At 50.4% G+C, this 57,671-nt stretch carries 58 protein-coding genes and 1 tRNA gene (1 of these 59 running past the window's edge); 28 read left to right on the top strand and 31 right to left on the bottom strand.

The features are described from left to right. Positions 1-281: 281 nt before the first annotated feature. The 3 genes from IKQ95_05050 to leuB all read right to left on the bottom strand — a co-directional run bounded on the left by IKQ95_05050 (position 282) and on the right by leuB (position 2,671). Entirely contained in the window at positions 282-1,058 is a 777-nt protein-coding gene (locus IKQ95_05050; GenBank protein MBR4196062.1) for a transporter substrate-binding domain-containing protein, read from the bottom strand. A gap of 23 nt (positions 1,059-1,081) precedes the next feature. Then, positions 1,082-1,489 carry a hypothetical protein gene (locus tag IKQ95_05055; protein MBR4196063.1) on the bottom strand — a complete coding sequence of 136 codons (408 nt, stop codon included), beginning with the start codon at positions 1,487-1,489 and terminating at the stop codon, positions 1,082-1,084. 120 nt (positions 1,490-1,609) lie between these two features. Further along, positions 1,610-2,671, bottom strand: coding sequence for a 3-isopropylmalate dehydrogenase (leuB, locus tag IKQ95_05060; protein ID MBR4196064.1), 1,062 nt, complete (start codon positions 2,669-2,671; stop codon positions 1,610-1,612). Positions 2,672-2,817: 146 nt separating this feature from the next. Between leuB and IKQ95_05065 the strand changes: the two genes are divergently transcribed. After that, positions 2,818-3,522 (top strand): DUF4230 domain-containing protein, encoded by a 705-nt coding sequence (locus IKQ95_05065; GenBank protein ID MBR4196065.1) that lies wholly within the window; start codon positions 2,818-2,820, stop codon positions 3,520-3,522. 59 nt (positions 3,523-3,581) lie between these two features. Here IKQ95_05065 and leuD read toward each other — a convergent pair whose 3' ends face one another. From leuD to uvrB, 4 genes are all read right to left on the bottom strand, one after another. Continuing rightward, positions 3,582-4,064 carry a 3-isopropylmalate dehydratase small subunit gene (leuD, locus tag IKQ95_05070; GenBank protein MBR4196066.1) on the bottom strand — a complete coding sequence of 161 codons (483 nt, stop codon included), beginning with the start codon at positions 4,062-4,064 and terminating at the stop codon, positions 3,582-3,584. Position 4,065: 1 nt separating this feature from the next. Beyond that, the gene (gene leuC / locus IKQ95_05075; protein MBR4196067.1) at positions 4,066-5,328 is read right to left on the bottom strand and encodes a 3-isopropylmalate dehydratase large subunit; all 1,263 of its coding nucleotides are present in this window, start codon (positions 5,326-5,328) and stop codon (positions 4,066-4,068) included. A gap of 95 nt (positions 5,329-5,423) precedes the next feature. After that, positions 5,424-6,956: a 2-isopropylmalate synthase gene (locus IKQ95_05080; protein MBR4196068.1), complete on the bottom strand. Its 1,533-nt coding sequence runs from the start codon at positions 6,954-6,956 to the stop codon at positions 5,424-5,426. Positions 6,957-7,284: 328 nt separating this feature from the next. Beyond that, the gene (gene uvrB / locus IKQ95_05085) at positions 7,285-9,273 is read right to left on the bottom strand and encodes an excinuclease ABC subunit UvrB (protein ID MBR4196069.1); all 1,989 of its coding nucleotides are present in this window, start codon (positions 9,271-9,273) and stop codon (positions 7,285-7,287) included. A 103-nt stretch (positions 9,274-9,376) separates the two neighbouring features. Between uvrB and IKQ95_05090 the strand changes: the two genes are divergently transcribed. From IKQ95_05090 to IKQ95_05105, 4 genes are all read left to right on the top strand, one after another. Then, complete coding sequence (locus IKQ95_05090; protein MBR4196070.1) at positions 9,377-10,423, top strand: flippase-like domain-containing protein; 1,047 nt, start codon at positions 9,377-9,379, stop codon at positions 10,421-10,423. Beyond that, positions 10,416-10,973 carry an isoprenylcysteine carboxylmethyltransferase family protein gene (locus tag IKQ95_05095; GenBank protein MBR4196071.1) on the top strand — a complete coding sequence of 186 codons (558 nt, stop codon included), beginning with the start codon at positions 10,416-10,418 and terminating at the stop codon, positions 10,971-10,973. The genes IKQ95_05090 and IKQ95_05095 overlap by 8 nt, the downstream gene beginning before the upstream one ends. A 40-nt stretch (positions 10,974-11,013) precedes the next feature. After that, complete coding sequence (locus IKQ95_05100) at positions 11,014-11,640, top strand: hypothetical protein (protein MBR4196072.1); 627 nt, start codon at positions 11,014-11,016, stop codon at positions 11,638-11,640. A 251-nt stretch (positions 11,641-11,891) separates the two neighbouring features. After that, complete coding sequence (locus IKQ95_05105; protein MBR4196073.1) at positions 11,892-13,013, top strand: CDP-glycerol glycerophosphotransferase family protein; 1,122 nt, start codon at positions 11,892-11,894, stop codon at positions 13,011-13,013. Between the two features lie 54 nt (positions 13,014-13,067). Here IKQ95_05105 and IKQ95_05110 read toward each other — a convergent pair whose 3' ends face one another. Beyond that, entirely contained in the window at positions 13,068-13,595 is a 528-nt protein-coding gene (locus IKQ95_05110; GenBank protein ID MBR4196074.1) for a nitroreductase, read from the bottom strand. Between the two features lie 17 nt (positions 13,596-13,612). Beyond that, entirely contained in the window at positions 13,613-14,809 is a 1,197-nt protein-coding gene (locus IKQ95_05115) for a diaminopropionate ammonia-lyase (GenBank protein ID MBR4196075.1), read from the bottom strand. A gap of 68 nt (positions 14,810-14,877) precedes the next feature. On the opposite strand from IKQ95_05115, the gene IKQ95_05120 reads away from it, so the two are divergent. Then, on the top strand, positions 14,878-15,249 hold the full coding sequence (locus IKQ95_05120; protein MBR4196076.1) for a VOC family protein: 372 nt from the start codon (positions 14,878-14,880) through the stop codon (positions 15,247-15,249). Between the two features lie 100 nt (positions 15,250-15,349). On the opposite strand, the gene IKQ95_05125 is transcribed toward IKQ95_05120, so the two are convergent. Continuing rightward, positions 15,350-15,439 (bottom strand) — tRNA-Leu (locus tag IKQ95_05125). A gap of 133 nt (positions 15,440-15,572) precedes the next feature. Here IKQ95_05125 and IKQ95_05130 point away from each other — a divergent pair. The 4 genes from IKQ95_05130 (at position 15,573) to IKQ95_05145 (ending at position 17,919) form a co-directional block, all read left to right on the top strand. Beyond that, positions 15,573-16,367 carry an MBL fold metallo-hydrolase gene (locus IKQ95_05130; protein ID MBR4196077.1) on the top strand — a complete coding sequence of 265 codons (795 nt, stop codon included), beginning with the start codon at positions 15,573-15,575 and terminating at the stop codon, positions 16,365-16,367. Between the two features lie 88 nt (positions 16,368-16,455). After that, entirely contained in the window at positions 16,456-16,788 is a 333-nt protein-coding gene (locus tag IKQ95_05135) for a sel1 repeat family protein (GenBank protein ID MBR4196078.1), read from the top strand. Positions 16,789-16,800: 12 nt separating this feature from the next. Beyond that, positions 16,801-17,001 carry an SEL1-like repeat protein gene (locus tag IKQ95_05140; GenBank protein MBR4196079.1) on the top strand — a complete coding sequence of 67 codons (201 nt, stop codon included), beginning with the start codon at positions 16,801-16,803 and terminating at the stop codon, positions 16,999-17,001. Positions 17,002-17,085: 84 nt separating this feature from the next. Continuing rightward, positions 17,086-17,919, top strand: a complete 834-nt coding sequence (locus IKQ95_05145; GenBank protein ID MBR4196080.1) for a diaminopimelate epimerase — start codon at positions 17,086-17,088, stop codon at positions 17,917-17,919. Positions 17,920-17,997: 78 nt separating this feature from the next. Here the strand turns inward: IKQ95_05145 and IKQ95_05150 are convergent, their stop codons facing one another. Continuing rightward, positions 17,998-19,290 carry a Glu/Leu/Phe/Val dehydrogenase gene (locus tag IKQ95_05150; protein MBR4196081.1) on the bottom strand — a complete coding sequence of 431 codons (1,293 nt, stop codon included), beginning with the start codon at positions 19,288-19,290 and terminating at the stop codon, positions 17,998-18,000. A gap of 214 nt (positions 19,291-19,504) precedes the next feature. On the opposite strand from IKQ95_05150, the gene IKQ95_05155 reads away from it, so the two are divergent. Next, positions 19,505-19,927: a PaaI family thioesterase gene (locus IKQ95_05155; protein ID MBR4196082.1), complete on the top strand. Its 423-nt coding sequence runs from the start codon at positions 19,505-19,507 to the stop codon at positions 19,925-19,927. Positions 19,928-19,979: 52 nt separating this feature from the next. Here the strand turns inward: IKQ95_05155 and IKQ95_05160 are convergent, their stop codons facing one another. The 7 genes from IKQ95_05160 to IKQ95_05190 all read right to left on the bottom strand — a co-directional run bounded on the left by IKQ95_05160 (position 19,980) and on the right by IKQ95_05190 (position 26,961). Beyond that, positions 19,980-21,134 carry a 2-hydroxyacyl-CoA dehydratase gene (locus IKQ95_05160; protein MBR4196083.1) on the bottom strand — a complete coding sequence of 385 codons (1,155 nt, stop codon included), beginning with the start codon at positions 21,132-21,134 and terminating at the stop codon, positions 19,980-19,982. A gap of 67 nt (positions 21,135-21,201) precedes the next feature. Next, complete coding sequence (locus IKQ95_05165) at positions 21,202-22,209, bottom strand: ABC transporter substrate-binding protein (GenBank protein ID MBR4196084.1); 1,008 nt, start codon at positions 22,207-22,209, stop codon at positions 21,202-21,204. 4 nt (positions 22,210-22,213) lie between these two features. Then, complete coding sequence (locus IKQ95_05170) at positions 22,214-22,990, bottom strand: ABC transporter ATP-binding protein (protein ID MBR4196085.1); 777 nt, start codon at positions 22,988-22,990, stop codon at positions 22,214-22,216. After that, a complete protein-coding gene (locus tag IKQ95_05175) occupies positions 22,987-24,024 on the bottom strand; it encodes an ABC transporter permease subunit (GenBank protein MBR4196086.1) in 1,038 nt (345 codons plus the stop codon). Before IKQ95_05175 ends, IKQ95_05170 begins: the two co-directional genes overlap by 4 nt. A gap of 223 nt (positions 24,025-24,247) precedes the next feature. Further along, positions 24,248-25,201 carry a radical SAM protein gene (locus IKQ95_05180; protein ID MBR4196087.1) on the bottom strand — a complete coding sequence of 318 codons (954 nt, stop codon included), beginning with the start codon at positions 25,199-25,201 and terminating at the stop codon, positions 24,248-24,250. Then, on the bottom strand, positions 25,198-25,578 hold the full coding sequence (locus IKQ95_05185) for a glycine cleavage system protein H (GenBank protein MBR4196088.1): 381 nt from the start codon (positions 25,576-25,578) through the stop codon (positions 25,198-25,200). Before IKQ95_05185 ends, IKQ95_05180 begins: the two co-directional genes overlap by 4 nt. Positions 25,579-25,668: 90 nt before the next feature. Then, positions 25,669-26,961: a hypothetical protein gene (locus IKQ95_05190; GenBank protein ID MBR4196089.1), complete on the bottom strand. Its 1,293-nt coding sequence runs from the start codon at positions 26,959-26,961 to the stop codon at positions 25,669-25,671. A 141-nt stretch (positions 26,962-27,102) separates the two neighbouring features. On the opposite strand from IKQ95_05190, the gene IKQ95_05195 reads away from it, so the two are divergent. From IKQ95_05195 to aspS, 6 genes are all read left to right on the top strand, one after another. Next, positions 27,103-27,453, top strand: coding sequence for a hypothetical protein (locus IKQ95_05195; protein MBR4196090.1), 351 nt, complete (start codon positions 27,103-27,105; stop codon positions 27,451-27,453). Then, positions 27,441-28,343 (top strand): ABC transporter ATP-binding protein, encoded by a 903-nt coding sequence (locus tag IKQ95_05200; protein MBR4196091.1) that lies wholly within the window; start codon positions 27,441-27,443, stop codon positions 28,341-28,343. Before IKQ95_05195 ends, IKQ95_05200 begins: the two co-directional genes overlap by 13 nt. After that, positions 28,325-29,158 (top strand): hypothetical protein, encoded by an 834-nt coding sequence (locus IKQ95_05205; protein ID MBR4196092.1) that lies wholly within the window; start codon positions 28,325-28,327, stop codon positions 29,156-29,158. The genes IKQ95_05200 and IKQ95_05205 overlap by 19 nt, the downstream gene beginning before the upstream one ends. Then, positions 29,148-30,098, top strand: a complete 951-nt coding sequence (locus IKQ95_05210; GenBank protein ID MBR4196093.1) for an AIR synthase family protein — start codon at positions 29,148-29,150, stop codon at positions 30,096-30,098. The genes IKQ95_05205 and IKQ95_05210 overlap by 11 nt, the downstream gene beginning before the upstream one ends. Before the next feature lie 58 nt (positions 30,099-30,156). Next, positions 30,157-32,130, top strand: a complete 1,974-nt coding sequence (locus IKQ95_05215) for a BACON domain-containing protein (GenBank protein ID MBR4196094.1) — start codon at positions 30,157-30,159, stop codon at positions 32,128-32,130. A 144-nt stretch (positions 32,131-32,274) separates the two neighbouring features. Next, positions 32,275-34,074: an aspartate--tRNA ligase gene (gene aspS / locus IKQ95_05220; protein ID MBR4196095.1), complete on the top strand. Its 1,800-nt coding sequence runs from the start codon at positions 32,275-32,277 to the stop codon at positions 34,072-34,074. A 58-nt stretch (positions 34,075-34,132) separates the two neighbouring features. Here aspS and IKQ95_05225 read toward each other — a convergent pair whose 3' ends face one another. Continuing rightward, the gene (locus IKQ95_05225; protein ID MBR4196096.1) at positions 34,133-34,390 is read right to left on the bottom strand and encodes a zf-TFIIB domain-containing protein; all 258 of its coding nucleotides are present in this window, start codon (positions 34,388-34,390) and stop codon (positions 34,133-34,135) included. Positions 34,391-34,601: 211 nt separating this feature from the next. On the opposite strand from IKQ95_05225, the gene IKQ95_05230 reads away from it, so the two are divergent. The 6 genes from IKQ95_05230 (at position 34,602) to flgL (ending at position 42,879) form a co-directional block, all read left to right on the top strand. Beyond that, complete coding sequence (locus tag IKQ95_05230) at positions 34,602-35,159, top strand: hypothetical protein (protein ID MBR4196097.1); 558 nt, start codon at positions 34,602-34,604, stop codon at positions 35,157-35,159. Then, the gene (locus IKQ95_05235) at positions 35,159-35,605 is read left to right on the top strand and encodes a flagellar biosynthesis anti-sigma factor FlgM (protein MBR4196098.1); all 447 of its coding nucleotides are present in this window, start codon (positions 35,159-35,161) and stop codon (positions 35,603-35,605) included. The genes IKQ95_05230 and IKQ95_05235 overlap by 1 nt, the downstream gene beginning before the upstream one ends. 5 nt (positions 35,606-35,610) lie before the next feature. Continuing rightward, a complete protein-coding gene (gene flgN, locus IKQ95_05240; GenBank protein ID MBR4196099.1) occupies positions 35,611-36,066 on the top strand; it encodes a flagellar export chaperone FlgN in 456 nt (151 codons plus the stop codon). Positions 36,067-36,072: 6 nt separating this feature from the next. Beyond that, entirely contained in the window at positions 36,073-37,656 is a 1,584-nt protein-coding gene (flgK, locus tag IKQ95_05245) for a flagellar hook-associated protein FlgK (GenBank protein ID MBR4196100.1), read from the top strand. Positions 37,657-37,698: 42 nt separating this feature from the next. Then, positions 37,699-39,126, top strand: coding sequence for a hypothetical protein (locus IKQ95_05250; protein ID MBR4196101.1), 1,428 nt, complete (start codon positions 37,699-37,701; stop codon positions 39,124-39,126). 84 nt (positions 39,127-39,210) lie between these two features. Beyond that, positions 39,211-42,879: a flagellar hook-associated protein FlgL gene (flgL, locus tag IKQ95_05255; protein ID MBR4196102.1), complete on the top strand. Its 3,669-nt coding sequence runs from the start codon at positions 39,211-39,213 to the stop codon at positions 42,877-42,879. A gap of 33 nt (positions 42,880-42,912) precedes the next feature. Here flgL and IKQ95_05260 read toward each other — a convergent pair whose 3' ends face one another. Both IKQ95_05260 and IKQ95_05265 read right to left on the bottom strand, forming a co-directional pair. After that, a complete protein-coding gene (locus IKQ95_05260) occupies positions 42,913-43,791 on the bottom strand; it encodes a radical SAM mobile pair protein B (GenBank protein ID MBR4196103.1) in 879 nt (292 codons plus the stop codon). A 16-nt stretch (positions 43,792-43,807) separates the two neighbouring features. Further along, positions 43,808-44,584, bottom strand: a complete 777-nt coding sequence (locus IKQ95_05265) for a serine/threonine-protein phosphatase (GenBank protein MBR4196104.1) — start codon at positions 44,582-44,584, stop codon at positions 43,808-43,810. A gap of 32 nt (positions 44,585-44,616) precedes the next feature. On the opposite strand from IKQ95_05265, the gene IKQ95_05270 reads away from it, so the two are divergent. Next, complete coding sequence (locus tag IKQ95_05270; protein MBR4196105.1) at positions 44,617-45,225, top strand: DNA-3-methyladenine glycosylase; 609 nt, start codon at positions 44,617-44,619, stop codon at positions 45,223-45,225. Positions 45,226-45,231: 6 nt separating this feature from the next. Here the strand turns inward: IKQ95_05270 and IKQ95_05275 are convergent, their stop codons facing one another. The 10 genes from IKQ95_05275 to IKQ95_05320 form a co-directional block, all read right to left on the bottom strand. Then, positions 45,232-45,873: a thermonuclease family protein gene (locus tag IKQ95_05275; GenBank protein MBR4196106.1), complete on the bottom strand. Its 642-nt coding sequence runs from the start codon at positions 45,871-45,873 to the stop codon at positions 45,232-45,234. Between the two features lie 16 nt (positions 45,874-45,889). Beyond that, a complete protein-coding gene (locus tag IKQ95_05280) occupies positions 45,890-46,663 on the bottom strand; it encodes a TSUP family transporter (protein MBR4196107.1) in 774 nt (257 codons plus the stop codon). Continuing rightward, positions 46,664-47,923: a phosphoribosylamine--glycine ligase gene (gene purD / locus IKQ95_05285; GenBank protein MBR4196108.1), complete on the bottom strand. Its 1,260-nt coding sequence runs from the start codon at positions 47,921-47,923 to the stop codon at positions 46,664-46,666. Beyond that, positions 47,920-48,582: a sel1 repeat family protein gene (locus tag IKQ95_05290; GenBank protein ID MBR4196109.1), complete on the bottom strand. Its 663-nt coding sequence runs from the start codon at positions 48,580-48,582 to the stop codon at positions 47,920-47,922. Before IKQ95_05290 ends, purD begins: the two co-directional genes overlap by 4 nt. Before the next feature lie 12 nt (positions 48,583-48,594). Next, positions 48,595-49,725, bottom strand: coding sequence for a phosphoribosylaminoimidazolecarboxamide formyltransferase (locus tag IKQ95_05295; protein ID MBR4196110.1), 1,131 nt, complete (start codon positions 49,723-49,725; stop codon positions 48,595-48,597). 141 nt (positions 49,726-49,866) lie between these two features. Continuing rightward, entirely contained in the window at positions 49,867-51,096 is a 1,230-nt protein-coding gene (gene purN, locus IKQ95_05300; GenBank protein MBR4196111.1) for a phosphoribosylglycinamide formyltransferase, read from the bottom strand. Further along, on the bottom strand, positions 51,090-52,109 hold the full coding sequence (locus IKQ95_05305) for a phosphoribosylformylglycinamidine cyclo-ligase (GenBank protein ID MBR4196112.1): 1,020 nt from the start codon (positions 52,107-52,109) through the stop codon (positions 51,090-51,092). Before IKQ95_05305 ends, purN begins: the two co-directional genes overlap by 7 nt. Next, positions 52,078-52,575, bottom strand: coding sequence for a 5-(carboxyamino)imidazole ribonucleotide mutase (gene purE, locus IKQ95_05310; protein ID MBR4196113.1), 498 nt, complete (start codon positions 52,573-52,575; stop codon positions 52,078-52,080). The genes IKQ95_05305 and purE overlap by 32 nt, the downstream gene beginning before the upstream one ends. Further along, positions 52,572-52,853 (bottom strand): carbon storage regulator CsrA, encoded by a 282-nt coding sequence (csrA, locus tag IKQ95_05315; GenBank protein ID MBR4196114.1) that lies wholly within the window; start codon positions 52,851-52,853, stop codon positions 52,572-52,574. Before csrA ends, purE begins: the two co-directional genes overlap by 4 nt. Next, positions 52,853-53,335, bottom strand: a complete 483-nt coding sequence (locus IKQ95_05320; protein MBR4196115.1) for a flagellar assembly protein FliW — start codon at positions 53,333-53,335, stop codon at positions 52,853-52,855. The genes csrA and IKQ95_05320 overlap by 1 nt, the downstream gene beginning before the upstream one ends. 173 nt (positions 53,336-53,508) lie before the next feature. On the opposite strand from IKQ95_05320, the gene IKQ95_05325 reads away from it, so the two are divergent. The 4 genes from IKQ95_05325 to der all read left to right on the top strand — a co-directional run. After that, the gene (locus IKQ95_05325) at positions 53,509-54,843 is read left to right on the top strand and encodes a tetratricopeptide repeat protein (GenBank protein ID MBR4196116.1); all 1,335 of its coding nucleotides are present in this window, start codon (positions 53,509-53,511) and stop codon (positions 54,841-54,843) included. 20 nt (positions 54,844-54,863) lie between these two features. Next, a complete protein-coding gene (locus IKQ95_05330; GenBank protein MBR4196117.1) occupies positions 54,864-55,511 on the top strand; it encodes a lactate utilization protein in 648 nt (215 codons plus the stop codon). 63 nt (positions 55,512-55,574) lie between these two features. After that, positions 55,575-56,561 carry an asparaginase gene (locus IKQ95_05335; protein MBR4196118.1) on the top strand — a complete coding sequence of 329 codons (987 nt, stop codon included), beginning with the start codon at positions 55,575-55,577 and terminating at the stop codon, positions 56,559-56,561. 1 nt (position 56,562) lies between these two features. After that, positions 56,563-57,671 carry the 5' portion of a ribosome biogenesis GTPase Der gene (der, locus tag IKQ95_05340; protein MBR4196119.1) on the top strand. 205 nt of this gene lie beyond the right edge of the window, so the window shows 1,109 of its 1,314 coding nt (coding positions 1-1,109); it begins with the start codon at positions 56,563-56,565; its stop codon lies off the right edge, out of view.

The raw sequence follows: 57,671 nt of genomic DNA on the forward strand, positions 1-57,671 counted from the left end.
CTCATGATATTATACAAACACTTGAAATTACCCTAACGAATCGTGATAAGGAGGGATAAAAGAATGTATGAGTTTTTAGTGTGGTTTTTGTTATTTGCTGTAGGATTTGCTATTGGGTTTTTCAGTGCTGACAGCTCTTCGACAAAGAATCAACGTATATTTTGGGGAACATTATATGGATTAGGAACAAGCGGTGTGTTCAACTATATACTCTATCTAATCACTGGATAAAAAAACTCCCCTGACTCAAAATCGGGGGAGTTCGTCATCTCTTAGGGCTTCTATTTCCCGTCAGCAAGCACTAAAACGACTTCCTGATTCGCGTCATAGGGCTTCGTGAAATCCATAGTCTTCAATCTCTCTTCAGTTATCGCCAGCGCGGAGCATATCATATCTACCCTTCCTGACTCTAACGCTTCCGGGAGCGCGTCAAACCTGTAATCCACAATCACAAGCTCTTTGTCGAGCCTCTTCGCGATTTCGGCGCACATCTCTATGTCGATTCCCACAAAGCCGTCCGCTAATCTCTCTTCATACGGAGGGAATGAGGCCGCACACCCTACCCACAATTTTCCGTTCTTTGCGCCGGGATTCATGTCGATATTCGCCGGATCTGGGTCATCATCGAGATATTTCGCCATGATTCCCGCGAGAGTCTTATCGGCTATTATCGCGTCAAGTGCTTGGTCGACCTCTTCACGCAACGGATTCCCCTTCTTGAAGGCTATAGCGTAGTATTCGCTCTCTACAGGCTCAGAAAGTATCCTAAACTCCGTGCTGCCTATCGCAAAATACCGTGCAGGGGATTCGTCCATGACAGCCGCGTCAATGTCTCTGCTTCTGAGGGCTGAAATGATGTCGCTGATTGTTGCGTAGGGGATGACTTTGCCGGAGTCGCCGCTTACGATTTCAGCCGCAAGATATTCCGAGACTGAGCCGGAAAGCACTCCGAGTTTTGCTGACTTGATGTCGCTGACTGATGACACTGCCGCATATGCCGCGCCCGATAATATTATGACGAGGCATAACACTGCGGACAGCTTAAAGATTTGTTTCATGATTCATTCTCCTTTCTGCCGGATTACCTGAAAAGCTCGCGGAAAAATCTATCTAGTGCTTCCTGGTCTCGCCTTCTCTTTTCCCTGCGCTCATATTCTAGGCGTTCCTGTTCGGTGTAATAGCGTTCGCGTTCTCGGCGTTCGTATTCGTGGCGTTCGCGCTGAAGCTCTCGGAGTTCCCTGCGGTCGCGTTCTCTCTGTTCGCGTTCCCGGCGTTCGCGCTCGAAGCGTTCTCGGTCTCTGCGTTCACGTTCGCGGCGTTCCTGTTCCCAGCGTATTTGGTCGCGGCGTTCACGTTCGCGGCGTTCGCGTTCCCATCTTGCTTGGTCATCGCGCCTAATAAGGCCATAGGCAGACGCTGTATTAGCTGAAGCACTGAATACCGTCAGCCCAGACAAAAGCCCGGCGGCGATTATCTTTCTCATGTTCACAGAATGATTGCTCCCTTCATTAATTTTATGGACAGCGGGATTCTATCACAAGGGGCATGACGATATTATGACGGTCAAAAAAAGAGGCTCCGCAGTTTTCCGCAAAGCCCCGTGAGATTCTTACAGGCGGGAAATTATTTCGTCCCTCATCTTTGAGCCTGTGATTAACGTTGTGCCTTCCGTGAAAATATCCGGCGTTCTCAGTCCTGCCTTCAGTACATCGTCAACAGCCTTCTCGATTCTGTCAGCCTCGCTCATCATTCCGAACGAATGACGCAGCATCATAGCCCCGCATAAAATTGTGCCGATGGGATTGGCTTTGTCCTGCCCGGCAATGTCAGGCGCAGAACCGTGAATAGGCTCATAGAGTCCGCGATTGTTGTCGCCGAGACTCGCGCTGGGAATCATTCCGATTGAGCCGACAATCTGACTCGCCTCGTCCGACAGAATATCGCCGAAAGTATTTTCCGTAACAATAACGTCAAACTCATTCGGGACTCGTATAAGCTGCATTGAAGCGTTGTCGACATAAAGGTGATTGAGCTTGACTTCGGGATATTCTTTCGCGACATCCTCGACAATTTCGCGCCATAATCTTGACGACGTGAGAATGTTTGCTTTGTCGACTGACGTAACAATCTTGCGGCGGTTCATTGCCATCTTGAATCCAACGTGAGCGATACGGCGTATTTCGTGCTCTGTGTACTCCATGACATCGCGGGCTGCCTTTTCGCCGTCTGGTGTCGTGAAGGCTTCGTGCTTACCGAAATATATTCCTCCTGTGAGTTCGCGCACTATGATGAAGTCGATACCTTTTTCGGCGATGTCCTTGCGTAACGGACAAGCGGAGGCGAGCGGGGCAAAAATTTTTGCGGGTCTGATGTTCGCAAAGACTTTGAGTCCTTTTCGCACGCCCAAGAGTCCGCGTTCGGGGCGAATCTCAGGGGGAACGTTGTCCCATTTCGGGCCGCCGACAGCACCGAGTAATGTTGCGTCTGCGTTCTGGCAAATCTTGAGGCTTTCAGCGGGGAGGGGTTCGCCGTATTTGTCGATGGCATTGCCTCCCATTGCGACCTCTTGAAAGTCAAACGCACCGGGGGCAACTTTCTCGATGACTTTCAGAGTCGCGCCGATAACTTCAGGGCCTATACCGTCTCCGGGGATTACTGCGATTTTCTTCATGGCCTAATCTCCTTTGTGTGAAATTGTGATGTTGTTGATTATTTCACGTGAGTCAAGTTTTACGTAGAAATAACGTTTTCTTATCCCCCCCCCCCCTTGATGATAACATTATATGGATGAAAATTTTATGCTAGGAGGAATAAATCGTGGATAATATTGTAGGTTTATTCGGTTCTCCATTGACGACGATACTTTTCGTTGTGGGGCTTGTTGCGGTCGCTGTCGTTGCGTGGTGGCTAAGGGGATTATTCGGGACTAAGAACATCGTGCGTTCTTCCACTTTGCTTACCGCTGTAAAAGATGCCAACGAAATGGTAACTCTGCGCTCTTATTTTCAGCATATCATTCAGAATAAGCTAGAAACAAATCTTATTGTTATGACCTCAGAAAGCAAGCTGTTGCTGATATGCAAAGGGGAAATCGTCTGTCATTTCGATATGTCAAAAGCAAGTATCACTGTAGACGAAGAGAGCAGGAAAATCAGCGTGGGAATGCCTACCTGTGAGCTTCAGACAATAATTGACACAAAGAATGTGGAGGTCTATGACAGCACAAGAGGTATCGTAGATTTCGTTGCTGACACAATTCAGTTCAAACACACGTATGACTACAACAAAGTGCGCGATGTTATAGAAAGTGAACGCCCAAAGATTACTCAAGCCGCAAAAGAAGAATGGCGTTTAGTCTATAAGGCAAAAGACAACGCAAAACGTAATGTTGCTAACTTAGCACAGGCTTTCGGCTATACTGCGGACGTTTCATTTGAAGATAACAATGACTCCGCGGCCAAACTCGGAGAGATTGCAGGAGTCGTTCGTGGCTTTAGGTCGGAAGAAACTACGATTGACTAAGTCCTGAGAGAAAACATACTCCCCTGAAAGCATAAATCTTCGGGGGAGTTTTTTTTTTGTTACTGCTTCGCTTTCTTCAGCGAGGCCATGAGTCCCCCGTCAGCAATCATCTTCCTGATAAACTCCGGGAAAGGCTCAGAGTGATACGTCTTGTTCTTTGTCGCGTTCGTGATGACTCCCGTGTCAAAATTCACGCTCACTTCGTCCCCGTCAGAAATATCTTCAGCGGCTTCGGGGCATTCGAGAATAGCGAGGCCGATATTGATCGCGTTGCGGTAAAAGATTCGGGCGAAACTTTTTGCGATTACGCAGGAGATTCCCGATGCCTTTATCGCGACAGGGGCATGTTCACGCGATGAGCCGCAGCCGAAATTGAGTCCCGCCACGATGATGTCGCCTGCTTTGACTTTGTGCGTGAAGTTCGAGTCTATATCCTCCATGCAGTGAGACGCTAATTCTTTTTCGTCCTGGCTTGCGAGGTAGCGCGCTGGGATTATTACGTCAGTGTCTACGTGGTCGCCGTATTTGTGCGCGGTTGCCATTCTACATTACCTCCTCCGGGTGTGAAATGTGGCCTGTGATTCCTGATGCGGCCGCAACAGCAGGAGACGCTAAATATACTTCGCTCTTCACGTGTCCCATTCTGCCGACAAAGTTACGGTTCGTTGTTGATACGCAGCGTTCGCCCTCCGCAAGAATGCCCATGTAACCGCCCAGGCACGGCCCGCAGGTAGGAGTCGAGACTACACAGCCCGCGTCAAGGAATATATCCGTAAATCCCCGTTTCATGCACTCGCGGTAAATGCTCATTGTCGCGGGAATGATTATGCCTCTCACGCCGTCAGCAAGATGTTTTCCACGGAAGATTTTTGCGGCGGCTTCCATGTCCTCAATTTTTCCGTTTGTGCATGAGCCGATTACTATCTGATCTATATTGATGTCAGAACCTTCACGGGCGGGGTGAGCGTTCTCCGGGAGATGAGGATATGCGACAGTGCAGTCAATCTCATCAAGATTAAGCTCGATGACAGACTCATATTCCGCGTCATTGTCAGCGTAGTAAATGCTCCAGTCATGCTTCACACGGCCTTCAATGTATTTCCGCGTAATGCTGTCGACCGGAAAAATTCCGTTTTTCGCTCCGGCCTCTATCGCCATGTTTGAGATTGTGAGTCTGTCGGCCATAGTAAGCTCCTTCAGTCCGTCCCCCGAAAATTCAAGCGACTTGTATAAAGCTCCATCGACTCCAATTTTCCCGATGAGTGTCAAAATTACGTCCTTCCCTGAAACATAGGGCTGTTTCTTCCCCGTAACGTTGACGCGAATCGCAGAAGGAACTTTGAACCACGTATAGCCCGCCGACATTGCTGCGCCCATGTCAGTAGAGCCGACTCCCGTTGAGAATGCACCTAACGCGCCGTAAGTGCATGTGTGGGAGTCCGCGCCGATAACAGCATCGCCGGGGGCTACGAGTCCCTGTTCGGGCAAAAGTGCGTGTTCGATTCCCATTGTACCGACATCAAAATAGTGAGTGAGTCCGAATCTTTTCGCGAACATTCTGCACTGCTTGCACTGAGTCGCCGATTTGATGTCCTTGTTCGGCACAAAGTGATCCATAACGAGAACGATTTTCTCAGGGTCAAATATCTTGCTGAAGCCCGCCGACTCGAACTCGTTAATCGCGACTGGTGATGTGATGTCGTTGCCGAGTACGAGGTCTAATTTTGCCTGAATGAGCTGGCCCGCGTGAACTTCATCGAGTCCGGCATGGTCGGCAAGAATTTTCTGCGTCATTGTCATTCCCATTTGAGTTAATGCCCCCTCAATTTTTTATATTTTTGTGGATTTGACTATTATACGGCAAAAAAATTCCCCCGCCGTAATGACGAGGGATTTTTCTTTTACTCTCCTGCCTCAAACATTTTATTCACGCCGTTGATATACGCCTGCAATGACGCTTCTACAATGTCGGTGCTTATCCCTGAGCCTGTGTACATCTCCCCCGTTGACGCGCTCGAAATCTTCACGACAGCCTCGCCGATTGAGTCTTCACCTTCTGTTACTGCTCTCACGCTGAAATCCTCTAATCTTGCGTCGACTCCGAGCATTTTGTTCACGGCCTTGAATGCTGCGTCAAGAGGCCCCGCGCCGTATTCGACACCCTCAAGAATATTATTATCCCGCGAAAGTTTCACGTAGGATATTTTCGGTATGTCGCTGCCTGATGTTATCGAGTGGCTGATGAGGCGACATGTTGAAGCGGTGCTGCCTTCAGGGCGTGTGATTCTTGAGCGGTGAAGAGTCAGTGCCTCAAGGTCTGAGCTTGTGATTGTCTTCTTCTCGTCAGCAAGTTTCTTGAACCTCGTGAATATGTCTTCAAGCTCCTCGTCAGAAATCTCATAGCCCATCGCTTCGAGCCTGTCCCGGATTGCGTGCTTCCCTGAATGTTTGCCGAGTACTAAAGCGCGGTGAGGGACTCCGATTTCGTCCGGGTTCATGATTTCGTAGGTCTGTGCGTTCGTTATCATGCCATGCTGATGGATTCCGGCCTCGTGTGCGAATGCGTTTGCGCCGACAATGGGCTTTGTGGGTGAGATTGCGACTCCGATTATGTTGCTCAGGAGACGGCATGACCTGTAAATTTCGCGGGTGTTGATTCCCGTCTCAGCGTCATAATAATCATGACGAGTCCGAATCGCCATCGCTATTTCCTCAAGTGAGGCATTCCCGGCGCGCTCTCCGATCCCGTTCACGGTGCATTCGACCTGAGTCGCCCCGGCCTTTACGCAGGCGAGAGAGTTTGCGACTCCCATCCCTAAATCGTTATGGCAGTGTACGGAGATGACAGCCGAGGCGATTCCCTGCACGTGTTCTTTCAGGTACGAGATTAACGCGCTCATTTCTTGAGGTGTCGAATAGCCGACTGTATCGGGAACGTTGATTGTTGAAGCTCCCGCGGCGATTGCGTTCGAGAATGCCTGCGCGAGAAATTCACGGTCAGAGCGTGAAGCGTCCTCGGCGGAAAATTCTATGTCCGGGCATTTTGCCTTTGCGTACGAAACCATCTCGGTGATTGTGGAGAGTACCTGCTCGCGTGTCATGCGTAACTTGTACTGCATGTGAACATCACTTGTCGCGATGAAAACGTGAATGCGGGGTTTCTTTGCGTCTTTGACTGCCTCCCATGCCGTATCAATGTCGCGAGTGTTGGCGCGGGCAAGGCTGGCGATTGTGCAGTTCGGCGCGGCTGAGGCGATCGCCTGAATGCTCTTGAAGTCCATCGGGCTGGCGATTGCGAAGCCGGCCTCTATGATGTCGACTCCGAGTTTCTCAAGCTGGCGAGCCATGACAATTTTCTCGCTGAGATTCATACTGCACCCGGGCGACTGCTCTCCGTCTCTTAATGTCGTGTCGAAAATTTTGACTCTGTTCATCATTTTTCCTCCTTGATTGTGTTTACCCCTCTTCCGCTTGCGCTCCCTCTCCCCTAAGTTAGGGGGGATACCGTTTACGGAGGGGGGTAACAGCAACAAAAAACGGGGTCTGAAACTTTTTGTGATTGCTTCAGAATCCCCGTCATCGTTTGCTGATTTGTGATTGCGATTTTATGCGCTGAATTTATCCGCACCCCGGAGATTCCCAGAATGCAAGAGTAGTGCGAGGGTTGTTAATGTGAAAGTGTTAATCATTCTGCTGAGTCTCCTTTGCGATTTGAATTTTTGCGGAAGTATTTTACAGTCAAAAAATGTATGTGTCAAAAAATTACTTCTCCCGCTCCCGTTCTGCAATAATATCCCTCAGCACCGCGGCCCGCTCAAAGTCGAGTTTGTCAACAGCGTCCCACATTGCCCGCTCAAGCTCTGAGACGCTCATTTTTCCCGGTGATTTCGTTTTCCGAGTTCCTGATACATTCCCCGAATGACTCACATCACCATATGCTGCAGAAAGCTCCGCCGGCAATAAATCTTTCACCGTCTTCACTATGCTGACCGGGGTAATGTTATTCTCCTTGTTGTAGGCAATCTGACGCGCCCGCCTGCGTTTTGTCTCGCTCACGGCCTCCGAAATGCTGTCGGTTACATCGTCCGCGTAAAGTATCACCCTGCTGTTGACGTTCCTGGCCGCCCGTCCCATGATCTGAATCAATGAACGGTATGACCGCAGGAATCCTTCACGGTCAGCGTCAAGAATCGCCACAAGCGTAACTTCCGGCAAGTCCATTCCCTCGCGCAGAAGATTAATCCCGACAAGGACATCAATTTTTCCGGCCCGCAAATCGCGTATCAATTCTGCCCGCTCAAACGTATTCAGCTCTGAATGTATATACTTCACGCGGAACTTCAATTCCTTCAGGTAGTCGGACAAATCCTCGGAGGCTTTTTTCGTGAGGGTTAGCACTAATGACCGCTCGCCCTTCTTCACGTTGTCCCGGAGTCTGTCTATGAGGTCGTCAATTTGAGTCTTGGCGGGAAGCACATCGACTTCAGGATCAGGAATCCCGGTCGGGCGTATAATCTGCTCGGCAATAACGCTTGAGGCTTGAAGCTCGTAATCTCCCGGAGTCGCAGAGACAAATACAGCCTGCTTTATTCTCGACTCGAACTCGTGCCACTGAAGCGGCCTGTTGTCCATACATGAAGGCAGCCTGAATCCGTTTTCCACGAGGACATTTTTTCGGGCGTGATCTCCGTTGTACATTCCGCGAACCTGCGGCAGGGTTATGTGGGACTCGTCTACTATCATGATGAAGTCATCCGGGAAAAAGTCAATGAGAGTCCCCGGCGGCTGTCCGTGCTTCCTGCCGTCAAGATATACGGAGTAATTCTCAATCCCGGAGCAGTAGCCCGCCTCTGTCATCATCTCAATATCGTAAAGCGTCCTCATCTTGATTCGCTGTGCCTCGACAAATTTTCCCTGCGCTGTAAATTCGGCCTCAATCCGCGCTAACTCCTCCTGAATTTTCGGGACTGACTCCGAGATTGCCCCCTCTTGCGTAACATAGTGCTTTGCCGGGAATATTGTCGCCTCGCTCACAGTCTCTATCACATGGCCGGTAAGGGGGTGCGTGATGTCTATGCGTTCTATTTCGTCGTCAAAGAAAGTAATCCGTATGCAGGTCTCATCCTCATATGCCGGAAAAATTTCTACAGTGTCGCCCCTTACGCGGAACTTTCCCGGCTCCGGCGTGAAGTCTGTCCGCTCGTAATAATTCGCAACAAGCCGCGCTAAAATTTCCCGCTCGTCAAGTTTGTCGCCAGTGTGAAACGGGATTATAGCCTCCTCGTATGCCTCTCTCATTCCGAGTCCGTAGAGGCATGAGACACTAGCCACGACAATAACATCACGGCGTTCGATTAATGCCTTTGTCGCCGAGAGCCTGAGACGTTCTATTCTGTCGTTCACGGAAGCGTCCTTCTCGATGTATGTATCACTCTGCGGGATATATGCTTCCGGCTGGTAATAGTCGTAATAGCTGACGAAATATCTCACGGCGTTTTCGGGAAAGAATGCTTTGAACTCGCTGTAGAGCTGTGCGGCAAGTGTCTTGTTATGCGCGAGGACAAGCGCGGGGCGGTCAAGATTTGCGATGACGTTTGCGGCTGTGAAGGTCTTTCCGCTGCCCGTAACACCTTTAAGAGTCTGAAAGCGATTCCCGGCCATGATGCTTTTTGTGAGCGCGTCAATAGCTTGCGGCTGATCTCCTGACGGCGGCCACTGCGAATGAAGCACGAAATGTTTTTGTCTTGACACGTGAATTTTTCCCCTTCATAAAAACGGATGGCAATATTATAAGCTGAGAGAGAGATTCACAGGTTATAATAGCCTCATATTTTCATGACGGAGGAAACTCGCCTTGTCTCTCAGAAAAGGACTAATCATCTTCATACTTCTTGCGTTCGGAGTAAGCGCGGTAATAATTTTCCGCAGCGTTGACCATGAAACAATACGCTCTCTACTCCATGCCGACAAAATGAAATTATTGCTGGCTCTCCTGATAGTGTTTGCGGCGTGGATATGCGATGCCGGGAGATTCTGTGCGCTGTCATCGGCGGCACATGAACACGTTCCCTTCTCGCTTGGAATCGTTTTGACGTGGCTGAATTATTTTGGGAGTGCCGTTACTCCGATGCAGTCGGGCGGAGGGCCTTTTCAGGTTTACGCGCTCTACAAGAAGGGAATCCCTGTAGGAAAAGGGATCGCCATAACCCTAATGCGTACAATGCTGACGGTGTTAATCCTCACAATTTCGGTGCCTTCAGCGTTAATGCTTGACCCTGAAATTTTGGAGGGCAGCCCGTTCCTGAAGGGACTTGTGTTTTACGTGTTCGTTGTGATTCTTGCGACATGGGCATTCATAGCGTTCACAGTGATACGCCCTGACCTTGTGAAGAAACTGAGTCATATTATCGTGTTATGGCTTAGGAGATTCGGACTCATGCGGTCAACACGCAGAGCAATAAAGATAGTTCGCTGGCTCGACAAGGAGATAGACAACTACATCATGAACTTCAAGCTGGCTTTCAACACGGGAAAAATCTGGGTGCTTATCGCCGTAATACTCTCAGTGCTTCACCTTCTTGCGCTGTTTACTGTCCTTCCTGTATTGATGTCGGCTGTAGGTCTTCCGTTCAGGTACATGCAGACTATAGCGGTTCAGGCTGTTTTCATGTTCATACTTTACTTCATACCCACGCCGGGCGCGAGCGGAGTCGCTGAGGGTGGCGGGGCATTGCTGTATTCTATCCTTATGCCCGCGAACATGGCCGGAATTATGTCGGTGATATGCAGATTTTTCACGGACTATATATCTATCTTCATGGGAGTCGTTGTAGTTATTCGTATGTTAGGCTGGGGAGTAACGGAGAATTTGCACAAAGGAGCGTCCGTTGAGAATGCGTGAATGGGTGTTCAGAATGCGCGGGGGAATATGGACTCTCCTGTTCCTCGCGATTCTCTTCATGGTTCGGGAGTCATCATGGGAAGTCATTGCGGCCTCTGTCGTGATTGTCGCGCTGGGTCAGGCTTGGCGGTGCTGGGCGGCGGGGTCAATAGGATTATACCGCGGCGAAAACGTGAAGGCACTGAAACTTGCGACTAAAGGCCCGTATGCGCTGATGAGGAATCCGCTGTATTTCGGGAATTTCGTCATAGGACTCGGCTGGAGTCTGATTGCGGGGAAATGGGCGGTTATGATTTTCGCGGTGAGCTTCTATGTACTGTATGTGCTTGTGATTATTCCTCATGAGGAAGAATTTTTGCGGGCGAAATTTGGCCGTGAGTATGAAGAATATTGTCGGCGCGTAAAAATGTTCCGGCCTGCGAAAATTGATACTGAGTCAATTATTGCCCCGGTTGACTGGGAAATAGTCAGGCGGAGCGAAATTCACACAATAATCTCAACAATTACAGGCACGTCAATAATAATCGCTGTATCACTGTGCTATACTTAATCCCCGAAACTTGACGGCGCATAAAGGAGGCTGATTATCAATGTGCGCGGAAAAAAACAGGAAGCCGGGATCCGAAAGCCAGAATGAAATAACGATAAGCGAATTATTATCGGATGCCCCGGAAAGGGAATACCCGCAGTATATTCTTGACGCAATATCACGGGTGCAGGAATGGATGAGGGATGTTACAGACGGTGATGATGATACAGATTCCGGCGATGATATATTCTCGGCGATATTCGGTGAAAATTACGACGACGGAAATGCAGGTATTGAGGCATTAATCGAAAGGCTTGACGGACTCGGCGAATACGCTGACGTTATCCCCTGCGCGAAAACCCCGGAGGGAAAATCTGACGCAGTGATAATCAGCATAACCCCGCCGGATTTGGAGAGCGGCCTGCGTTCGGCGATAGATTACGCGGCTGTCTTCAACAGGAATACCTGCAAACGTGTGTGGATAATCAGCGATATATTTATACTTGATGACGTAATGAAGTTCTCGCCTCATGTCGATGCATTGTCGGAGCAGGGAATAACGCTGAGATACATACTCGTAACGCCGTGGGGATGGGTTGAACTCCCCCTGAGCGGCAGCACGGCAACAAAGCACGCATTCTTGTGGAGAAATGACGATGTATCAGAACACAGGAAAAAGAAAATATGACATATGAGTGAACCGCATAAAGATTCTGAGGCTCAGGATAAACTTCATGCAGACATATAACTTTGCGAAATGGGCAGGGCTTGGAGCGTGGCACAGCGGCTCCGGGTTGCTGTGGTAGAAAGATTACCCTGTGCCTATAAAAATACAGGAAGGACTTGATACAATTGATAAAACGGCAAAAAAGCCCCCTGACATTCAAAGCTGCGTTGAGAAACTGCGCCAAATGGATATTAAGAAAAATATTGTCCCTCGTGCCATCAGACAATATAATCATGTTCGAGAGCTACCCCGATTTCACGGACAACACTTACCCGGTGTATCTGGAGCTGAAGAAACGTCTGCCCGATTATAAACTGATATGGGTTTTTCATGGTACAGGCATAAAGAAAGAGGATATCTTGACTGTTTCAGCTACGGCGAAGTCTACACTATTTCAAAATATAAAACGCTGGTATTGTATAGCGAGAAGCAAAGCTATCGTAACATGCAACTACATCAAAAAATGTCCAAAAATCAAGCCCCGCCAGATTTCATTGTTCTTGGATCATGGAAGCCCGATAAAAGACATAACAGGAAGACATGACCTCAAGAAACTCGGCGTTGACTTCATCAATGTACAGTCGCACTTTTTCGACAACGTAAACCTTGAGCCTAGAAACGCAACCCCTGAGCAGCTCGTTTACTTGGGCTACCCCCGTTGCGATTGGTTCTACAGGCCGTCCCGGAGAAAAGACATTGACGGAATCGTGAAGGGAAAATATATTGTCTGGCTTCCGACATTCCGCAGCAACAAGGACAAAAACCGCGACGATGCTCCCGGCTCTGTGTTCAGCAAAATCGGCGTTCCCCTGTTCTACAGCATCGATGCTCTGAAAGAGTTTGACGCATTTCTCCGCGGCAGGGGCATGAGTATTCTGTACAAGCCTCATTTCGTGCAGGACATGGACGTTGTGCGGAAGACTCCGCTGTCGAACTTCATCATGATCGGCGACAGGGACATACTCGGAAGGGGCTTGCAGCTCTATGAAGTCCTCGCACAGTCCGAGGCACTCATCACGGATTACTCCTCTGTATTCTGGGATTACATGCTTCTTGACAGGCCGATAGCGGTAACAACTGATGACATAAAAGAGTACAAGGCCGGGCTTGGCTTCATGTGCGACTACGAGACAATAAGCGGCGAGTCGGCAGAAGTTGCGCCAAACGCGGAGGCTCTCCGGGAATTTGTCGCGAATGTTGCTGACGGAAGGGACGTAAAGCGCGAGGGTCGCCGGAAATGGCGCGACATCGCTAACATGTACCAGGACGGAAAATCATCAGAGCGCGCCGCGGATTTCATCATCGAAAAATTAGGCATCGGGCAAAAATCATAACCCGCAAAAAAATCCCCTCTGTGAAAAACGCAGGGGGGATTCGTTTTTCCGTGATTACTCCGCGTAATATACTCTCCCCGACTTTCTCGGCGCGGGCTTGGGCGGCTCTCCGTCAATGAAGCCTAAAGCGCAGTGGCCGACACCGATATATTTCCCGGAGATTCCCATGTCCGCAAGCAGCTTCCTGTATTCGTCCGTCTGAAATTCCTCGTATGCCCGGTTAATCCATATGCTTCCCAGTCCGAGAGAGTGAGCCGCGAGCATCATATTTCCCAGAACAAGACTCCCGTCCCGGACATTGTTGAAATTGTCTTCCGGCGCAAGGACTATCAGAATCACGGGCGCACCGTAGAACGGGTCAAAACTTTCATCCCATCCGCCTATTTTGCAGTTGTCCCGCGAAATTTTGTCCCGTAGGTCTTTGCGTGTAACCGCTATGATTATGGGAGCCTGCGATCCTTTCCCGCTTGCCGCGTAGAGTCCGGCCTCTATTACCGCGTCAATGTCTCTGCGTTCGGGCATGTCCGGCTTGAAGCTCCGTATGCTCCTGCGCTCCTTTATTGCCCTGATTACCTCGTTCATGATTATTCCTCCCTGTATTAATATCCCGGATATACTCCGTCCCAGACGATTCGCCGATAATTTTCACGGTCAGTGTCGCCCTCTGTTGATATGCACAGAACCCGCGAATGTCCGTCAACTTTCAGCGTTTTGCGTATGTGGTCAAGAGCGTCATTCCTCATAAGCTCGTACACGAATCCCGCTGTGCTTGCTCCGCTCTCCCCTGAGATAATGCGGCCGTCATTGCCCAGAGGATTCCCAAGAACGCGCATTCCCTCCGCCGCAACATAATCGGGCATTGAGATGTAATTCTCTGCGTGGGACTTCAGCAATTCCCATGCGACTGTACACGGAATACCGCAGGCAAGTCCCGCCATGATGGTGTCAAGGTTGCCTGTTACGGCGTGAAGTTTTCCGTCATTTGCGCGGGCTGTCCTGAATATGCAGTCGGCCTTGTTGGGTTCTATTATCGTGATTATTGGCTTGTCCCTGTAGTAATTCGCAAAGAACGATGACAAAGCCCCGGCCATTGAACCGACTCCCGCCTGAAGGAAGATATGAGTCGGTGCTTCAGCGAGGGACTCGGCGGCCTCAATCGCCATAGTGAGATAGCCCTGCATGATTCTTAGCGGTATATCCTCGTAGCCGCTGAACGCTGTATCCTGCATCCACGGCCAGCCGTGAGACTCCGCGAAATATTTTGCGTGCTGAACGGTGTTGTCATAGTTGAGATTTGTTACGGACGCTTCAGAGCCTAGAGCCTGAATATTTTTGAGGCGTTCTTTTGCTGTCCCAGCCGGCATGAAAACAACGCTTCCGAGTCCGAGCCTGCTGGCAGTCCATGCGATTCCCCTGCCGTGATTGCCGTCAGTCGCCGTAACAAACTTAATCCCGCGCATGTTCCTGTGAACGTCCTCCCGCGTGAGCCTCCCGAACGTAATATCACTCTCAGAGATTCCGAGCCTTTCCGCGATATAGTTGGCTATGCACCAGCTTCCGCCCAAGCACTTGAACGCGCTGAGTCCGAATCTGTAGCTCTCATCTTTGACGTGAAACGATCTGAGTCCGAGACTGTCCGCAAGATTCTGGAGACTGACCAGCGGCGTAGGCTCATAGCCGGGTATTGTGGCGTGAAATGCCCGCACTTTTTCGGCGGCTCCTGGCGTGAACATCTCATCAAGCCTGCATGAATGGCTAATGCTCTTGAGGTGAACGAGATTTATATTTCCTGTCATGAAATTTCCCCCTTGTATGCGTTATAATAATATAATCCGCATAAATGAACATGGGAGGAATTACGGCTATGAAGTTCAGAATGATTCACGAGAATTACAATGTGCAAGACCTGAATCGCTCGCTTGACTTCTACAATAAGGCACTGGGACTCACAGAGAAGAGGCGCAAAACTGACCCGGAAGGCTCATACATCATTGTGTACATCGGCAATGATGAGTCAGATTTCGAGCTTGAATTAACTTGGCTCAGGGATCACCCGGAGAAATACGACATCGGCGAGGAGGAATTTCACCTTGCTTTCAGGGCTGACGATTTCGGCGCGGCGCACAAACTTCACAGCGAGATGGGCTGCATATGCTTTGAGAATCACGACATGGGAATATACTTCATTCAGGACCCGGATGGCTACTGGCTTGAAGTCCTGCCCCCCGACAGATAAAAGCGCGTCCCTCCGTGAAACAAAGCGGGGGGATTTTTCATGCGTCTACATAAGCAAAGCCCCTCCGGCGGATTAACCGAAGGGACTAATTGTAATCTAATGGTGCGGAGGGGGAGAATCGAACTCCCACAGCACTTAATTGGCCACAAGATCCTTAGTCTTGCGCGTCTACCAATTCCGCCACCCCCGCACTGAAAGGGTGAGGCATGACAGAGAGAAATTATACTATTTTTTTCCCCTATGTCAAATTATTGATACAGCGTGAAGAAATTTCTGATATGATTACGCAATCAGCAAAAAATTTCACGGACGGAGGAGTCATTATGACAAGGATAATTTTCGCGCTCGTTCTTTCTATTTTCGCGGCCTCATGCGCATTTGCCGGGGGGCTTGAGGTTCTGACGCTCGTTGAGACTCAGGGTCAGAGCGACATCGGGCTTTTAGTCGGAGCATCGGACTCACTGAAGGCGGAATACTTCCCTGACGGAAAAATGCCGAGTCAGATTTTGGCGTTCTGGGTCATGGCCGGGGACAATGGGATTCTCTTTGACGCGGGACTAAGGGCAGGCAACATTCCCGCGGAGCTGTCGACAAAAGGAATCGACACCGAAAACGTGAAGACGATTCTTCTCACGCACCTTCACGGGGATCATTTCGGCGGACTCGTGAACGCAGAAGGCAGAGCGACATTCCCGAATGCTGAAGTGTACGTGTCAAAGCCTGAGTATGATTACTGGGTCAATGAGCTGAAGAATGACGCAGTAATCTCCGCGCTGAAGCTGTACAGGGTGAAATGCTTTGCGTTCGGCGATGAGGTTGTGCCGGGAGTGAGGGCGATAGATACGGCGGGACATACGCCCGGCCATGTCTCATTTCTCGTTGAGTATGACGGCGGAAAAATCATAATTGCAGGAGACATTATGCACTTCCAGACGATTCAGCTTCCTCATCCTGAAGTCACAGTGAAGTATGACGTTGACCCGGTGAAGGCTGTGCAGTCAAGAAAATTCCTGCTTGATTATGCGGCGTGGAAGAAAATCCCGGTCGCGGGAATGCACATCATGCTTCCGGGGATTATCAGCGTAACGAAATCGGGCGATGGCTACGAAAAACAGTAAAGGCGGAAAATGGCAGTGATTGCGGAAATTCTGACACGGTGATATAAATATCAGGCTGTCAGAAATTATCACAGGAGGAATTTTTCCCATGAACAAAAAATTAACCGCTCTTGCAGTTTTTGCGGCAGTGATTCTTTCATGCGCGTGTGCTTTTGCCGACACATTCGAGGAAGTCATGAAGAGGGCCGAGACTGGAGACGCTCAATCACAGCTTGATATAGCGGTCGCATACTTTCAGGGCGGCGGCGTGAAGGAGAATCACGAGGAAGGCGCAAAATGGATGCTCAAAGCCGCAGAGAACGGACTCGCAAAGGCCCAGTTCGGAGCGGGGCTGATGTACGAGAACGGCGAGGGCGTAAAACAGAGTCATGAAGAGACCGCAAAATGGTACCTCAGAGCGGCGGAACAGGGATATGCCTAGGCTCAGTGCAACATAGGAGTCTGCTACACGTTAGGGCGCGGAGTCGAACAGGATCTTGACGCGGGATTCAAATGGCTGAACAAGGCCGCGGACCAGGGAGACGAAAACGCAAAGAAAGTTATCGGCAAAGAGCTTGAAATTCTCTGCCACAATGCCCGGAACGGAGACAAAGACGCTCAGAACGTCCTGACACATTTCGGTAAAACCTGGTAATCAGACAGCAGGAAAACATCAACCCCCCCTGTATGTATCACACCATATAGGGGGAAATTTTTACGCAAGGGAGCAATCATCACAATGAAATTCACCAAAATGCACGGCTGCGGAAATGATTACGTCTACGTAAACTGTTTCGAGGAAAAAATCAATGACCCTGCGAATCTGTCAGTCAAAATTTCAGACAGGCACAAAGGAATCGGCGCGGACGGTTTGATTCTCATTCTCCCGACACCGAACGCAGACGCTTTCATGCAGCTCTACAACTCTGACGGCTCATCTGACACAATGTGCGGGAACGGTATACGCTGTGTCGCAAAATATGTCTACGAACACGGCATAGTCCCCCCCGACAAAACGACTCTCACGATTGACACGCCTGTGGGAATGCGGACGCTCTATCTTTCTGTCGACGGCTCCGGGAAAGTCTCATCTGTCCGCGTGAATATGGGCAAAGGGAGCGCAACAACCCCTGTTCCTGATGATATTACTGTTCACGGAATGGGATTGAAGTTTGTCGGGATAAATGTCGGAAATGACCACGCTGTATATTTCACGGAGGACAATCCCGAAATCGCCGACATTCATTCATGGCCGGACTCAAAATTCGCGGCTGAGGGGGTATATTTCGAGACACACGAGAGATTTCCCAAGCGCATAAATTCCGAGTTCATCGACATAATTTCACGGAACGAAATCAACATGAGAGTGTTTGAGCGCGGATCGGGCGAGACAATGGCCTGCGGGACAGGAACAACTGCGAGCGTTTTCGCGGGAGTTGTTTCGGGGAAATTAGACCGTGATGTTCTCGTTCACCTGAGAGGCGGAGACCTGCATATTCACGTTGACGATGACAATACCTGCTGGATGACCGGCCCGGCTGTCGAGGTCTTTCACGGCGAGTATCAAGAGTAGCGCATAAGGAAAGCCCTCCCCGTTTATGAGGAAGGCTTTTTGCGTGTGAATATATATCTTTTCGTTTGTTGATGACTGTTACAGGTATACGCCGCGAAGCTCTACGATGTCTGATACCCTCTTTATCGCGGCCATGTATGCCGAACGCCTCATTGTTACTTTCTTTGCCTCTGCGAAATCCCAGACCTTGCAGAAATTATCCTTCATGAGCTTCACGAGCCTGTTGTTGTACTCTTCCTCAGTCCATGTGAACCCCTGCAAATTCTGCGCCCACTCAAAGTATGACCCTACAACGCCGCCCGCGTTCGCGAGGAAGTCCGGCACAAGAATCACGCCTTTGTCGGTGAGTATGTCTTCAGCTTCGGGAGTCGTGGGTGAGTTCGCGCCCTCGAAAACGTATTTTGCCTTCAGCTTGTCGGCCGTGTCCTGATTCAATACTCCCTGAGCCGCGCACGGGCAGAATATATCACAGTCAACCCCGATAATCTCATTGCCCGGAATCTTCTCGCAGCCTTCCTTCTCAAAGCCTGTGAGCTTTCTGCCTCTCTTGCCGGGATTCGTGTTAATGTACTCGAAAGCCTTTGCGACATTGATTCCGTTCGGGTTGTAGTATGCGCCGGTTGTGTCGCTGATTGCCACGATTTTGACTCCGGCCTCATTGAGGATTTTCGCCGCGTAGCTTCCCACGTTGCCGAACCCCTGAACGGCCGCCTTCACTTTTGACGGGTCAAGCCCCTTAATCCGCATAAGCTCAAACGCGCATGTTGCGAGTCCTCTCCCGGTCGCCTCAGTCCTGCCCGGCGCGCCCCAGTAGTCGATGGGCTTTCCCGTGAGCATGGCCGGCTCAAAGTGTCCCAGCATTTTGCAGATGGTATCCATGATCCAGACCATTTCTTGGCCGCCCGTATACATGTCAGGCGCGGGAACGTCCGACCACCTGCCGATGATGGGTGCGATTCTTGCTCCGTAAGTGCGCGACATTCTTTCTTTCTCGTTTCTTGACATGTTGGTGGGATCACAGCAAATTCCGCCCTTGCCCCCGCCGTAGGGAATCCCGGCCAATGAGCATTTCCACGTCATGAGCATTGCGAGGCCCTCGCATTCCTGCCCGCTTACGTCCATTGCGTAACGAATACCGCCCTTTGACGGCCCTAACGCTGTAGAGTGCTGAACCCTGAAGCCCTGAAACACTTTCACGCTACCGTCATCGAGCGTAACAGGCACAGAAACATCAACCCTTCTCTCCGGGTAGCTGAGGATCTGAATCAATCCCTCGCTGAGGTGCATTGCGTCCGCCGCCGCGTAAAAGTCATGAAGTGCCGTGTTGAGAATGAGATTGTTTGCTACTCTTCTGCCGTTTTCGTCTACCATCGTAACACCTTCAAAATATTCTGTATATTTCAAATTTTTACGGGCGGGAATTTTACAGGGAAATTTTTATTTTGTCAAATAGACTATATAATAGGCGGTGAGTTTTGCGCGTGTAACATTTGCTGAAGGCTTGAAATTTTTGACGGCTGGGAATGTTCACGGCTATGGAAAAAATATCATTTATACATTTCACACTAAGGAGATTTCCATCACAATGGCAGAAGAAATAAAGATTAACCGCGAGGCATTAATGACGCTGAAAAATGATATTGAGTGCAAGACGGGCTTCCGTTTCGTGAAAATTGAAGACGGAGTCGCAGTCAGCGAGCTTGATTTACAGGAGGATCACTTCAACCCCTACGGAATACCCTACGGAGGCGTGTTATTCACGATGGCGGATGACACAGCCGGAGTCGCTTTCATAAGCGCGGGCGGGTACGGTGTAACCATCAACGGACATGTAGACTACCTGAGAGGCTCACGGAACGCGCAGAAGCTAATCTGCACCGCCAAAGTCAGGAAGGCCGGAAAAAGAATATTCTACATTGACGCTGATATAGTGAATGAGAAGGGGGACGACCTTTGCCGATTCAAGTTCGTTTTCTTCAACTTTGAGCCGGACGAGGGAGCGAAATAATTACCCGGCAATTTCTGAATCCCCGCCGGATTTAGGTATCTTTGTCCGTGCCTCACGCCGCGGCTGTCATGATTTCGATAAACGCTTCGAGGCGCGTCTCAATCTGTCCTTTGTCGGACTGCGAAAAATCCGTGTCGAGTCTCAGATACGGTAGCCCTAATTCATTCTGCACGACTCCCGCCGTCGTGAATGCCTCAACCGCAAACGTGTGGCAGCCGTGAAGCACGATCTCAATTACTCCGTCAGCTTGGTATTCTTTTGCCGACTCGCGAATGTCGTCAAATCTTGCCTCGTTCGGTGTCATTACGGAGCAATTAATCTTCAGATAGCGTTCTGCGATTGCCCTGTAGGGGTCTTCTGCGTTCTCGTCTACCATAAACTTTTGGACGCGAGGGCCTGAGCATATATCCGCGCAGACATAATCAGCTCCGAGTTCCTCAAGCCGCTTTATGATTTTGTCGCGGACTCCTGCGTTCGGGCAGCCTGTGATTAATACGCGGGGACGTTTCGCGCCGTTGTCATTGCGGACTCGTGTCTTCATTTCGCGGGTAATGCCTTCAATTTTCGCTATCAAGTCATCATCCGTAAAGTGAAAATCTGCGCTCTCTGCTACTGTCGAAATCTCGTAGCCTGAAACGGGCGAGGGATTCTGCTTTGCGACCTCGTACAAGTCAACGATTGCACGGCGGAGTCTGTTGCGGTATCTTATTGCCTCCCGTAATTTTTCGTCAGTGATTGTTACTCCGAATAGCTCCTCAAGAAATCGGGCTGTCTTCCTCATTTCCTCAGTCCACATTTCAAGCGCGTATGCCTGAGTCCGGCTTTGCGGAAGGTTCAGAACGTGAACGGGCTTAATCTTGTTCATAAGCTCGTACATTTTCTTTTTCCCGTCGCAAGTTGTCTCGGCTATTATCGCGTCTGAGAAATAAAAGTACGGGCATTGATCCGTGAATGCCATTCCGTAGCTGGCTTTTATGAGCGGGCATATCGTTTTCGGCAGGACTGTCTCAGCCTCTGCGATTCCCTGCTCGGATTTCCCGCACAAACCTACGGAGATTGCTCCGGCGGCGTTGATGATTTCTACGGGAGTGTATGAGCAGAATGTTCCGATTACTTTTTTCCCGGACTCTTTTGCGCTGTAGAGTGCCATGAAAGATTTTTTGCGGGCATCGTTGAATGTCTCAAAATTTTTCGGAAGTGATAGCAATTTTATTCCCCCTCAATGTGAAAAGGACAGGAAGATTTTTCCTCCTGCCCTGAAAATTTCCGTGTGATTATTTCTTCATGAGTACTCCGTCCCAGACGCGGGCGAGTGTCTCTTCTGTGTCGTAATTCTTGTTGAGGATTCCGCAGGTCTTGTAGTCGTCAATGACTTTTCGGAGCGTCGCTTCTGTAGTCTCATCTGTTACTGAGTAATCAAGCGTGTTGTAGAATGCAAGCACCTTGTCAAATTTGCCAGATGCCCATTTGTTTTCGAGCATTAATTTTACGGCCTCCTCGCGGTTCGCCATTATCCATTTGCGGCAGTTCTCGTGAGCCTGTGTTAATTTCCGGGCGGTAATCGGGCTGTTCTCGACAATGTTTTTTGACACCGCGAATATACAGCAGGTCTCATTCTTGAAATCATCATCGAACGTAATCGAGCGGATAATTCTCAATGTCCCGTTCTCAAGAAATTTCTGTATGAACTGATCACTGAGTAACGCCGCGGCTACTTCCCCGTTCTGCATGGCAAGCACCGCCGCCCCTGAGTCTGTCGTCTTGAACTTCACGCCCCGCACAGGGTCAATACCATCACGTAGTAAGAATCTCATTGTGATGTTCGAGTCTGACCCGCCGATTGCCGTTGTGATGGCTATCGTTTTGCCGATTAAGTCTTTCGTTGTCTTGTAGGGTGAGTCGGCCAATACACACAGCGATTTGCAGCCCGTGTGCATTCCCGTCGTGAACTTCATCTGAACGCCGTTAGCCGCAGGCACAAGAAGAGTCGCGATATGTCCCCCGGCAATGTCAATCTTACCCGTTCCGAGAGCGTCGCCGAGTGTTACCGTGTCGCCCTGATAGCGCACTAACTCAACGTCAAGACCTTCCGCCGCGTAAAAGCCTTTCGCGTGAGTCAGGCCGAGAGTCCCTGTGCAGAGTCCGCCGTTGTAGCCGACTTTGATTTTCTTGCCGTAAGCAGGCTCCTTCTTCCACGCTTCAAGCTCCTCTTCAGGTGTCATAGCAAGCGCGCCCGTAACAACAAACAATACTGCAAAAATTCCCGCAATTAATCTCTTCATGCGGTTATACCTCCTTTGTATTTTTCTGCCCGAAATCGAGCATTCCCAACACTTTTTTCCGCCACTGCAAAAACTCATCGCTTGTCCTGACTCGCGGGTACGGCATATCATTTACCAGGTCAGCGCGGACTCTTCCCGGTCTCGGTGCCATCACAAGAATACGAGTCCCAAGATATATAGCCTCGTCAATGTCATGCGTTACCATCAGGACAATATGCTTTGAGGTCTGCCACAGGCGTAATATTTCGTCCTGCATATTCATTCGCGTGAATGCGTCCAAAGCTCCGAGCGGTTCGTCAAGCAAAAACACTTTGGGATTGTTTATCATCGTTCGGATTAATGCGAGCCTCTGAGCCATTCCGCCGGATAACTGGTGCGGGTAATCGTTCCTGAAATCAGCAAGCCCGGCCATCTCTAAGAGCCTTTCAGCCTCGGCCATGTATTGAGAGTCGCGCCTCCGTCCCTGCATACGCGCTGTAAAGTGCAGGTTCTCTTCAGCCGTAAGCCAGGGGAATAATGTAGGCTTCTGAAATACCATTCCGCGCCAGGTGTCAGTGCCTCTGATGATTTCGCCGTTGAGCGTGATTGTTCCTGCTGTCGGGAAAATGAGTCCGGCAATTAGGCGCATTATCGTTGATTTTCCGCACCCTGAAGGCCCGACAATAGACAGAAATTCGCCGTCATGCACCGAAAAATTTATGTCCTCAAGTGCCTGTGTAACGTCTTCTCCCTCAGTGCGTGCAAAACTTTTGTGGACGTGTGAAAGCTCAAGATGATTCATTCCGTCATACCCTCCTGCCAGCGCAACAGCCTGCGTTTTACGGCACTGAGTCCCCAGTTGACCGCGATAAATACGATACATAGCACGACAATGGCCGCGTACATTTTCCCGTACTGCGCCCAGCTCCTTTGCCATGAGACATACCAGCCGAGTCCCGACTCAACCCCGACCATCTCAGCCGTGATTAGCGTCAAACATGCCGTACTCATTCCCTGCGTGAGTCCCTGAAGGATATTCGGCACGGCGAAAGGGACTGCGACATTCAGCACAAGGCGAATCCGGCTCGCTCCGAGAGTTTTTGCCGCGTCATAATATGATTTGTCGATGTTGCGTATACCCGTCATTGTCGCGATAGTCAGGGAGTACCACACGCCCAGCGCAATAATGAACACCGCACCGCTGAATAACGTTGACGCAATCACCATGACGATCGGAATCCATGTAGGCGAGGGAATAGCTCCGACAAGTTTCATGAAAGGGGAAATCCAATAGTCCGCGTTCCTCGAACACCCGCAGGCGACTCCCGTAACAATTCCCAGAAACGCCCCCGAAAAATAGCCCGTGAATAACAGCTTGAGAGAATTTATTGTGCAGTCCAAAAGATAAGCCCGGTCATCAATAATTGCGTTCAAAATTTCGTCCGTCCACGTGAAATATGGCAGGACTAATTTCCCGGTCTTGAGCGTCATATAGTCATAGGCCGCCAATAACACAAATATAAATGCGTAGAACGGGGCTTTGTACCTGAGAACGAGAAATATTTTCTTGCTGAAGAATGACATCACGAAATACATTCCCGCAATCGCAATCAGAATCGCAAGGAAATATGTATATGTTGACGTTGATTTGTTGCCCTTCAGGTTCGGAATATAGAGATATTCAGCGAGTGCCAATAGTCCGAATATCACGGGCATGAAGCATATCACGTAATCCATAAATACACGCAGGGGCGTTTTCGGCCTGCTCTCAAGCTCGGCGAGTCTCTCCCGCGTCAAATGACTCAGGACATCAGCCCCGGAAGTTTTTTTGTGCATGTGAAAATTATTCTTAATGCAAAAATTTTATGTGTCTATGTGAATCCGCTGCCCTGAAAGTTTGCGGGAGGTTAATTTTTGACGGGTAAAATTTCAACGCAGCAGAATGCAACACGTGCATGATTATTTCTTCACGTAAACACCCTGTGCATTGAATTTTCTCCTTCCTGAAAAGATAGTGTGATGATACCGAATCCGCGATTATTCCGCAATAATGATAACGCTATTCCGTTGCCCATTTCCGCCAGCGTTTTAGCTCGTACTGCTTTATGTCGCCCGACTCAATCTCGGCTATAACATCATCAATCCGCCCTAACAATTTCTCTTTATGCTCCGGGATTTTGCCTTTGAGGGGGAAAATGTTTGTCTTGTGAGTCGCGTCCCATATCGCAGAAATTTCGAGTCGTGATAATAATTCGCGGCCTTCTTTGAATGCGTCAAGAGGGTGCATTCTGTGAAATTCGTGGGACTTTATGCGGTCAATCAGCTTTGCGCCTTTGAAGATTACGAGAGTTACAACGGTCAGCGAGAAAGGGTGCGACATGTTGAGGAGGCTTGCTGTTTCGCTGACGTGAGACTCGCTCATGCCATGACCGCCGAGTCCCAGCATGATATAGACGGAGTAATTCATTCCTGCGTCATCAAGAATATTCATAGCCCGGAGATTCTCGGCGCGTGTTATGCCCTTGTTCTGAAACGCTAAAACATCATCGCTCCCGGACTCGACACCGATACAGAGACGGTTATAGCCTGCCTCATGAAGCGCGTGAAGCTCTGCGGGAGATTTCCGGGTAACGTCATCAGCTCTTGAGAACGCCGAAATATATTCGCACTCCGGGAAATTTGAGCGTATCAATTCTGCAATGCGGAGTAATTTTTCGGTGCTTAGGACAAAAGGATTCCCCCCTGCAAGCAGAAAGCGTTTCGGATTCCGCCCCTCGTGAATTTTCTTGAGGCTCTCAACATGGCCGGAGATCTCATCAAAAGAAAGCTCCCGGAATTTTTTGCCCTGATTCAATTCGCAGTATAGGCACTTGTCGTAAGAGCAGCCGACAGTAACAGGAATCTGAACGGTATACGCCTCGGCCATCGGGACATAGTAATAATAGCCGTATTCGCGGTAAATATTTTGCTTGAGGCGGTTAATGTTCTGTATTCGCTCTGCGGTGTCGGTCATGATATGTATGATTTGTAGGCCGACGGGGTCATGAGTGAGTCGAGTTCTGCGGGGTTGTCGGGTGAAAATTCAGCGAGCCAGCCTTCTCCGTAGGGATCAATGTTGACTAGGCCGGGGGATTTCAGGATTTCGGGATTCACATGGGCAATTACGCCTGTTACGGGTGAATGAATTTCGCTGACTGACTTTGTGGCCTCGACTGTGCCGAAAGTTTTTCCGGCCATGACGTGAGTCCCTTCCGGGTAAATCTCAATGTGTACGATGTCGCCAAGTGATGACTGTGAATAGTCGTCAATGCCTGTGCGTATAACTCCGCCGAGATTTTGCGCCCATTCGTTTGAGCGGGTATAGAGTAATTTTTCGTCAATCTCTATCATGACTGCGCCTTCTTTTTTCGGGAATATGCAGGGAAATTACACTATAGGAATCAGAATGTCAACAGCCGCAAAACTTCACGGGGAAAATTTCTACATCCTCGAAACGCTAAAGGCCTTCACGCAAGCATTAGCCCCGATATTCGCGCCGTCCGTCCAATTCACCCCGTCAGCAGAAAAATAGCTCTCTTTCGGATTAACTTCTGCATTCTCGGAGTACCCTTTTACTTTTATTTCCGCAGGAACGTAACCGCCCGGCAAATTCAGGACAACGGAAAAATATTCTCCTTCCTTCAGCGTGAATCGTTCAGGCAAATTCACAGTATGATAGCCGGCGTATTCCTGAGTCCCTTTCACCGCAGCAATCATTTCCCCGTCAGAAGGACTCGCCGGAAATTTATCCCCGTGATGATACACATACGCTTCATACGCTGAATTGTTGTTGAGAGTGTAGAACGCGATTTCCCGGAGCGACTCGCTTTTTCCTGAGACCCAGAAGACGTTTGCACACCAGGAATATTTCACGGGCTTGCAGAATCCCAGCTCATCATAGCCGTAATGCCTCAGCCGGGAATTGTTACGCTCCACTATGAACGCCGTACCCCCTGAGTTATATTGCTCATAGGGCATCCAGAAATAGCCGCCCTCATTGCCGCGCATTGTTCCCCACGAGTTTTTGACGAGCCACGCCCCGTTTCTTTCAGGCTTAGGGGAAAAATTATCGCGGGAAAAATTATCGTCCCAGCCCGCAAGAAGAACATCATGATTCGTTGCTGTCCCGTGCGATTTGTTGAAGTACGTATAATGCCCTCCGCGCCTGCTGTAGTTGTCGGGGTCGCTGTATATGCTGATGACTATTGCCCCGTGAGTCATGATGAGTGATTTCTTGTCGCTGTCGCTGAGAGTCCTTCCGCCTGAAAGAAAATATGCGTTCCTGAGCCTCATTGAACGCCGGAATTTTTCGGGGGCTTTGCGGGAAAGCTCGCGCCGTTTTGAGGCGGTTATTGTTGTCGAGTACGGCAGGAGTCTTTCGTCTGTCGGCCCTGACAGTCGGGACAATAACGCCACAGGCATGAACACGTTGCCTTCAAGCGAGAGAGTCCCGGACTTTATGCGCGATGTGAAGTTGCGACTCTTTATCGGGTCTCTGTAACTGTAGAAGGCTATGTGCATTTCGGAAAGGTCATGAGCTTTTCCGAGTCCCTGTGTCAGCCAGTTTGACTCCATTGCTCCAAGTGCCGCGAACGCCCAGCAGGGGCCGGGGATTCCCTGATTCTTTACGCTTGTTATCCGGCCATAGTCGCGCAGGTCATATCTTGACGGAAGAGCCTCGGCAGAAATTGCAGCGGTAAGCAGAAATGTTATCAGCACAAAAAATTTTTTCACGTATAATCAGCTCCATTCAACAGCAATATTCTACACTGAAGGAAGGTTTTTATTCTGCAATACAATTTTTACGGCTGGGAGAACTCCGGCCATGTTCACGCCATAAATCACGATTACCCCGGCATTCTCACTCCCTGCGACTTGTACGATGCCCTGCTTCACGTCTGGTGCGAATATTCCTGCACTCCGAGACTCCGCCATGAGTGGACAGCCGATAACCCGACATTAGGCCAGTGCGCTATAACATCATTCCTCGCACAGGACATTTTCGGCGGCCATGTTTACGGAGTCCCGCTTGAGGGCGGAAATTTTCACTGCTATAACGTTGTAGGGGATTATGCGTTTGATCTGACTAGTGAACAGTTTGACGGAGAGGCACTGAATTACGCGGGCAATCCTGAGCAGAGCAGGGAGACTCATTTTCTGCGGACGGAGAAGCGAGAACGCTACGAATATTTATGTGCTAGATTGAGGGAGTATTGCGGGAAATAGCGTACAGCGTCAGGAATCTTTGCGCCTGCTACGGGAAAAAGACAGTCCTGCGTGATTTGTCGCTCGATATTCCGCCGGGACTCGTCTCGCTAATCGGGCCTAACGGTTCGGGGAAGTCTACATTTCTGCGAGTTCTTGCGGGATTGATGGCGTATTCGGGGAATGTCATTCTTCATGATTCTGCACCTTGTGAGGCGTTACCCCTTTCGGCAAGCCGTGTCCTCCCTTGTGAGGCGTTACCCCTCTCGGCAAGCCGTGTCCCCCCTAACTTAGGGGGGATGTTGAGCGCAGTGAAACAGAGGGGTGATACATCAGAGGTCAGGAATATTCCCCGGCGTGAATTTGCGCGTAATGCTGCGTTCGTGATGAGCGGAAACAGTCTGAGGCCGTCATACCCTTTCAGCGTCCGCGAGATTATCGAGATGGGCAGGCTTCCCTACAGGGGGATTTTCTCACGGCTGACTCAGTCCGACATTGACGCGGTGAATCAGTCAGCAGAAATTTTAGGGATAACACATCTTCTTGAACGGGACATTATGACTCTCTCTGACGGTGAAAGGCAGCTTGCTTTTCTTGCGTGTTCACTGGCACAGAACACGGGAATAATTCTGCTTGACGAGCCTACGAGCGCACTTGACCCAGACAAGTCCGCAAAAGTTTTCGCGATTCTGAGGACTCTTGCTGACGGCGGAAGGAGTATCATTGCGGCGGTTCATGACATAAATTTGTCGCTGTCATATTCTGATTATTACATTGCGTTAAGGGATGGGGAATTAATTTCGCATGGCCGGAAAATTTCGGGTTCAGTCCTGAGAAAATTATACGGAACAGAATTTATACCCTACAACAACAAAGAAAGGAACGATTCAATGTGGCGCGCTTTGCCGTAACAATATTGATGATTATGATGATGATATGCCCGGCTGAGTCTGAAGCTCTGCGGGTGATTTCGCTTTATCCGGGGCATTCGGACAACATTTCAGCGATGGAGGGGAATTTGATTGCGCTGTCGGAAAATGATGATGATGATTTGCTGCCTGACTTGCCGCGAGTCTCTCTGCGTTCGGGGGCTGAAAGAATACTTGCGTTACGTCCTGACATTGTGATTACCCGGCCATTTGCCGAGCGTATCAACCCGAATATGTATGACGTTCTGAGGCGTTCGGGCGTGAAAGTAGTCAGCATTGACCCGCCGAAATGGGACGATTTCCCCGCATACCTGCTGACCCTCGCGGAGAGTCTCAATCTTGACCCCGTGAAAGGAATCGCCCGGCTAAATTCCGCGCTTGAGGGAATAGAGTCCCCGTCAGCAAAAAAAACCCGCGTGTTCTTGGAGGCAACATCAAGAGAGCTTCACACCTGCGCCCCGGACTCATGGCCTGCCAGACTCATAGCACTTGCGGGAGGCGTGAACATTGCCGCGGACGCTGTGCCATTGCGCGAGGGAAGCACCGTAGCCCCGTATGGCGTTGAGCGTGTTTTGAGGAAGGCGGAAAGCATTGACGTTTACATCATTCAGACGGGGGCAATGAATCCTGCGACTGTTCGAGATTTTCGGGGGCGTGAATGGGCGGGAGCGTTACGACATGCGAGAGTGTGCGAGATCCCCGAACGTTATATCAGCCGTCCTTCACTCTTGGGCCTCGAAAAGGGGATAAAAATCCTGCGTCAGATTTTCACGGAGGACTCGAAAAATGCCCGGTAAATTACAGCCTGATGTTTTGCGCTCGAATGTATTGGACTTTTCCGGGACGGTGAGAAGTGATTTGCTTGTGGGCGGTGGGATCGGCGAGGATGCCGCGTTAATCCGTGTGCCTGACGGGATACTAGTTGCGGCCTCAGACCCCGTAACAGGAGCAACACGCAACGCCGGGAAACTCCTCGTCCACATAAACGCGAACGATATAGCCTGCAAGGGCGGCGATCCTTCCTGGCTCATAGTAACCCTAATCGTACCCGACTCAATGGGCGCGGGATATGTTCATGACATTATGCGCGAGATTCACGAGACGTGCGCGGAAATGGGAATAGCCATCGCCGGAGGACATACGGAATTAACAGACCGTTACGCACAGCCGGTAATTTCGGGTACTATGCTGGGAATGACTCATCACGAACTCAGCGCAAAGAAGATTCACGGCGGTGATGTGATTCTTGTTACGGGGCATTGCGGACTCGAAGGAATGAGCATTGTTGCCCACGACAGGCCGGAACTGTTCGCCGGAATTTTCACGCCTGAAGAGATGACTGTCATACGCTTGTGGGGAAATGATTTCTCCGTCGTCAAGCCCGCAAAAATTCTCCGGGATTACGCTGTGTACATGCATGACCCTACAGAGGGCGGCCTCAATGGAGCGTTCTACGAAATGCAGGAGGGAAGCGGACTCGGAATTGAGATTTTCCGGGAGAATATCCCCGTGTCGCCCCTGACCCTGAGAGCCTCGCGGGAATTATGCTTTGACCCGTACAATCTCATATCATCGGGAATGCTTGCGGCTGTGATTCCTTCTGAGAGAGTCGAACAGGCACAGGCTGAATTAGAGTCAGCCGGAATAAATTCGGGGATTGCGGGAAGATTTGTTGACTGGGGAAAATTATCATTCAGCACAAACGAGGAGTTATGGAAAATTTTAGCTCTGCGCTGAGTCTGTGATAAAATCAACAATCATCATATAATTTGCAATTCAAGGGAGAAGTCTTTTCATGAAGCGTAATTTTGTCCGCGCTATTTTGGTTTTTGCGGCTGTAATTTTCGCGGCTGTTATTTCGGGGGGGTGCGGAGGTTCAAGCGGCGGCATTGTTACAATACCTGACAACCCTACAGAGCCGACACCGCAGACTTCAGCGCGTTATGTCCTTGCGGGAAGCCTCACGGAAGCGCGTTTTGACGGGAGCGACTTAACGCCATACCTCAGCGAGCGTATCACAGAGGCTTACGACACATCCGATATTGCCGGGCTGACAGGTGTAATCAACAGCCTGACCTCAAAGGATATGCTGTTTTTCGGGAATGCCGCGGAAACCTTGCCGGAGAATACCGGGGCCGCTGAGGTGCTGACCCTTCTGGCAAGCCTCGTGAGCGCGTATGAGAGGGGCGTTGCGATGGTCGCTGTTTACGCGGACGAAGCAAGCGTTAGGGCGATGGATGCCTTTGTGGGATTCTCGTTCGCCCGTCCTGACCCGAACGCGCCGTACCCGCTCTTTGAGCTTCTCGGAATAGCGCGCCGTCCGTTTGCTGACGGGATACCGCACGTTTTCACCTACGTGGCGAAATGCAGCGGCAACCATGAATATTACAGCGGCATGATCTCAAACGGCACGTCAGACGACTTTGGGCCGGGGCTTTCTGTTTCAGGCGGGCATAACGAGGAGCTGTGCAGAAGCCGTGTGCAGGCGCTGTTCGACTGGCAGTCGGAGCTTGACGGAAAAATTGAAGAGATGAAAGCGGAAATCGAGTCGGAAGTCGCGGCGGCGGTTACGGTAATTGATGCCAAAGAGCTGGAAAGAAGGACACGTGAAGCCCTCTATCTCGTACAGGGAGTAACGACAGAATACGTGGATATAGAGTCAATGCCGTTTTCGCAGTACTACCGCCAGAACGTGTATGGCCGCGCTGACAAAGAAGGCGTGCTTATGGCCTCGCTTGATATGCTGCCGCAGAATCTTTCCGTCCAGCGCAAAACCAGCGCAAAGTATCAGGTAGTCAGCCTTCACTCGTTCGAAAACCATAACGACTATTACATAGTCAAAGCCTGGGTCGATACAGAGCCGACGCTGGGAAGATACGATGACATGTCCCTTCTTTCGGGCTTCACCAAGTCGCTTGCCCTGTACATGTGGCCGGGCGTGAAAGCAGAACGCCTTGAGTTTTACGACCCTGACAAGACACTTGAAGGCGAATTCTCGTATTATGGACACAGAAAGTGGAGCATTAACAACGGCCTCAGCGTTACTCATAAGCCACAAAATACTTGGGCAGGCCAGAACAATACCGGGCGCTGGATAATGTATGTAGGAAAACGCAGCGGGATACAACTAGGATACACGTACTCTGAGAAGCTGACTTACAGTTCCGACTCACAGGAGTCGTCCAATGGGGATTATAAGATTACCCCTATGCCTTACACAGACAGCGGGACACGTGTCGCGAAATGGAATACCACGGCTGACTGGCCCGGCTACACCAGCGGGGATTACACGCTCTCAAGAGCGTCAGGCACCAGACTGTCGTTCGGGGCAGAGGCTATTTTCCGGGCACTTCCTGCTGAGAGGGACTCGTTTGAGATCTATGCGAAAGCCGGATGGGGAGACGGGATCGCGTTTGACCGCGGCGGCAAGCATTACCAGTTTGAGTCGGCTGTGGACGGGGCAGTTGTCAAGCCGAATTTCCTGCGCCCTCTGTACACGGCTGTAGTTACGGTGAATGATAATGGTTACGTGGCATCGGAAGACTGCTACGCATTCGAGGCGAAACTGATGACAGAAGCAGCCTGGACAGCAGAAAGCGACTCAGACTGGCTTTCAGTGTCCACGAAATCAGGCGGCGAGGGGAGCAGCAGCCTGTATTACACAGCCAGGAAGAATAACACCGGCGAGGAGCGCACAGGGACAATAACGGTCAAGTCAGGCGTAGACGAGGTATATATCACGTACACGCAGAAGGCGCAGGCACAGTAAGACGCTCTGAGCTTCCGCGCTGATACAGTGAAAATATTGCGGCCGGGGATTTTGATTCTCTGGCCGCGGTTTTTTTTGCTGGCAAACGGATATAATATACAGGTTTAATCCCAATAAATTACGAAGGGAACGTGCAAAAGTTTAATGGCAAGAATATTCAACAATGAATGGCAGAGGACGAAACTTTGCGGGACATTCACGGAAGATGACGCAGGGAAGGAAGTCCGCGCAAATGGCTGGGTGCGTGCAAGGCGCGACCTCGGCGGAATAATCTTCATTGAGGTGTGGGACTGGACCGGGCCGATTCAGGTAGTGTTCAACCCTGAAGCCGGAGAGATTCACGACATGGCCGGGAGACTCCGCAACGAGTACTGCATAGCGGTCAAAGGGAAAATGCGTATACGTCCCGAAGGCACCGACAATCCCGAACTGAAGACAGGAAATATTGAGATTGTAGCGTCAGATTTGCTTGTGATGTCGAAAGCAAAACCCCTCCCGTTTGAAGTAGGCGACGAAACAGAAACAGTTGACGAGAACATACGCCTGAAATATCGCTATCTTGACATGCGCCGTGAAAAAATGCAGTTCAACATGAGGACACGCGCAAAGATTAACTCATTCACGCGGCGTTATCTTGAGGAGCGGAATTTTGTCGAGCTTGAGACTCCCATGCTGACGAAGGCAACCCCGGAGGGCGCGAGGGATTATCTTGTTCCTTCACGTGTCAATCAGGGCTGCTTCTACGCACTTCCGCAGAGTCCTCAGCTCTTCAAGCAGATACTAATGATTTCCGGGTTCGACAGGTATTATCAGATTGCGCGGTGCTTCCGTGATGAGGATTTGCGCGCAGACCGCCAGCCGGAATTTACGCAGGTTGACATAGAGATGAGCTACATTGTTGAGGACGATATTATGTCGCTCATTGAGGGCTACATGAAGGGACTCTTTAAGGAGATTCGCGGCGTTGACATTCCGACTCCGTTCATGAGAATGTCATACTGGGACGCGATGGACAAATACGGCAGCGACAAGCCGGATTTGAGGGTGAAACTTGAGCTTTGCGACTTGGCGGACGCATTCAGGGACTCAGGGTTTGAGCCATTCCGCAGAATTTTGGAGAACGGCGGAGTTGTTCGGGGACTCAGGCTTCCGGGGGGAGCGTCATTATCACGCAAAGAAATTCTTGACCTCGAAGCCCGCGCAATAAAGCTCGGCACATCGGGACTCGCAAATTTCCTCTACAAGGACGGCGGACTAAAAGGCCCTCTCGTGAAATTCCTGAAGCCGGAAGATTTAGAGAAGGTTAAAGAACTCGGAGCAATGCAGCCCGATGACGCGCTATTTATCGTGGCTCATGCCTCACGCGCTAAAGCCTGCGAGATTCTCGGAACGTTGCGGCTTGAGTTAGGGAAGAAACGCGCTGACCTTTTCGACGACTCGCCGGACAACTGGCGGTTCTTGTGGGTAACAAAATTCCCGCTGTTTGAGTGGAACGCTGACGAAAAACGCTGGGAGGCTATGCATCATCCGTTCACGTCCCCTGCGCTTGACAATGATACGCCGTTTGACGAAGATCCCGCGAACGCATTAGCCCGGGCGTATGACTGCGTACTCAACGGCAACGAGGTCGGCGGAGGCTCAATCAGGATTCATGACCCTGATGTTCAGGCGAGACTCTTCAAGTGTCTTGGGATTACTCCTGAAGCGGCCAAGCGGAGATTCGGGTTCTTCCTTGACGCATTGTCATACGGGACTCCTCCTCACGGGGGGCTTGCTCTCGGTGTTGACAGGCTCGTGATGTTACTTTGCGGAGGAAACTCAATCCGCGATGTTATGGCGTTCCCTAAGACGCAGAAAGCTCAGTGCCTAATGTCAGGTGCGCCTGACGCTGTAGAGCAGGAAAGACTCGATGAACTTGCAATCAGCGTAGTGAAGGACGAGTAACAAAGGACAAAAAAATTCCCCCCGCCGAATTATGACAGGGGGATTAATTTTATTCCGGCTACTTGTTTGTTGCCTCGTCAACTGCCGCATTGAGGGCGCAAACCGCGCAGGCTTCTTTCGCGCTGTGGACGCTTCCGCATTTCGGGCAGGTTACCATGTCGCCCTCTGTGGCGTATAGCCTTATCCCGTGGCATTCGGGGCATTCGTAAATGTCAACGTGAACCCTGTCGGCCTTCAGAAATGAGCTTCCCATAGGATAGCCTTTCTCCCTGAGCTTTAATTCTTTCTTGCATGACGGGCAAATTTTTTCTGCCATCTCAATACATCACCTTCCGTTAATTTCCCGCAATTATATCACGTGTCCCTGCACTTAAATTTACGGGGATTTAATTTATGGCTTGCCGTGAAAATTTTTGTCCGCACAATTTCTACACGAATCGCAGAGGCTCTCCGGCGGAAAACGGGGAACTTTTTTTCTTAGTGTATAATTTCAGAAATTCATAACCTTACAGGGGGGAATAATTTTCATGAAACGTACACTGACATTTTCACTTGCTGTTGCGCTGGTATTAGTGGCCTCTGTTCTTTTCGCGGCGACAACAGAATACTTCTCGCGCCTTTCTTGCCTTGTGCCTACAGACTGGCGTTACTCAGAAAGCAGCGGCGGCTCCGTTTCTCTCTACAGCAACTACAACAGCAGCGAACGCATGTGGGTGGATGTCGGGAAAATCGGAAGCGGCGAGCTTCTCGAAGACATTGCGCGGGATTACTACAGCCAGGTGCAGGGCAGGGACTTTCAGAGAATCAGCGACTACTATTCATTCACCTATGACGGGAACGGCTATACGTGGTACGTTAGAGTCGCAGACAACCGCACACTTTCGGGGCTGACATCTACAACGTACTGCGTTTTCTCTTACACGTCAGCCACTGACCCAAGGGATGCCGTTGACGTTTTCGACTCGATTACTGTCAGAGGGGATTGGATGAACAGCGGCGGAGGCGGTTCAAGCGGGGGCTGTAACACCGGGCTGTTCTCTCTTTTGGGACTGCTGGCAGGACTCGCGCTTCTCAGAAAGAAATAGTGTTCTCAGGAATCACGAAACGAATCGCAGAGGCTCTCCGGGAAAAATCCGGAGGGCTTTTCTTTTTCCCGTTAAAGACAATCCCGCAAAGCACCGAAAAACTAAGTGAAATAAAAGCGTCATGGAATCTTTCAAGAAGGAGGAGCGTAATAATGATTGGCAGAATATCAGGGCAATACAGCGCGGAAGCCCTGCAAGGTAAAAAATCAAGGCGCAGTGTGTCATACAACAGCGGATCTTTCACGGAGACCGACAACGCTAATATAAGCTCGTTCGGCTCACTTCTGGCAAAAGTCAACGCCGAGATAAAGAATATTCCCGATGTCCGCGAAGACGTAGTAGCAGACTTCAAATCACGCATTGAGTCGGGAACTTACAATCCCCCGCTCGACAAGCTGGCTAATGTTCTCTACATGGCCGGAATGCTTGAAGCCGCAGAAGAGTAAACGCTATGCGCCCTGACGCTGAAGAGCTTATTGACGCGGTGTTAGATGAGGCAGACTGCATTGACGATCTTATAGAGGCAGTCCGGGAACAGCGCGAGGCCATGCGCCGCCGTGATACTGAGACAGTGAACGCCCTTATGGATGAGACCCGCGATTTGTCGTTCGAGGCACAGTCCCAAGAGAAACAGCGCGATGACATAGCAAGGAGATTCGCGGAAAAATATTCCTGCGGGACATCGGCCAGTTCTTTGGTGTCAGTTATGGATAAAGACGAACAGGAAGAATTTAACGGGGCTGTGGACAGATTAACGCAGTCCGTTTTTGTGTTGAAGTCTGAAATGATGATATTAACCGGCCTTATTGACCAGCACGAACAATATACGTCAATGCTCCTCTCAGAATGGCGCAGGCTTAACGGTGATATAGTGTCGCAGTCTGGTTCGGCTGATTTCAGGGGGTAATATAACATGAGCAGCACTTTCGGAGGAATGGAACTAGGCAGGAGCGCGCTAAACGCTTTTAGGCTGGGTATGCAGACGGTCGGACATAATATCTCAAATATGAACACCGAGGGCTATTCCCGCCAGCGAGTAAATTACGCGACTGTAACGCCTGAGAATATATACGGTGTCGGCCAAGTCGGGCAGGGCATGACCATTACGAGTATTGAGAGGATACGCGATGAGTTTCTCGATTTCCAGTTCCGCGACAATCAGTCGACATTAGGCTACTGGGAGAAGATTAATGACCTCTACGACTCGATTCAGAATTATATCTCAGAGCCTAACTCATCAGGAATCCGCGCCGCTATGGATACATTTTTCACGGACTTGCAGACGTTGCAGGAGAAGCCCGAAGACACCGCAACCCGGCAGGCTCTCGTAACATCCGCTAACTCTATAGGCTCAATGCTCGGAAACCTCATAGACAGCTTCAACACGTACAATGAAAGCATAAATCTTGAAATTCAGCAGGCAGTTGATGACGCAAACGCAATGCTTCACGACATAGCCGCCCTCAACAGGGAAATTTACGAGGCAGAAGCCCTCAATCAGAACGCCAACGACCTACGGGACTCCCGCGATGTGTTAATCGATAAATTGTCCAAGATGATGGATATATCCTACAATGAGCCGAAAGAATACGACGGCGTGAAGGGTGAATTTTTCCTCTCTGTGAACGGCAAAGTTTTGGTGCAGGGTCAGAACGTTCGCGAGCTTAAAGCACACGCTTTCATGTGGGACAATCAGGTGTACTATGATGTTCAGGTCGCGGAGAATGAGTTTGACATAGTGCAGGATCCGAATATCGCTGAGGCATTAGCGACAGGCGCGGAGGGATCGTATCAGCTCACGGTTGACAGAATAGCCAACGGAGTCGAATGGACAGCAGGCGGGGGAAATGCTCACTGTCTCGAAACTTACGCGGTAAAGACATCAGAATTTGAGAACGGAATAATCCTGAACGATAACAGCGCGGATATACCGTATAAATTGCAGTTCCGTGTTCTTGACGCAGACAGCAAGCCGAGTGTATTAACCGTGAAAATCGACAAGGCCGCTTCAGGCTGGACTCTCCGCGCCGATAATGGCGGAACAACCGAGACACAGACAATTACAGGCGACATAACAGCGTCAAACCTCGCGCAGTTCATCAGCGACAAAGCAACGGCTCTTAACGTAGGACTCTCGGCAAAAGCTGACGGCAGCGCGATAATTTTTGAGGCTACAGCAACAGTTACAGCGACAAATGAAACATCCCCGCTTGAGCTGACAGACTACTCCGGCATGTTAGGCGCGCTGACTGAGGCAAAACGCGAGCTTCTCGCCGTAAACATGCGTACAGAACCTGCGACTCTCGATGACCCGCTGAACATTTCCGGCTCATTCCGCATTCAGGTCGGCACGCAGGGGACTCGCATAACGTCAAACAACTTCAGCGCGAACGCAGGAAAAGCCCTGAAGGAGGGCGAAATTCTCACGGCGATGAAAAGCGGAGACACTGACGCGGTGAGGAAGCATACATTCCGCATAGGCGTTTCAGGGGATTAGGTCGACATTTCAGCAACATGGAACGATTCAACAGGGAAATGGGTGCTTAGTTCAGACTTGGGCAACAACGTTACGGCGGGCAGTGCTCTAACGGTTGAAGACTTGACTAACTTTATATCAGCGACATTCACAAAGTCAAGAGACTCAGACAACCCCGCACTTTCAGGGATGAGAGTTACGGCGGGGAAATCATCATCAGGAGTCTACACTCAGTTTTACGTTGAGAGCAAAGACAATCACCTTGTATCAATTTCCGATGTTGAAGGGAATTTAGCGGCCTCAATGGGAATGGTGAACGACAGCCCGGTGATTACGATTGACGTAGAAAGCTCCGACAGCCTCAACACGATTCGCAACAAGATAAACGAGAAATATCAGGCCGAATTTGGACTCACAGAGCCGGAGCAGTGGGTTCACGCCTCAACGGACAACGGATATTTAGAGATTTCCGCGAATGTCGCAGGGGAAGCACAGCGCATTACGCTTATGGGAGCTGAAGACGGAAATATGCAGGTCTTGCGCCGTCTCGGTCTCACCCGTAATCAGGCAATCACAACGGACATCAAAGACTCGAACGGAAATTATATGACAAGTTTCCGGGAAGTCGCGTATATTCCTGAGTCGGGAGTCGCTGAGGATGCCTCGTTCAGCCTGAACGGAGTCCGCTGGCTTTCGTCCGACAACAAAATGAACATGGCAAGGAGAATCCCGGCCACATCGGGAAATGTCCGCGACCGCTACAAGGCCACAGAATTAACCGAAATCAACCCGGGTATGTGGCTCAACCTCAAGAACACAGGAACGACAACAATAAAAGTCCTCCATCACATAAAGGACGGCACAATCAAAGGACTTGAGGAAGCCCGCGATGAGATGATTCCCAACCTGAAATCGGAGCTTGATGAAATGGCTTACGGCCTCGCAAAAACTCTCAACGCTTATCAGTATTCAGGCTACGGGGTCGGCTCTGACTCAAACACAACGGGAGTCGCCTTCTTCAAGAGTCTTGCGTTCATGTCAGGAGCGGCGGAAAAACTCAGCGTAACAGACAAAGTATTTTATGACCCGTCATTAATCGGCGCGGCAATGGGCAGCAAGGACGAGAACGGACTCGCAGTCTCAGGAAAAACAGCAGGCACCGGCGACGGCTCCAACGCCTCAAGAATGGCCGGACTCAATTTCGCCAAAGTCCTCGAAAACGGCACAATGTCAGTATCAGGGATATATGACGCTATGCTCTCGCAGATTGGGACGGAGGCAGGACACGCAAAACTCATGTACACGACACAGGCCACAGTAGCGGATCAGATTGACTCACAGCGTCAGGCGTGTTCAGGCGTGAATCTCGATGAGGAATTGATGGACATCGTGATACTTAACCGGGCGTTCGGGGCTATGTCGAGATACATTACAACGATAGATGAGATGCTCAACACAATAATTAACGGGATGGGTCTTGTAGGCCGATAAATTCAGCAGAACCCGTTGACGAAATTTCACCCTCCTGAAGGAACGGGAGGGAATTTTTTTTATCACGCAAAGGAGATTTTCACAATGTACAGCCGATTGACGACATCAACAATGTACGGCAGCCTGATGGACTCATTGTCGCAGAGCCAGAGAAATTTACAGGATTTGCAGAGACAAATAGCCACCGGGAACAAATACACTAAACTTTCGGACAACCCCTCGGCGGTTTCGCGGTCATTGGGACTTCAGTCGGCCATGAGCGCAAACGATAAATATCAGTCCAACACAACAAACGGAATAACTATGCTCCGATATGCTCACTCGGCACTGAATAACGTTCTTGACGCGGCGCAGTCGATACGGAGTCTCATAATTCAGGCGGGCGACGGGGCATTGAGCGAGGAGCAGCTCAAAGACATATCACAGCAGATTGAAGCCAACAAAAGAGTCATGCTCGACAACCTGAACACGAAAATAGCGGGGCAGTATATTTTCGGCGGGACGGATTCAAGCACTCTTCCTTTTGCGGAAATGCCTGACGGAAGCATTCAGTATCAGGGGACGGACGAGAGAATACAATACGCGGTAAGTGAGGGGATATTAGGCGATGTTTCATTTGCGGGAAGCGATGTTGTGCCGGAGAATGAAGACTCGTACTTCATATGCTCGCATAAAGTTGGCCTCGACTGGACATGGCAGGGAAGGGAAGAAAAAGTACAAATCACCGTAGGAAACCGCACATTGTCCGTATTCATTCCTGAAGACTGGAACGATTCCGATTACGAGAAGACTAACAAATACACGGGCGACAGCACAAAACTTGTGAATTACTCCGACAAAAACGAGTACAGAGACCCGAAAGAGTCGGACGGGATTAGCCTTCAGGATCTGGCCGACATCGTGAACAGCTCGCTTGCGGATCAGGGCGCGGACATGCTGGTGAATGTGTATATCGAGCAAGACACAGAAGCCGGGACTCAGCAGTTGTTCATCAAGAGCAACACGGGAGAGAAAATCGGCATTACGGGGTGGCCTGATACTGACTATATGCCGATGGAAGCCGAAATCACTACGCTTGACATAGACATTAACGCGGTGAGACCCGGCACAGGCGAGACATCATTAATCAAAATCGCAACAGGCAACTATTCCCCGTCAACACTCACAGACGAACAAATAGAAGATATGACTGATGACGAACTCCTGAAAGAAGGCATTGTGAGAATCGGAAGCTCAGACACAATCGAGGACATTGCAGAGAAAATCAACTCTGTGAACGGAGTGTATGCCCGGACATCAGCGGACGGAAACAAGATAGTCATCACCGCCGAAAGAATCGGAGACCTTCCCGCAGACCGCCTCAGAATTGACGAGGCACAAGAAGCCCTGCATTACCCCCCGCTCACCATAAAGGCAGAAGGCAACGCCCGGAAAATATTTGACCTTCCCACAGACAGCAGCGGAAATTACACCGACAACATAATCACCGCAAAAACTGAGCCGCGAAAGCTGGATCACAGCCACATTGATGTCTTTGACTTTCTCGGAATGGAGACGGCCATGAAATCGCGCGAAATGGGAATGAATGACACCCTCACGGTTGAGTCGGGCGAGCAGCTTCACTGGCGCGTCATGAGCGGAGGCCACACGGTAGACGTAAAACTCAACGCCGGAACGTACACGCTTGAAGATATTGCGTCAAGGCTCAAGAATGCCGGGGCGGGATGGCTTGAAGTTTCCGTTAGCGAGGACGTTAAAGACGACTCCGGGCAGGGTACCCTCAACAACGAGGAGAAAACACAGCGGCTTGTGATTCGCGGCTTCAACGGGGAGCAGGTTATATTCCTCGACATGAACGGCAGCAATTACGCTGACAGGCTCGGACTCTCAACGGCTCTGCGGACTGACGCATACGACGACAAGAAGACTTCAGACACAAGCGACGACTATATAGGACGCGGCATGAAGTGCGTGAATTTCCCGTCAGCCCCCTGCGTTGATGATAATGTAGGGATTCCTTTGCGTGTTCAAATGAACTGCGGAATGTATTACGATGTCAACATAAAGAAGGCCGATGTTGTTGACCCTTCAACGGGATTCGTTGACCGCGATTTAGTCATGAAGTCGATTGCCGAACAGGTGAACGAAATCGAGGGCTATAGCGTCATGGGCTATGTTCAGCACGTTGACTCGGCCGGGAAAAATATTGACGGCTCATCATCGATATACTTCCTTTCGGGCGAGGCGTTTACGGTCGTTGACATGCCTTTTGACGATCCCGAATGGAACGACTATTCCGGGGGGCTTGCGGCTCAGATGGGCATTCATGGCGGCGTAACGTCAAACCTTCAGCAGACTACAGTACCAATGACAGACAGCGCAACATTCAGCGAGGCTTACGGGACATCATTCCGCGAGGGGACAATAAGATTCTCGAACCTCTCACACAGCGTAGAAATTGACGTAAGCGCAAGTGATACCGTGAAAGACGTTATGGATAGGCTCAGGACTCAGGCGGGCGACTGGCTATATGTCAGCTACTACGATCAGCACATGGGAAACACTCAGGACAGCGCGGCGAGAAATTCCGGAGATTACCCGTTAATCTCGGTGTCATCTGTTGACGGCTCTGCGGTGAATGTTCTTGACATAAAGGGGCATATAGCCGAGGACGCTCTCGGACTCTCAACGGGCATTCAGGGACGGCTCAATGAGGCCGGAACAGGGGCAGGGATTACGGCGGACTCTTTCACGTGGGACATCAGCAATCAGACTTTCCCGGCTGACACGCTGAATATCACTGTGGCGGGCTACACTCACACGATAGATTTGACGGCAATGCGCGATGTTACGGCGGATGACAAGATAAAGGCTGATGACCTCGTTCAGTTCATCAACGCAAGAATGCAGGATTATGACGTTCAGGCTGAAATCAACGATGACGGGGAATTAATGCTGTGGTCTCCTCGCGGGTATTCGGTTGAGATTGGCTTCATGGAGAAGAAAGAGACTGCCTCCGGGACTGTGGACTACACAAAAAACGGCATTGACTCAGTGATGATTGAGATTAACGGCACAACGTACGCCGCTGACTGGTCAGAAGCTACAGACGATGACAGCCGGAAAAACGCGGTAACAGCGGCATTTTCGGGAACGGGAATCACAGCGACAGTTGACGAGAGCAGCAAGACAATATCATTCACAGACTCTGACGGAAACACACTGAGCGCGGAAATTCTTTACCTCTCCGACAATACATCAGACTTCCTCAGCACAGGCACTTCAACACGGAGCTACTATCGCGGGGGCTATAACCTTGAGGGCAGCGCGTCAACAAGGGGAGTCGACTCAGGCTTCTACGACAGCGGAATCTACACTCAGAACGCCACAATCAGGAGCGGCGCGAACACAATGAAACAGAACGGCTTCGGCGTAATCAACGACATAATTTCGGCGGTCAACTCAGGAAACAGGGACGCTCTTTCGGACAAAATGCTTCCGAGAATTGACGCGTTCATCAGCAACATTCTATCAGTCATGGCGGAAGACGGAGCATTGCAGGCGCGCTACACGTACAACAATGAACGCCTCGTTACGGAGAATACCATCATGGATGAGCAGTATGATGACCTCGCGAAAATTGACCCGGCGGACGCAATTTCACAGCTCATGATTGCGGATTACATGTATCAGGCAAATTTAGCGGTCATTTCGAGAATGTTACAGCCGAGCCTGCTTGACTTCCTTCACTAGACGTTAATACGGCGGTCAGCGGGGCAAAATTCCTCACTGGCCGCTTTTTTTGTGCCTGACTATTTCGGAGTGGAAGAAGTAATTTACCACAACGGGCGGAGCGTCAAAAGGCCGCTTCATGCTGTCATCGTTTCGGAGATAGGGCAGATTGTTTTTACCGCAGTAATCCCGCATAACCTCGTCAAGATCGTACCAGTAAGATAAATTTTTCGCGGCGTAAATTTCCTGATACAGTTCGGAAAGCTCCGGGCGTTTCTCCCGAATCCAGTCCATAATAACACCCCTGTAATTCCCCCGCAGGTTCAAATTCTCAAGCCACACTAGATTACATTGATTCTTTGCCCGGTCAATTATCGCAGGAACGTCCGTTATTCCCGGGAATATCGGCGAAATGAAACACGTTGTGCGTATTCCTGAGTCGTGAAATATTTTCATGGCCGCTAATCTCCGCTCAATGCTCACCGCTTTGTCCATCTCAGAACGGAACGACTCATCAAGAGTGTTGATGCTCCATGAGACTCTAGACTCCGGGAATGTCCGTATCAGGTCTAAATCTCTCAGCACTAAATCTGATTTTGTCGCTATGCTGAGTCTTACGTCATGCCCCTGCAATTCCTGAAGGAGTCTGCGCGTACGGCAGTATTTCTCCTCGGCGGGCTGGTATGGGTCTGTTACTGACGACAGGAACACCTCATAGCCTGAATATTTTTCCGGGTATTTTATCTCCGGCCATGTCTTTATGTCGAGAAAGCCGCCCCATTCCTCCGGGTGATTCGTAAATCTCTTCATGAACGAGGCGTAACAATATTTGCAGGAATGCTCACAGCCTGTATACGGGTTTGCGGAATAATCCGAGACAGGGAGATTCGATTTCGTCAGCACGGATTTTGTCATCACTTCACGAATAATCATCGCAAATTTTTCACCCCTAGCATATTTCTATTGCTATGCAGGTTATGTTGTCGACTCCGCCGCGTTTTAGTGCCTCGTCCACAAGATAATTAACCCCGTCCGTTACTGTCCCGGATTCTTTCATGAGGGCGGAAATTTCGCGGTGAGTCAGCATTTCATTAAGGCCGTCAGTACTCAGCAATATTCGCCTGTTGTCGTCAAAAGAAAAAGACCCGTAAGAATCAGGAGCCGCCCCGAAACTGTCATACATCCCAAGAAAACGAGTCAGCCTGTGCCGCAGTGGACTCTTCTCCGCGTTACGGGGACTCATCATTCCCATTCTCACGCGATCTTCCGCCACCGTGTGATCGTCCGTGATACGTGTCAGGACTCCGCTGTTGTCCCGGTAGATTCTTGAGTCGCCGAGATTGTAGACGCTGAACGAGTCCGTCCCAAACACAACAAGACCGAGAGTCGCGCCCGTAATTATATGCTCACTGAGCATAATGTCCCGGAGTCGCCCGTGAACGTCAAAAGCGTACCTGCTGACAGCCTCATAGCCGCCCAAAATGATTTCCCCGCAATGCTCCGCGAGAGTCTCAGCCGAAACAAGCGAGGCAAGCTCCCCGCAGTCATGTCCGCCCATGCCGTCAAAAACAGCGAAAACGCACGGGATTTCAGCAACACCGCTCAGGAAAAACGGCCTGCCATATTCTGAAGGGGTCATGTAGATTCCGCTGCAGAAAAAGTTATCTTCATTGTTCGTTCTGACTCTCCCAGTCTCGGAGCGCACCGCAAATTTCACGACTGTCATCACTAAACCGCCTCCGGGAATATAATATCATCATGGAAAAGTTAGACCGCTCATTTTACGCCCGCAATGCCTGCAATGTAGCTCATGACTTAATCGGGAAAATCCTCGTTCACGGACTCACATCGGGGGTTATTGTCGAGGCTGAAGCCTACAGAGGCCCGGAGGACAAAGCCGCACACAGTTACGCCGGAAAACGCACAGCACGAACGGAGATAATGTTTCACGAGGGCGGACTCGCGTATGTCTATCTCATCTACGGAATGTATCACTGCTTCAACGTTACAGCCAGCATACCGGGAAAACCTGAAGCCGTATTGATTCGCGCTCTTGAACCGCTTGACGGACTCCCGCTCATGATTCAGAGGCGGGGAATTTCTGACGCTCGCAATCTCTGCAACGGGCCGGGGAAATTATGTCAGGCAATGGGAATCACAACGGAGCATTACGGGATTGACCTTTGCGGGGATGAGATTTACATCACGGAGGGCAGAAATGATTTCAGGGTGATGACCTCAGAGCGGGTTAATATTGATTACGCAGAGGAATATAGAAATGTCTTATGGAGATATTTTGCGGAGGAAAGCAAGTTTGTATCAAGAGTGAAAGAAAACCGCCCGCAATTTCTCACGGACGGCAGTTAGTCGGCATTATTCCGGGTCTTTGCCCCAGAGTCCCTTCTTCTGTTCGCGTGCCTCGCGCTGAATGTGAACGAATATATTTGCGTACCGGGAATTTGGCTGTACCGTCATCAGTTGGGCATATCCGCCTTCAAGAAGTATTGCGTTGAACATGTATTTGCGGATTGCGGACTCGTCATCGAGCTGCTTTTCTGTCGGCTCCTTCAGCCAGACATATGCCAGCATTCTGTCGTACCTGTCGCGGACTCCTACATCGGTCTGAAGCCATACTGTTTTGCCGTCAAGCGACTCTTTCGTGAAGTTGCTTGCCTCTTTGCCGTAATACTGCACGGGTTTTGTAGGGTGGACTGTTTCGGGAGTGTCAACACCGAGCATTCTCACGCGCTCTTTGAGGTACTTGCTTCCGTCGTCAAAAAGGAACGTGATAATCATCGTGTCGCCGTCAACGACTCTTTCTACTTTGGCTTTGTAGACTGTGTTGCGGCGAATTTCGAGGCTTTCGAGGGCGTTCGGGCCTTTGTGGTAATGGTACTCGCCTGTTTCCTTGTCGTAATGCCCGCCGTTTTTGTCGAGCTTCCCCGGATGAGCTGAGGCCGTTAATGTCATGGCCAGCACGAGAATTGCAGAGAGTATGAATCTTAACTTACGCATGAATGAATCAATCCTTTCACAAAATGATAATGTCATAAATCACGCGGACAAAAAATAATGATAGCACAATCAAAATTACAGGCCGTACAGCTTTCGCCCCGCCTTTCTCGAAAAACTTTGCGCCGATATAGTTCCCCGCAATGCTGAAGACTCCCGCGATTATTCCGACAGGGAGAACCGCTTTACCGTTCACGAAATACACAGCGAGTGCCGCGATGTTTGTCGCAAGATTTATCGCCTTCGTTACGCCGTTAGCCCTCTGAACGCTGAGTCCCGCAAGCCCCGCCAGCAACAATAGCATGAACGTACCCGCGCCCGGGCCGTAGAAGCCATCATAGAAGCCCGTCCCAAGTGCAACAAGAGCGCAGATTATGTATGTACGTGAGGTGATTTCGTCAGCAGTATTCTTTTGTTCGCGCAATAAATCCTGACTCCTGAAAACATACCACGCTGTTACAGGAAGTATCACAAGCATAAGGATACGGAAGAAGTAATCACTGATGAGGAGGGCTGTTTTTGCGCCGAGTGAAGATCCGATGAGGGCGAAAATTATTCCGACAGCAGAAAGTTTCAGGGGCATATATCCGTCGCGCATGAATTTCACGAAAGCCGTTAATGTTCCCATTGAGGAGCTAATTTTGTTCGTGGCAATGGCGAAATGAACAGGGAAGCCGGAAATCATGTAAGCCGGAAGCGTGATTAGACCTCCGCCCCCGCCGATAGCGTCAACGACTCCGCCTATGAATATTAACGGGCAAATGATGAGGAGCTGCGATAATGTCCACTCCATTTAGCACCCGCCTATGTCCGAACGGTAACGCATTCCCTCAAAAGAAATTTTGCTGACGGCCTCATACGCTTTTGACCGCGCCGACTCCGCGTCATCACTTACGGCAGTAACAGCGAGGACTCTCCCGCCTGACGTGAGGATTTTCCCGCCCTCTGATTTTGTGCCTGCGTGGAAGATTTCGACCCCGGCCATGTCTCCTGCGTCCCCGAAATCAATCGGGTAACCCGTGAGATATGACCCGGGATAGCCCGATGACGCGCACACAACACAGCATGAAGCACCGTCCCGGAATTTCACCGGGCAATCTGCGAGTCTCTCATCACGTACAGCCATCATGACATCAAGAAGATCCGACTCCATGAGGGGCAGTACGGCTTCTGCTTCTGGGTCTCCGAATCGGCAATTGTACTCGATAACTTTCGGGCCGTCAGCCGTCAGCATTAATCCGAAATACAAGCACCCTTTGAATGTCCGCCCCTCTTTGTTCATTGCGTCAATCGTGGGAAGAAATATCGTCCTCATGCATTCGTCAGCAATTTCAGGAGTGTAATACGGGTTCGGGGCAATTACTCCCATTCCGCCGGTGTTAGGGCCTTTGTTGCCGTCATAGGCGCGTTTGTGATCCATTGATGAGACCATCGGGACAATCGTATGTCCGTCCGTGAACGCAAGCACCGTAACTTCATGGCCGGATAAGCATTCCTCAATCAGGATTCTTTCACCGCTCGCGCCGAAAGATTTATCCTTCATGCACGAGATTATAGCGTCCTTTGCCTGCTGGAAATTTTCTGCGACAGTAACGCCCTTGCCTTTTGCGAGTCCGTCAGCCTTAATGACGATGGGACAATCTGACAATGCCGCGTGTGATAGTGCCTTGTCGATGTCGTCAAAAATCTTGTAGCCTGCTGTCGGAATGTGGTACTTTGTCATTAACTCTTTGGCGAAAATCTTGCTGCTCTCGATTATGGCGGCATTCTTTGTCGGGCCGAAACATTTAACGCCCGCTTCAGCCTCTAATCTGTCGACAGCACCGAGCGCGAGAGGGTCATCAGGTGCTACGATGGCGAAATCGACAGGGTGAGTCTTTGCGAATGAGATTATGCCGTCAATGTCTTCTGCTGAAATTTTGACGCATTCGGCAAGCTGGGATATTCCGCCGTTGCCGGGGAGCGCGTAAATCTTGCTGACTTTGGGATTCTTTGCGATGAGTTTTGCGATTGCGTGTTCGCGTCCGCCTCCGCCGATTATTAGTATGTTCATTTTGTGCCTGCTTTCTTGATTTTGCCGTAAGTTTTTCGGGCTTCTTCCTGCGCTAGTTTTATCTGCTGCGGTGAAAGTTTTTCCGTCAGCCTCAGAATATAATCCTGATGGAGCGCAGTAATGTTGAATCCGCAAAGCCGTGCGACCTCGAACCAGTAATAAGCCTTCAGGGGATTCTCTTCTGCCTTGTTGTAGAGGACAGCTAGATGATACTGCGCGTTAGGGTGTCCCTGCTCTGCGGCTTTCGTGTACCAGTAAATTGACTTCCAGGGATCTTTGTCGACTCCGTTCCCGCTCTCGTAATATGCTCCCATTGTGTTTTGGGCTTTAGGGTCTCCGCTTTCGGCTTTGTCGGCGGTCTTGAGCTGGCCTGCGGTTAATTTCGCGCGTTCTTGCGGAGTCAGTCCGTATTTCTTGCCGTCATGTATATTATTCGTGTCTTTGAGGCTGTATTCTGTTTCGCTGCCGTCATTGCTGACTGATGAATACGCTTCCTCCATCGGTATTTTTCCGTCTGTTACGAGCCTGCGAAAATATGCGCTCACTGCCTCATGAAGAACCTGCGAAACGTCAACGCCTAACACACCGCTTGCACGCAAAAGCATGTCCTGTAATTTCCCGTCAACCGTGATTTCCATCGTAATGTCAACTTCACTCATGACTTTATCCCCCTAATGATGGAACAATCTCCTGCCCGTCATTACCATCGCCATCCCGTAATCATCGCAAGCCTTAATCACTAAGTCATCGCGAATTGATCCTCCCGGCTGTGCAACAAACTTAACCCCGCTCATTTTCGCCCGCTCTATGCTGTCAGGGAACGGGAAAAATGCATCGCTCCCAAGACTCGCGCCCGCATTCTGTGCAATGAAGCTCCGTTTTTCGTCAGCACTCAGGAAATCACCGCCAAGCATTGAGGCTATAGCGTTGTCCCTCTCAGGCCGTCCCAAATCATCGCGGAACTCAAGCTCCAACACTTTCGGATGTTCACGGAGCAATCGCAAGTCAGCTTTATCACACGCAAGCCTCACACAGTGCAATCTTGACTGCTGACCCGCTCCGACTCCTAACGTCTGTCCGTCTTTCGTAACACATACTGAGTTTGACTGCGTATATTTCAGCGTGATTAGTGCGAGGGTCAAATCACGCCTTGCGGATTCGGGAATGTCTTTGCGGACTGTTACGGGCGAGTCATATTTCGCGGGGTCAATCACGGGAGCTGTGTTGCGTCCCTGCTCGAACGTTACGCCGAAAATGTCGCGGGTCTCTGTTGACTCAGGCTCATAATCGGGGTCAATCCTCACAACCGCATAGCCTCCTTTACGCTTGGACTTCAGAATTTCGAGGGCTTCCGGCGTGTAGGAGGGGGCTATGATTCCGTCTGAGACTTCATGTTTTATGAACATGGCGGTGATTTCGTCGCATTCGTCGCTCAACGCTATCCAGTCCCCGAATGATGACAATCTGTCGGTGCCTCTTGCGCGGGCATAAGCGCAGGCTAGGGGCGAGTCGTTAATGCTGAGATTTGAGTCGACAAAAAATATTTTGCGCTCCGTGTCAGTGAGGGGGAGACCGATTGCGGCACCTGCGGGGCTGACGTGCTTGAAGGAGGCTGCTGACGGGAGATTGAGACTTGCTTTCAGTTCGCGGACTAGCTGCCACGAGTTTAGAGCGTCAAGAAAGTTGATATATCCCGGCCTGCCGTTTAGGACTTCAAGCGGGAGATTTCCGCCGTCCCTCATGAAGATTCTTGCGGGAATCTGGTTCGGGTTCGTTCCGTATTTCAGCGCGTATTCTTTCATTGTGTTTCACTCCTTGCTGTAAATTTGTTACTCTTCCATGCGAGTCCCACCTGTGAAAGGTGTAACCCCTCCCGGCCTCCCCTTGTCAGGGGCGGGGAAGCAAGTCCCACCTGAGAAGGGGGGATACAGGGGGGTATGTCTTTACCCTCTTTGTGTGTTGAATAGTTTGTCCGTGTACGTCTCACCGTCATAATATCTCATGTAAAGCGCAACCCTGTAATCCTCTCCGAGTTCGTCCCACAATGAGTCCGCAAAGTGATTCATGTCATCGGGGATATTCACTTCCCGCGGCTCCCCCTCGAATGATGGCAGAATCCCTCCGGGCATTACGTCATGATTGTACGTGTGAATGAGACGGCCTTTTCCCGGCGTGTATTCATACTCGTAGAAATATTTTCCGGCGCGTTTCAGTATGCTCATCTTGTGGCCTAAAGGTGTCATTATTGCGCTGATTCGGGGCGTGTAGTGCGGTGCGTCAGGCTCATATTCACGAGTCCTCAACGCCTCCTCGAATGTTCCGCCGTTCTTGAGCGCGTCATAAATTGTGTCGGTCTGGTCTCCGTTCGTGATGATGAGATTGTCGCCGATTGTCCGCAGGGGCGAGTACAGAATCAATGACGGGTCAAAATTCTTGTCGTCCCTCGTCAACTTTATGATGAGATTGTCGCCGGAACGCTCAAAGATTCGCGCCTTACTTGAAATGCTCCGTCCCATAATGAAATACGCGAGTGCCTTCCCGCCTGAAGGAGTCATCCCCGTGATTATTCCCCGGCCTGCATATTTCTGTTGACGCGGGAAAATTTTCGGCTCAATCTTCCGGCAAACGCTCTCGACCGCACGAGGCAGTATCACCCACTCGCAGCACTCCATGACTCTGCGCTGTAGACTCTCCGGCGTATCGTTCGGCAGAATGTCTATTGCTTTCTGCGCGATAATCTCTCCTCCGTCGGGGATCTCGTTGACGTAATGCACAGTCGCACCCGTAACTTTCACGCCCGACTTCAAGACAGCCTCATGAACTTTCAGGCCGTAATACCCTTTTCCGCAGAATGACGGAATCAACGACGGGTGAATGTTCACGACTGGGACTCTCACGCGGTCAAGAAATTCTTTCGTCAGAATCTTCATGTACCCCGCAAGAACTATCAGCCCCGGCCTTACTGTCTCAAGCACAGAAATTATTTCAGCCTCACTTTTTGCGACACTTGACGGAATATCGGCCCTCTCAGCGCGTTTCAGGGCATAAGCATTCTCACAGCTCGAAATCACATGAACAATTTTTCCCGATGACAGCACCCCGTTGTTCTGAGCGTCAATTAACGCCTGAAGGTTTGTCCCTCCTCCTGACACTAACACAGCAATTTTCACCAAAGCAGCAAGCCTCCTTCAGCTTTCACAATTTCACCGGCAACACATGAGCCAGTAACAGACCTCAAAATTTCGTCAGCCTCATCACGCCCGGCAATAATCATCATTCCCGCGCCCATGTTGAAAACGTGATACATTTCCCCGCGGCTGATATTTCCCGTCCTCATTATCACGTCAAAAATCGGTGGGACTTTTATCGCGCTTGTGTCAATTTTTGCTGACAGACCTTCAGGAATTGCACGCGGGATATTTTCCCAGAAGCCTCCGCCCGTAATATGTGCTATAGATTTCACGCGGGGCATTATCGGCAATATGTCTTTGACGTAAATCCGTGTCGGTGTCAACAGTTCCTCGCCTAATGTCCGCCCAAGCTCGGCAATGTACGTATGAATGTCAGTGCCAGAGAAAACTTTGCGGACGAGTGAAAATCCGTTTGAGTGTACTCCCGATGACGGCAGCGCAATCACAACATCCCCGGCCATGACGTTATGAGGGTCAAGAATTTCATCACGTTCCACGACTCCCACGCAGAACCCCGCAATATCGTATTCATTCTCAGGATAGAAGCCGGGCATCTCTGCGGTCTCTCCGCCGATTAGCGCACAGCCGGACAGCACGCAGCCTTCAGCGACTCCCGAAACGATTTCAGCGACACGCTCAGGAATATTTTTGCCGACAGCTACATAGTCCAAGAAAAATAACGGCCTCGCTCCGCAGCAAAGCACATCATTCACGCACATCGCAACACAGTCAATACCGACCGTGTTATGTCTGTCCGTCATGAATGCTATCTTGAGCTTTGTCCCGACTCCGTCTGTCCCCGAAACAAGCACAGGATTCCGCATTCCCGCAGGAAGCACAAACATTCCGCCGAAACCGCCAAGCCCTCCGATTACGCCGGGTATCATCGTCCGTGCTACGTGTTCACGCATTAACCGCACTGCGTCATAACCCGCTTGGACATTCACGCCCGACTCCGCGTATTTAGCACTGACTGTATTTCGCTCTGATGTCATTGTCTTTTCTGTCAACCCTTTCTGCCATCTTCACGGCCTCATCATCAAGCCGGGCGGATAAATCATCATCATTAACAGCAAGAATCCTCCCCGCAAGCCACGCTGAATTTTCCCCTCCGTTAATCGCAACACAGGCCACAGGAATCCCCGGAGGCATTTGGGCTGTCGACAAAAGCGCGTCCATTCCGCCGAGGTCGTCAGACTTCACCGGGACTCCGATTACGGGGACTCGCGTATGAGCTGCAAGCACTCCCGCAAGAGCCGCAGACTTTCCCGCAATGGCGATGATTACGCCGATGTTATTGGCGCGGGCATTGAGGGCAAAATCGCGGGCTTTGTCCGGGGTTCTGTGGGCTGAAATCACGCGGACTTCATGAGGAATATTGAGACGGGTTAATACTGACACGCATTTTTCCGCAACGGGCAAATCTGAGTCAGAGCCGAGAATTACTGCTACATTCTTCATGACTGTGCGCCAACTTTCACGGTTGGAATCTTGCTGAGTTTTGAGAACGCCGACAGGGGCAGGGCGGGAGTCCCTTTGAGGTCTGTTGACTTTGGAGCTTCTGAGGCTGTCCTGTTCTCCTTCACGATAACGTCCCAAAGCTCTTTGCGCCAAATCTGCGTTGACTGCGGAGCGGTTATCCCTAATCTTACGACATCGCCGCGGACATCAATCACCATTATCTCAATGTCGGTGCCTATCTGTATGCTTTCGTTGACTTTTCTGCTTAACACTAACATTATTCACCGCCTCCAATCTGCGCGGAAGCCTTCATTTTTTCGCGGACATCTTCAGGGAATACCACATGCCTTATCGGGTACTCCTCATTGAGGGCGATAACCTGCACGGCTTTGTGCGTCTTGAGATTGATGATGATGGGAGCGCGTAAATTTGCGGTCATGTTCCACGGTGCTGACTGCGGAATCGATACGACTATGAGGAGGGCTAAATCTGCCGGGTTAGTGCCGCCGATTAATTTCAGTTCTTCCTCCGGGATTCGTGCATTGTAGTCGGGCTGAATTGCATCGGGCGAGGTTACCGGGAGTGCGAGTTCTGAGTCATCGAGGGACTGTAGCCACTTCACAGCGTTCTCATCACTGCCGACAAGAATCCAGCTGTGCATGTTCTCAAAAGCCGGTATACCCCGCGGGAATGTTAATACTTCCTCAGGGGAATAGGCGACTTCCCCGAATCGTTCGGTGTCAAATTTCATGAATGACATAATATCTTCTGCCTTTCACTGTTCAGGAATTTTTCGCGCATAATAATAGCATGTTGATTAGTCTGTATCATTGCTAAGTTTGCGAATTGTTGCTAAACTGACTTACTATTATGGAGCAGGATTTATTTGACTGGCTAAATTCTCATGCAAATACAAAGGGTACAGGGCTTCTTGTGGCTCCGTTGAATCCCGTGAAGCGTGATGATATTCCAGCTCCCGACGAAAAACTTATCCCGGAAAAAATAGATTTGCCCTCTGAGGATTCGCAGGAGGGTGAAATTTTTGTGCCTGAGTCGCCGACAGTCCCGGAAGAAATTTCAGCGCAGTATGAGAATGACACACAGCAGGATTTTCCCCGTAATGACTCGCACGGAGACTCCGCCGTCAATATTCCGCGATACGCAGGCAATATCACGCAGGAAGATTCGCCCGCTTACAGTCCGCAGAGTGAGAATGACATTCAGCCGGAAAATTTTGCTAACGATGCCCCGCCGTATGACCCCGCAGAATCACATGACAGCCCCCCCGAATATTACGCGCAGGACTCGCAGGACGACTCCGCAGGGTATTCACCGCAATACGACAGCGACTCACCCGGTGAAGAATTACTACACGATCACGACTGGCAGGAACGCGCAACAGGATTCACACTCAGTCTTGACGAACCCCCGCCGGAATTATGGACTCACATAAATGATGATGACCCTGAGCCGGATTACGAGCCTACAGACAGCTTGCAGGGAGCAGCCTATGTACAGATACACGGGCGGAATTTTACCGAGCGTTTGCACCACACATTGAAGCACAGAAAGGAGCGGGCGCAGTCCGAACAAGAGCCGGAAAAACCGAAGCACTACATGCAGAAGGCAATAATATTCTGCGGGTGTCTGCTTATGACATTGGGCTTCGCGGTTCTCGCACTGTGGTTTGTGTGGCGTGAGACTCCTGACGGAATGAAACGCCGGGCAGAGTCATTCATTGAGGCCGGGAATTTTGACGAGGCCGCCGAAATCTACAGGAGGGCGCATAGGCGTTACCCCGATATACCCGACTTCCTCGCGGGACTCTCCGAATCATCGCAGAAAGCCGGCCATGTTCAGACAGCAAAGACAGCCCATGACGAATATATACGCCTAACTTCACATGACAATCCCCTCGCAAAGCCTCAGACAGTAACAGAAATTCCCCGCAAGCCTGAGACTGAGACTCCCGCAAAGCCCGCCCCTGTGAGTCTGATTCTCATGGAGAAGCCCCTAACGTTTCAGGACTACTTGAACGAGGCTAATCACGCCTACAACATAGGGATGTACAACAGAGCGGTGATAAACTTTTTCCGGGCTATGGAGATTAACGGCAGGGATATTCGTCCGTACTTGGGTCTGTCAGCAAGCTACAGAATGAAGGGTATGTATTTCGACTCACAGCGGATACTTGACGAGGCGAGAAGGAAATTCGGAAGGAGTCCCGCTCTTGACATGGAGCTTCATTTTCTGCGGGAAGCCAAATAAACAGGGAGGGTAAAATCATCATGGTACACGACAACGTAATACGCGGAAATGAGATCGTCGGCAATGACATAGTGAAGGCACTCAAACGCAGGGGCTTCGGTGCTGAATATGTCGCAACGTCTGAAGAGGCACTGAAACGGGTACTCGAAATCATCCCGGAAGGCGCGACAGTCGGAATCCCCGGCACAATCACAGTCAGGGACATCGGAGCATTGGACGCGCTCAAAGCCCGCGGCAACACCGTCTACCAGCACTGGGGAAAAATGTCCAACGAGGAGCGCAGAGAAGCAAGATTCCGCGAGAACACCGCCGATGTTTTTCTGACAAGCGCAAACGCTGTAACAAGAGACGGCAGAATCATCAACATTGACGGAACCGGCAACAGAGTCGCAGGAATGGCATGGGGAAACGGACTCGTTCTTTTCGTGATAGGCATCAACAAACTTGCCTTTGACCTTGAGGACGGACTCAAGCGCGCAAAATCAGCCACAATTCCGAACGCAATCCGCCAGAATGTAGAGACAGCCTGCGTAAAGGCAGGGCATTGCGTCAACTGCTCCGCGGCAGGCGATGACGACTCTATGTGCCGGGCAATTCTCATCTTGGAGGAAGCTGTGAAGGGCAGAAAGTATCACGTGATTATAGTCGGCGAAAGTTTAGGCTACTAGCAGTAATTTTCAAGCCCTCCTGACAAAATCGGGAGGGTATTATTCTTTAGGAGGCTAATTATTATGGAGAACAGAGACAAAATAGTAATATTGCTTGCGGGAGGAAGAATCGTACAGCGTCAGGACGGCCAAGAATTAACAGACGAGGAACTATACGCGCTATTGCCTGATGACGTGAAAAGCTATGTAGTGTTTCAGAAATGGAGCTTTCAGCCGGTCAGCAATTACACTCTCAGGATGTGCGGAGAGTTAATCAGCATGGTAAATTCATTCGTACATGACGAGGGCGCAAGGGGGGTAGTTGTAACATGCGGCATTCCATTATTGGCGGAGCTGTCATATTTTGCCGACCTTGTGTGGAATCTGAATCCCCCGCTGATATTCACCGGGTCAATCTTCAACGCAGGGACTCCGGGCAGTGAGACAGGGACTCGCCTCCGTCAGTCAGTCCGGGCGGCATTGTCGGGTTCATGCACGGGAAAAGGCGCGCTAATCTGCATTCAGGACGCTATATATGCTCCCGCTGATGTCCTGAGAATCTCGAATTTCAACCGGGCAGGGCTTCTTGCGTTTCCTGAGTCGCCGTTAGGAGTCTTCAGCCAGCCTTCCGGGAATTTTATCTCACTGCGATTCCCCCGCCACAGGTACGTACAGAACATGCAGAAACCTTTAGCCCGGAACATTCCCATAATCACAGCTTCATTAGGGGACGGAGATGTTATTCTGCGGGCGTTGCTTGACAAACGTTTTGAGGAGCTTGACGGCCTTGTGATTTCGGGGTTAGGGGACGGAGATGTGCCAAGCTCGTGGGTTCCTATGCTGCGGAAATTATTGCGTGCTGATATTCCTATAGTGCTTACATCGAGATACCCGGACGGAATTGTTCAGGCAACGGAAAATTACGAGGGCAGTGCGTCTCAATTGCTTGAGATGGGACTCCTTAACGGCGGAATGTTATCACCCTATCAGGCGCGGATAAAGCTGGCTGTAGGAATGTCGGCGGGGCTTGAGGGTGCGTCATTGTCGGACTACATAGCGGGGAGGCAGTAACATGGCCGGAATAGTCGCGATAATAGGCCGTCCGAACGCGGGAAAATCGTCCCTCTTCAACCGTCTGACAGGCACAAAGGATGCCATTGTTGATGACATTCCCGGAGTCACGCGGGACAGATTATACGGTGAGTGCGAATACGGCGGGCGGAGCTTCTACGCTGTTGACACGGGCGGGATTTTCGGGGAAGACTCAGACTTCAGCGCGGGGATAAAGTCTCACGTTGAGTCGGCTGTGAGGGAGTGCGACGCGGTTATATTTCTTGTTGACGGGAAAGCGGGCGTTACAGGCTCGGATGAGGAAATAGCAGACTTCATACGGCGTTCAGGGAACAAGCCCGTTATTGTCGCGGTGAATAAGCTAGATGACCCGAAACATGACGACTCCGCAAATGACGCATATACATTAGGGTTTGAGACTGTGATTCCGATTAGCGCGGTGCATAAGCGGGGGCTTTATGAGCTTCTTGACGCTGTAATTGATGTTCTGCCTGCTGATGAAAATGATGATGATGATGACTCAGACGAGATAAAAATAGTAATAGCGGGAAAACCTAACGTAGGAAAATCGTCCCTCCTCAACAAAATTATTGATGATGAACGCTCATTAGTGAGTCCTATAGCCGGGACAACGCGAGACCCTGTAGACACACGCGCCGAAATTGGCGGGCAGAAGTTCCGAATCGTAGACACAGCCGGGTTAAGGCGGCGGGCGAAATTTGACGGGGATTTAGAGTATTACTCATTTGTGCGGACACTGGCAGCGGTTGACCGTTCTGACGTGGCATTATTGCTGATGGACGCGCAAGACCCATGCACGGATCAGGACAAGAGAATCGCCGGGCATGTCGCCGGAAAAGGCAAGGGGATAATTATTGTCGTCAACAAATGGGACTTGATGAGCGGTGAAAAGAAAGCGGACGAAATCACGAGAAAGATACGCGACGAAATGCCGTTCCTGAGCTACGCGCCTATAATATTCTCGTCAGCCCTAAGCGGGCGGGGAGTCGGGAAAATCCTGCAGTCAGCAATTACCGTAAGCAAAAACCGAAAGAAGCACATTGCCACGAATCAGCTCAACAGATTAATGCGTGATGTTCTTGCGTTTGA

The organism is Synergistaceae bacterium (assembly GCA_017540085.1).
GTDB lineage: Bacteria > Synergistota > Synergistia > Synergistales > Aminobacteriaceae > JAFUXM01.

Excerpts from the sequence above, each read along its gene's own strand:
- IKQ95_05225 (MBR4196096.1), bottom strand. The coding sequence starts at position 34,390 with ATGGCAGAAAAAATTTGCCCGTCATGCAAGAAAGAATTAAAGCTCAGG.
- IKQ95_05265 (MBR4196104.1), bottom strand. The coding sequence starts at position 44,584 with ATGACAGTCGTGAAATTTGCGGTGCGCTCCGAGACTGGGAGAGTCAGA.
- IKQ95_05280 (MBR4196107.1), bottom strand. The coding sequence starts at position 46,663 with ATGGAGTGGACATTATCGCAGCTCCTCATCATTTGCCCGTTAATATTC.
- IKQ95_05185 (MBR4196088.1), bottom strand. The coding sequence starts at position 25,578 with ATGATAGAGATTGACGAAAAATTACTCTATACCCGCTCAAACGAATGG.
- IKQ95_05295 (MBR4196110.1), bottom strand. The coding sequence starts at position 49,725 with ATGAAAGAATACGCGCTGAAATACGGAACGAACCCGAACCAGATTCCC.
- IKQ95_05305 (MBR4196112.1), bottom strand. The coding sequence starts at position 52,109 with ATGACATCAGAGCGAAATACAGTCAGTGCTAAATACGCGGAGTCGGGC.
- flgN (MBR4196099.1), top strand. The coding sequence starts at position 35,611 with ATGCGCCCTGACGCTGAAGAGCTTATTGACGCGGTGTTAGATGAGGCA.
- flgL (MBR4196102.1), top strand. The coding sequence starts at position 39,211 with ATGTACAGCCGATTGACGACATCAACAATGTACGGCAGCCTGATGGAC.
- IKQ95_05145 (MBR4196080.1), top strand. The coding sequence starts at position 17,086 with ATGAAATTCACCAAAATGCACGGCTGCGGAAATGATTACGTCTACGTA.
- IKQ95_05180 (MBR4196087.1), bottom strand. The coding sequence starts at position 25,201 with ATGACCGACACCGCAGAGCGAATACAGAACATTAACCGCCTCAAGCAA.
- IKQ95_05320 (MBR4196115.1), bottom strand. The coding sequence starts at position 53,335 with ATGTCATTCATGAAATTTGACACCGAACGATTCGGGGAAGTCGCCTAT.
- IKQ95_05170 (MBR4196085.1), bottom strand. The coding sequence starts at position 22,990 with ATGAATCATCTTGAGCTTTCACACGTCCACAAAAGTTTTGCACGCACT.
- IKQ95_05260 (MBR4196103.1), bottom strand. The coding sequence starts at position 43,791 with ATGATTATTCGTGAAGTGATGACAAAATCCGTGCTGACGAAATCGAAT.
- csrA (MBR4196114.1), bottom strand. The coding sequence starts at position 52,853 with ATGTTAGTGTTAAGCAGAAAAGTCAACGAAAGCATACAGATAGGCACC.
- IKQ95_05130 (MBR4196077.1), top strand. The coding sequence starts at position 15,573 with ATGACAAGGATAATTTTCGCGCTCGTTCTTTCTATTTTCGCGGCCTCA.
- leuC (MBR4196067.1), bottom strand. The coding sequence starts at position 5,328 with ATGGGAATGACAATGACGCAGAAAATTCTTGCCGACCATGCCGGACTC.
- IKQ95_05290 (MBR4196109.1), bottom strand. The coding sequence starts at position 48,582 with ATGAGTGAAGTTGACATTACGATGGAAATCACGGTTGACGGGAAATTA.
- IKQ95_05230 (MBR4196097.1), top strand. The coding sequence starts at position 34,602 with ATGAAACGTACACTGACATTTTCACTTGCTGTTGCGCTGGTATTAGTG.
- IKQ95_05165 (MBR4196084.1), bottom strand. The coding sequence starts at position 22,209 with ATGAAGAGATTAATTGCGGGAATTTTTGCAGTATTGTTTGTTGTTACG.
- IKQ95_05115 (MBR4196075.1), bottom strand. The coding sequence starts at position 14,809 with ATGACAGGAAATATAAATCTCGTTCACCTCAAGAGCATTAGCCATTCA.
- IKQ95_05210 (MBR4196093.1), top strand. The coding sequence starts at position 29,148 with ATGCCCGGTAAATTACAGCCTGATGTTTTGCGCTCGAATGTATTGGAC.
- IKQ95_05100 (MBR4196072.1), top strand. The coding sequence starts at position 11,014 with ATGTGCGCGGAAAAAAACAGGAAGCCGGGATCCGAAAGCCAGAATGAA.
- purD (MBR4196108.1), bottom strand. The coding sequence starts at position 47,923 with ATGAACATACTAATAATCGGCGGAGGCGGACGCGAACACGCAATCGCA.
- IKQ95_05050 (MBR4196062.1), bottom strand. The coding sequence starts at position 1,058 with ATGAAACAAATCTTTAAGCTGTCCGCAGTGTTATGCCTCGTCATAATA.
- IKQ95_05110 (MBR4196074.1), bottom strand. The coding sequence starts at position 13,595 with ATGAACGAGGTAATCAGGGCAATAAAGGAGCGCAGGAGCATACGGAGC.
- IKQ95_05330 (MBR4196117.1), top strand. The coding sequence starts at position 54,864 with ATGGTACACGACAACGTAATACGCGGAAATGAGATCGTCGGCAATGAC.
- IKQ95_05155 (MBR4196082.1), top strand. The coding sequence starts at position 19,505 with ATGGCAGAAGAAATAAAGATTAACCGCGAGGCATTAATGACGCTGAAA.
- IKQ95_05135 (MBR4196078.1), top strand. The coding sequence starts at position 16,456 with ATGAACAAAAAATTAACCGCTCTTGCAGTTTTTGCGGCAGTGATTCTT.
- leuB (MBR4196064.1), bottom strand. The coding sequence starts at position 2,671 with ATGAAGAAAATCGCAGTAATCCCCGGAGACGGTATAGGCCCTGAAGTT.
- IKQ95_05335 (MBR4196118.1), top strand. The coding sequence starts at position 55,575 with ATGGAGAACAGAGACAAAATAGTAATATTGCTTGCGGGAGGAAGAATC.
- flgK (MBR4196100.1), top strand. The coding sequence starts at position 36,073 with ATGAGCAGCACTTTCGGAGGAATGGAACTAGGCAGGAGCGCGCTAAAC.
- IKQ95_05275 (MBR4196106.1), bottom strand. The coding sequence starts at position 45,873 with ATGCGTAAGTTAAGATTCATACTCTCTGCAATTCTCGTGCTGGCCATG.
- IKQ95_05270 (MBR4196105.1), top strand. The coding sequence starts at position 44,617 with ATGGAAAAGTTAGACCGCTCATTTTACGCCCGCAATGCCTGCAATGTA.
- leuD (MBR4196066.1), bottom strand. The coding sequence starts at position 4,064 with ATGGCAACCGCGCACAAATACGGCGACCACGTAGACACTGACGTAATA.
- IKQ95_05215 (MBR4196094.1), top strand. The coding sequence starts at position 30,157 with ATGAAGCGTAATTTTGTCCGCGCTATTTTGGTTTTTGCGGCTGTAATT.
- IKQ95_05175 (MBR4196086.1), bottom strand. The coding sequence starts at position 24,024 with ATGCACAAAAAAACTTCCGGGGCTGATGTCCTGAGTCATTTGACGCGG.
- IKQ95_05120 (MBR4196076.1), top strand. The coding sequence starts at position 14,878 with ATGAAGTTCAGAATGATTCACGAGAATTACAATGTGCAAGACCTGAAT.
- IKQ95_05095 (MBR4196071.1), top strand. The coding sequence starts at position 10,416 with ATGCGTGAATGGGTGTTCAGAATGCGCGGGGGAATATGGACTCTCCTG.
- aspS (MBR4196095.1), top strand. The coding sequence starts at position 32,275 with ATGGCAAGAATATTCAACAATGAATGGCAGAGGACGAAACTTTGCGGG.
- IKQ95_05150 (MBR4196081.1), bottom strand. The coding sequence starts at position 19,290 with ATGGTAGACGAAAACGGCAGAAGAGTAGCAAACAATCTCATTCTCAAC.
- purE (MBR4196113.1), bottom strand. The coding sequence starts at position 52,575 with ATGAAGAATGTAGCAGTAATTCTCGGCTCTGACTCAGATTTGCCCGTT.
- IKQ95_05080 (MBR4196068.1), bottom strand. The coding sequence starts at position 6,956 with ATGAACAGAGTCAAAATTTTCGACACGACATTAAGAGACGGAGAGCAG.